The 57,671-nt window shown below is 43.9% G+C and carries 24 protein-coding genes (2 of these 24 cut by a window edge); 11 read left to right on the top strand and 13 right to left on the bottom strand.

The features are described 5' to 3' along the window. On the bottom strand, positions 1-1,017 hold the 5' portion of the coding sequence (locus tag BCU75_RS19110; protein WP_076679148.1) for a polysaccharide lyase family 7 protein. It extends 21 nt beyond the left edge of the window; the window shows 1,017 of its 1,038 coding nt (coding positions 1-1,017); it begins with the start codon at positions 1,015-1,017; its stop codon lies beyond the left edge, outside the window. Between the two features lie 536 nt (positions 1,018-1,553). Between BCU75_RS19110 and BCU75_RS19105 the strand changes: the two genes are divergently transcribed. Beyond that, the gene (locus BCU75_RS19105; protein WP_076679147.1) at positions 1,554-2,411 is read left to right on the top strand and encodes an oligogalacturonate-specific porin KdgM family protein; all 858 of its coding nucleotides are present in this window, start codon (positions 1,554-1,556) and stop codon (positions 2,409-2,411) included. 210 nt (positions 2,412-2,621) lie between these two features. Beyond that, entirely contained in the window at positions 2,622-4,619 is a 1,998-nt protein-coding gene (locus BCU75_RS19100) for a LamG domain-containing protein (RefSeq protein WP_102474760.1), read from the top strand. A gap of 668 nt (positions 4,620-5,287) precedes the next feature. On the opposite strand, the gene BCU75_RS19095 is transcribed toward BCU75_RS19100, so the two are convergent. The 6 genes from BCU75_RS19095 to BCU75_RS19070 all read right to left on the bottom strand — a co-directional run bounded on the left by BCU75_RS19095 (position 5,288) and on the right by BCU75_RS19070 (position 17,887). Next, the gene (locus tag BCU75_RS19095; protein WP_076679123.1) at positions 5,288-6,850 is read right to left on the bottom strand and encodes a polysaccharide lyase family 7 protein; all 1,563 of its coding nucleotides are present in this window, start codon (positions 6,848-6,850) and stop codon (positions 5,288-5,290) included. 425 nt (positions 6,851-7,275) lie between these two features. After that, positions 7,276-9,027: a polysaccharide lyase family 7 protein gene (locus BCU75_RS19090; RefSeq protein WP_102474759.1), complete on the bottom strand. Its 1,752-nt coding sequence runs from the start codon at positions 9,025-9,027 to the stop codon at positions 7,276-7,278. A 238-nt stretch (positions 9,028-9,265) separates the two neighbouring features. After that, entirely contained in the window at positions 9,266-11,137 is a 1,872-nt protein-coding gene (locus tag BCU75_RS19085) for a methyl-accepting chemotaxis protein (protein WP_102474758.1), read from the bottom strand. A 1,105-nt stretch (positions 11,138-12,242) separates the two neighbouring features. Then, complete coding sequence (locus BCU75_RS19080) at positions 12,243-13,124, bottom strand: NAD(P)-dependent oxidoreductase (protein WP_102474757.1); 882 nt, start codon at positions 13,122-13,124, stop codon at positions 12,243-12,245. A gap of 667 nt (positions 13,125-13,791) precedes the next feature. Next, on the bottom strand, positions 13,792-15,870 hold the full coding sequence (locus tag BCU75_RS19075) for a DUF4962 domain-containing protein (RefSeq protein ID WP_054547408.1): 2,079 nt from the start codon (positions 15,868-15,870) through the stop codon (positions 13,792-13,794). A gap of 238 nt (positions 15,871-16,108) precedes the next feature. Then, positions 16,109-17,887, bottom strand: coding sequence for a sodium:solute symporter family transporter (locus BCU75_RS19070; RefSeq protein WP_076678837.1), 1,779 nt, complete (start codon positions 17,885-17,887; stop codon positions 16,109-16,111). A 965-nt stretch (positions 17,888-18,852) separates the two neighbouring features. Between BCU75_RS19070 and BCU75_RS19065 the strand changes: the two genes are divergently transcribed. The 4 genes from BCU75_RS19065 (at position 18,853) to BCU75_RS19050 (ending at position 22,324) form a co-directional block, all read left to right on the top strand. Continuing rightward, the gene (locus BCU75_RS19065; protein ID WP_076678838.1) at positions 18,853-19,323 is read left to right on the top strand and encodes a hypothetical protein; all 471 of its coding nucleotides are present in this window, start codon (positions 18,853-18,855) and stop codon (positions 19,321-19,323) included. Between the two features lie 25 nt (positions 19,324-19,348). Then, positions 19,349-20,275, top strand: coding sequence for a tripartite tricarboxylate transporter substrate binding protein (locus BCU75_RS19060; RefSeq protein WP_102464147.1), 927 nt, complete (start codon positions 19,349-19,351; stop codon positions 20,273-20,275). An 84-nt stretch (positions 20,276-20,359) separates the two neighbouring features. Next, complete coding sequence (locus BCU75_RS19055) at positions 20,360-20,815, top strand: tripartite tricarboxylate transporter TctB family protein (protein ID WP_017076743.1); 456 nt, start codon at positions 20,360-20,362, stop codon at positions 20,813-20,815. Positions 20,816-20,824: 9 nt separating this feature from the next. Beyond that, positions 20,825-22,324 (top strand): tripartite tricarboxylate transporter permease, encoded by a 1,500-nt coding sequence (locus BCU75_RS19050; protein WP_102474756.1) that lies wholly within the window; start codon positions 20,825-20,827, stop codon positions 22,322-22,324. Between the two features lie 224 nt (positions 22,325-22,548). On the opposite strand, the gene BCU75_RS19045 is transcribed toward BCU75_RS19050, so the two are convergent. The 4 genes from BCU75_RS19045 to BCU75_RS19030 all read right to left on the bottom strand — a co-directional run bounded on the left by BCU75_RS19045 (position 22,549) and on the right by BCU75_RS19030 (position 29,443). After that, the gene (locus tag BCU75_RS19045) at positions 22,549-23,265 is read right to left on the bottom strand and encodes a FadR/GntR family transcriptional regulator (protein ID WP_102474755.1); all 717 of its coding nucleotides are present in this window, start codon (positions 23,263-23,265) and stop codon (positions 22,549-22,551) included. Between the two features lie 654 nt (positions 23,266-23,919). Then, positions 23,920-24,774 carry a fumarylacetoacetate hydrolase family protein gene (locus BCU75_RS19040; protein ID WP_102474754.1) on the bottom strand — a complete coding sequence of 285 codons (855 nt, stop codon included), beginning with the start codon at positions 24,772-24,774 and terminating at the stop codon, positions 23,920-23,922. A gap of 314 nt (positions 24,775-25,088) precedes the next feature. Continuing rightward, complete coding sequence (locus BCU75_RS19035) at positions 25,089-27,242, bottom strand: heparinase II/III domain-containing protein (RefSeq protein ID WP_102474753.1); 2,154 nt, start codon at positions 27,240-27,242, stop codon at positions 25,089-25,091. A gap of 2 nt (positions 27,243-27,244) precedes the next feature. Next, the gene (locus tag BCU75_RS19030) at positions 27,245-29,443 is read right to left on the bottom strand and encodes a heparinase II/III domain-containing protein (RefSeq protein ID WP_102474752.1); all 2,199 of its coding nucleotides are present in this window, start codon (positions 29,441-29,443) and stop codon (positions 27,245-27,247) included. Positions 29,444-29,777: 334 nt separating this feature from the next. Here BCU75_RS19030 and BCU75_RS19025 point away from each other — a divergent pair, with 334 nt between their 5' ends. From BCU75_RS19025 to BCU75_RS19015, 3 genes are all read left to right on the top strand, one after another. Further along, positions 29,778-30,113 carry a cupin domain-containing protein gene (locus BCU75_RS19025; protein ID WP_009846518.1) on the top strand — a complete coding sequence of 112 codons (336 nt, stop codon included), beginning with the start codon at positions 29,778-29,780 and terminating at the stop codon, positions 30,111-30,113. 34 nt (positions 30,114-30,147) lie between these two features. Next, a complete protein-coding gene (locus BCU75_RS19020) occupies positions 30,148-31,080 on the top strand; it encodes a sugar kinase (protein WP_076678845.1) in 933 nt (310 codons plus the stop codon). Positions 31,081-31,153: 73 nt separating this feature from the next. After that, complete coding sequence (locus tag BCU75_RS19015) at positions 31,154-31,780, top strand: bifunctional 4-hydroxy-2-oxoglutarate aldolase/2-dehydro-3-deoxy-phosphogluconate aldolase (RefSeq protein ID WP_102474751.1); 627 nt, start codon at positions 31,154-31,156, stop codon at positions 31,778-31,780. Positions 31,781-31,895: 115 nt separating this feature from the next. On the opposite strand, the gene BCU75_RS24225 is transcribed toward BCU75_RS19015, so the two are convergent. Next, entirely contained in the window at positions 31,896-32,105 is a 210-nt protein-coding gene (locus BCU75_RS24225; RefSeq protein ID WP_102517000.1) for a hypothetical protein, read from the bottom strand. A gap of 681 nt (positions 32,106-32,786) precedes the next feature. On the opposite strand from BCU75_RS24225, the gene BCU75_RS19010 reads away from it, so the two are divergent. Both BCU75_RS19010 and BCU75_RS19000 read left to right on the top strand, forming a co-directional pair. Further along, entirely contained in the window at positions 32,787-34,553 is a 1,767-nt protein-coding gene (locus tag BCU75_RS19010) for a sodium:solute symporter family transporter (protein WP_076678847.1), read from the top strand. A gap of 265 nt (positions 34,554-34,818) precedes the next feature. Beyond that, complete coding sequence (locus BCU75_RS19000; RefSeq protein ID WP_102474750.1) at positions 34,819-35,583, top strand: transporter substrate-binding domain-containing protein; 765 nt, start codon at positions 34,819-34,821, stop codon at positions 35,581-35,583. Positions 35,584-35,708: 125 nt separating this feature from the next. Here the strand turns inward: BCU75_RS19000 and BCU75_RS18995 are convergent, their stop codons facing one another. Further along, a protein-coding gene (locus tag BCU75_RS18995) for a retention module-containing protein (RefSeq protein WP_102474749.1) crosses the window boundary here: on the bottom strand, positions 35,709-57,671 show its 3' portion. It continues 5,781 nt past the right edge of the window; 21,963 of the gene's 27,744 nt are visible here — the last part of the coding sequence; its start codon lies beyond the right edge, outside the window; the stop codon is at positions 35,709-35,711.

The raw sequence follows: 57,671 nt of genomic DNA, 5'->3' as shown, positions 1-57,671 counted from the left end.
GGCCGAGAAAGTAACACTGTTGTAATCGCCATTCTTTTTATCGACAGCGAAATCGCCAGTACCGCCACAACCAGGACCCCATACAGGATGAGAGTCGCTCACACTGCATTGGCCATATGCGCCGGCCTTGTAGTAAAAATCATCTTCAGCATAGCCCGTTGGAGAATCAAGCTCATCAATGCCTTTGCTCAGGTCGATTTCATACTTAACAGTATCGTGACGCTCTGTTTCAAACGTTAGGTACATCATGGTGCCTTTCACTTCCACTTTGTAACTAAATTCTTCACCGAGAGCAATGCCCGCTTCACCCGGCTCCGCTGGGTTTTCCCATGTGTTACCCCAAACTGGATAAGCAATATCGGCACGATTAGGATCTTTCTTCTCTAGGTTGCGCTCATAGTTCCAGAATACTGAGCCCATCTCTTGGTCAGGAAACTTCTTGTAGAAGATCTTCAGCGGTTCATTACCATGTCCGTAACCGGTTCCAGCTTTGATTAGCTCGTTGTGTTTCTTAGCGTGAATCTGGCCAACCACAACAGAATGCGCGGGGTATTTTTCTGGGAACTTAGCATTAACTGAGACGTGATTAACTTTTAATGTCGCTTCTAATGTTCCGCCAACCGCACTGTACTCGCTTGCTGATGGATGGCTCGACAATGCCCATTGGTTTCCTTTATCTGCAGTATCGATAGAGAAGTCAGCGCCTCGTGGCATTTGTCGTAATTCAGAGCGTGCATTTTTCGAGTTCTTGGTCGTAATAGCTTGGTTCTGCACTTCAAATACAAGATTGCCATCTTTATCCAGATGGAAGAAGTCGCTATGTGAGTAGCTCATCATTGCCACCCCTTCTATTTCATCAACACGACCATCTTCATTAATATCTGAAGGAATGGTTATTTTCCAATTGTGCATATCGAATTTATCGGCAGGCACGGGGGAAGAAACACCGTTATTTGCGAAAGTAACCATTGGTACAGTCGCTAATAACGCCACTGCTAATATGTTTTTCTTAAACATGACTCATCCTTTATTATTAACCGATACTGAGTACACTCTCAGTACAGAAACCACTTTTGAACACGAATTAGTGCTAAATATTTTCTCTTCGACTTAAATAAACCTACTAATAAATAGAATTTACATTTAGCTATCTTTTAACTTTTATTAAACATCTAGCTAGGGTTTATATCTATATCCCTCAATATGCTCCGCTGTGTCTGAACAACAATAACTCAATCATCGATATGCACATGTGGAACATCTTATATTTGTATTATTTTAACACATGCAAAAACCCAATCCCTCAAGGTTTGTTAATATGAGAACTGGGTCATGATTGATTTGATAAACATGCCTTAAATTGAGATATTCATAACATTTAGCTATATAAATAGGCCATTAGTCGGAACTTTTGATAGATCTCACAGAAATTTGACCCAAGAATAAATACCATATTTGTCATACATTAATTTAATACCATTTAAGGTATTGGTTTGTGAGCCAGGGGTACATTGGATGTATCCGGAATAAAAAAATAATAGTGAGACAAAGGTATGAATTCTGTTACAAAAATTGCTGCAGCTGTTGCATGTACTCTTTTAGCGGGCACAGCTACTGGTGCATCTCTTGATTATCGTTACGAGTATCGTGCTGCAACGGATTATACAAAGACCAATGGTGATACGGCTCACGTAGACGCTCGCCATCAACACCGAGTTAAGCTAGGTGAAAGCTTTAAGTTATCAGACAAGTGGAAGCACTCAACTGGTCTTGAAGTTAAATTCCATACTGACGACTCTTATGTTGAGGATGATGGTGATATTAAGGCTGCTAACAGCCAGAGTTTTTACGATGGTAACTGGTACATCTATGGTATGGAGATCGATAACACTGCGACATACAAAATAGACAACAATTGGTATCTACAAATGGGTATGCCTATTGCTTGGGATTGGGATGAGCCTAATGCTAACGATGGCGACTGGAAGATGAAGAAGGTCACGTTCAAACCTCAGTTCCGCGTTGGCTATAAAGCAGACATGGGGTTAACAACCGCGATTCGTTACCGTCATGAATATGCAGACTTCCGTAACCATACGCAATTTGGTGACAAGGATTCAGAAACTGGCGAACGTTTAGAGTCAGCTCAAAAATCAAAAATTACGCTAACCGGTGCCTACAAAATAGAATCGCTACCTAAACTTGGCCTTTCTTACGAAGCGAACTATGTAAAATCTTTGGATAACGTACTTCTTTATAATAGTGATGACTGGGAATGGGATGCTGGCGTAAAAGTAAATTACAAGTTCGGTTCTTGGAAACCTTTTGCTGAGATTTGGTCATCTGATATCAGTTCATCTTCAAAAGATCGCGAAGCAAAATACCGTGTTGGTGTTGCTTACTCATTCTAATTAGAAATAGTCCATTTATAAAATACCCCTCTCCTCTTGAAAATTTTTGGGGCATATCTTAATTACTTTATTTAAAAATAGGATGATCTAATAAATATTAGCTTCATCCTAATAAATATTAGCTTCATCCTAATAAGTATTTAACGACTATTCATTATCTATTTCTTATGTGATTTACATATGGATTTAATATCATAAAGAGAATATTTTATGCAGATTTCTAAAGTCGCTACAGCTGTTGCTCTTTCGACAGGTTTATTATTTGGTTGTAACAGTGACGGTTTACCTATTCCGACGGATGGTTCTACCGATCCTGCAACACCAACTTCGGTACTATTAAATGGTTATTGGGAATTTTCTGATACCGCAGCACTCTCAGCAGCCTATTCATCACCGAGTAGTACTGATCTACCCAACGTATATCGCTTCTCAGCAGATGGTGAGACACTTTATTACTACACTGACAATTCACCTGATGCCACACTTGGTGAATACGAACGATTTGAAACTACTTGCGAAGAGACAATTGAAGATGAAACTTCAGGTCAAGTCGCGTTCACACTTTTCAATGATGACGGTACGGTAAGTACGATATCTGTAGATGGCGACTACTCCGCTACTGATGGTGGTCTTGCTATCGACGGTAACATTCCGGTCTCAGGTACTGACCACAGCGATGATACAGCAGTAACCGGCCCTGCTGATGCGGCTGATGAAGCTTCAGGAGTTGATAATGCTGCACAAATTTTAGATACGTTGACCAATGATACCGGTGAGCTACGACTTAAAATCATTGATTCGAGTTCTACCGTTGGAAAAACGATCTCTTCAGGAAAATTAACTGTCGACTTAGTTTACCAACTTGACGAAAATAGTGAAGAAGCGGATGTTGGCGAGAATAACGCCTATATTTCCCTCTACTCAACAAATGATGAGAATGATAAAGTAAGTAATAATTATCATCATGGCGATATAGCCATTGGTGGTGGCATAATTCAGGCCCGAAATTCGCTGGGTTCATTAGAGTCAGTTGGTACTTATGAAACGGATGTAAATGGTATCTTTACGGCTAAAGTAGAAGTCATTTGGACTGCTGATTCTCATACCTTTACAATTAATGGAGAGCCCTATACCGGAGCGGTATCTTCAAACGAAGGTAGCTATAAAGAAGTTCAAGTCGTTGCGCTTCGTCTAGGAACAAACGATGAAACAACACCATTTAAACTGATTGCTGACAACCTTAAAGTATATTCACTTGATGAGTCTACTGGAGAGTATGTTGAAGAGTTCAAAGACACCTTTAATGACTACTCTGTTGGGTATGACTTAAACAACAACCCATATAACAGCAGCACTTCTGAAGCTACCGTAATCAGTTTGACTGGAGAGCCTCCTGTAGATCCAGAGAACCCAGAACCGCCAGTAGGTGACTTCCCGGTTGCGTTAAATGAGTACACATTTACAGGATCAAGCGAATCCGAATTAGAAACTGATTCTGGCTCTTCAAACAACCAAATTGGGATTACTGGCGGTAAGAATTATTCAGCTGCTACTGGAGCAAAAGGCGCTGAGAATACTGCAATATCGATTAGCCAAGACCTAGCTAATGAGGGTGACGAGTATACCTACCTATATTACAATCGTAATTCAGATATACCTACAGGGGTTGAATTGATTGATAGTTCATTCTCAATCGAAGCTGTGATAAATCAACAGGCCCGCCTAGACGGTACTTTCTATGGTGATGACGTAGCTATATTCGATTTTTACGATAAAAACTCTTCAAATAATAATTTTGAAACCGGTTTTAAATTGTATATCGAAGGTGACGACAGCTCAGAAAGCAACTTAAACAAAATAAAACTTAAACTTTATGGCGGCATTTCAACCAGTACAGAAGCTAAATCAGATACCTCTATCTTAAATAATGAGTGGCACCATATTATGGCTATATATGATGCCGAAGCTGCAGATGCGGGCGAGTACGGAGAAATGCGTATCTATATCGACGGAACACAAGTTGCGTCGAAAGATGTCGATATCGAAGTATTACCTAATGCTGATACAAGTGACAAACTTGTTTTATTAGGTGGCTCAACAGGAGATGATAAAAACTTCAATGGTTTAGTCGATAATATCGCAGTTTGGAATACAGTTCTGACTGATGTACAAATTCAAGAACGTGTAACTCAATTTACTGCTGAGTAATAACTCTTTGATTGAATCAATAGCCTCTAGTTCTACTAGAGGCTTTTTTATAACACGCTATTCAATTATGTCGTTATCCATCATACCTCTTACCACACGTACCAATCCAGGCTAAGCAAAGCCTTATGGATACCACACAACTCTAACCACTTACCCGTTGTTCTTCAGTAATCCGGGCTTCGATAATCAACAACTGAATCCGTTCTATGACGGTTTACAGAAAGTGCCTGTGTATCAATACTGCGTTCAGTACCCTCTCGTTTATACATCTATCTCTAATTGCTCTTGAGCGATGAAGGACATTTAAGGGCTATAAACTGACTTTTAAGATTGGGGGGCTGAATATACCTATTGATAGAGATACCCCTGTCTATTTGATCAAGCCGTAAACAACCTAGAACAATATTTGGCGCTAACCGTAGGTTTGATTGGCCATACCTTGCACTTACAGTCTCATCAACGAATTGGAGATGATGAACTGTAGATTGCTTGATAAGTTGGAAGCATGATTTTTAAAGTGGAATTGTGTTAAGAAACCAGTACCTAAACTATACCTTCCCTTTGATGACTGATTGTTTTTAACCTAAATACCAGACACAAAAAAGCCTCCGAACCCTAAGGCTGGAGGCTATTGCGATATCTTTAATATTAAGTGTTATTCGGTTAGATTACTTTTTGTATTGATCATGCGATACGTCTAACTGGTAGAAAGTCGCTTGTGAGTAGTCGTCTAAGTCGCCGCTGATGTTTTGGTTGTAAACACCCGCTTTGAAGTACATGTACTTGCCGCCTGCGTCGTAGCCGCTGTTGCTCATATCAACTACTTGTACAACGTCGTCTTTACCTTCGCGCATTAAAGTAACAGTCATCGTGTTGCCTTTCACGTCAATGCGGTAGCTGAACACTTCACCAAGCGCGATACCATCTTCACCCACTTCAGCCGTCATATCGCCCACTAGAGGGTAGAAGTCCTCTTTTGTTGCGTCTTGGCTTTCGTGTGCAAAGTAAACTGCGCCCGTTGCTTGGTTTGGCAATTTGCGGTAGTACAAACGAATCGGCTCATCGTTTTGATCGTGAATCTGACCAATGATAAAGCGACCTACTTCATTCGCATTACCTGTCGTTGTTGCGTGGTCGATTTTCAACGTCGCTTCTAGAACGCCGTCAATACCCGCCGCTGACTCTAAGTCAGACTCAGGAGCGCTTGAGAATACCCAGTTGTTCTTATTAACACCTTTAGTGCTAATAGACTGATCGCCACGACGCATCATTTCACGAAGCTCTGTACGTGCGTACTTAGTGTTTTTAGATGTACGTACACCTTTAACGTAAGCTTTAAATACTAAGCCACCGTCATCAGCTGTGTAGAAGATTTCAGGGTGTTGGTAACCGTTTGCAAGGTTCCACTCTGACACATCATCTGGCTTGCCGTTTTTGTCATGATCGAATGGTTGAGATAGGTACCAGTGAGTCATGTCGAAGTTTTCGCTCGGTGCATTACCTGCAACCGGTGTCGCTGGTAAGCCTGTCGGTACTGGCAGTGCGCTACGAGTGTCACATTTAACCGAAGTCTCACAAGGGTAAACCGCTGCTACGCCGAAGTTACCAGAGCGTAGATCTTTGCGTGCGGCCTTATGGGCTTTCTCTGCCGCTTTCATTTCAGCGATCATTGCCGCTTCTGCAGCAACAACGTCTGAAGTGATGATATGGCTACTAGGACATGCGTTAATGCTACAGTTAACCGCAGCTAAACCCGTCACACTGTTCCAACCGTTTTTGGTGTTACCGTGACCAACGTATCTTACGTAACGTGCTTTAACCGCAGGTTCAAATTGGAAGCGCTCTAAGCCGATCGCTTCACCTGAACTTAGTTGGTTTTCAAGTACCGTTGTCCAGCTTTCGCCATCAATACTCACTTGGATATCAAATTTAGATTGGCGCTGATTACCTTTGCTGAAAGAGGCTTGAATCGCGTCAAATTCTTGCACTGAACCATAGTCTAACGTGGCCCACTCGCCGTCACCCGCTGAAGACCAACGTGTTGTTAGATCTTGGTCAATAAGACGATCAGGGCCATTACCATCATGGCTACTAGCGGCAACAGCAACTGGCGTCAGAAGCGCTTTACCCGTTTCTTTGTTATTTGGAAAATCAGCAGTAGACGTGCTCGCACAACCAACCGCAAGTAGAATAGAAGAAGCGAGCAAAGTTTTTAGAGTAATTTGTTTCATATTTAATCCATTATTATAATACAAAGACAGCATTCATAACTGAAAGAAAAAATTAGCAAACACGAGCTATAAGGCAATTCCTCTCTCAGTATTTGCGATAACATAAAAATATTACGTAATCTTATAATACAAATAAAACACTTCGTTTAATAAATGAGACTAGGAACACTTTCCGTTTTTTCCATACTTTAACTGGATCACACTTCCTATTGATAAAAGACAATCTATAATAATTTGGAATGCGAAATGAACGAGTAAGCGCAGACCAACCGCTCCGAAATAGTGAATATTTGTATGGCTCAAGCAGAACTTTTGTCGTTCAAAACACATTATTGCAAACGTCCAAAAAGCAAAAAAAAGACCACATTGTTAGACATCAATATGGTCTTCTTCATTACCGAAATGTCTATTCAAACATCAGGGACTCAGTTGTGCTCTGCTCGTAGAGAACTAAAGCTCACATCAAACACTTCACCTACATAGTCACTATCTGGCTTAAATTGGGGATAAATACCCGCCTTGAAATAGAAAGCGATATCTGTCGATGTCCAATCTGATGTTAGTGATACCCTGTCTCCATCTTTGTCTGTGTAGTCTTGTCCCCAAAGGATTGTGTGAGAAACAGTATTGGTTCCATCAGAATCATGGGTCGCCAGGTAAACACCGTCTTCGTCAGCGCGAATCGTATATCGCCACTCTTCACTGGCTGCATATGTACCTAATTCAACACTGAACGGTTCGCAACCGCTACAGTCTTGATTATTGCGCTCAAAATCGGAATTGAGTATCACTCTTACTGGCTTATTCTCACCTTCCCATAGCAACTTCACCAATGCTTGATTGATCTTCCAACCGTGGATTTGCCCAAGTACCACTTTCGGATCTTGGTTATTAATGTTCGGATAGTCTTCAATTCGCAGTGTTGCGGTTAACTCATGACTGGTTGTGTTAGTTCTTGTGTCGTTCAAATACCAGCTTGTGTCTTCATCACTGGTGCTGCAATCCGGTTGTGTATTGCTTTGATACAGCTCCCTTAATTCAGAACGAATATAGCTAGAATTTTCGGTAGAGGTGCCATATCCCATGTCCGATCTAAAGTGCATTCTCCCCTCATCCGTATTGAAATAAGAGAGGTCAATATTGCTATGATAAACATCGCTATCATTTGCGAGAAGGTCTTTGCTCGACTCACAACGTTCAGGCTCTAATTCAGCAGCGCTATCGCCGCCACTGCCATACCAAGTATCTTTGCTCGCAGGAATCGTCAACTTCCAGTCATTAATATCCCAATCGTTTGAGCCATTGATTTGGGTTGTTGTGTATCTTAACGCTTGGAAATATGCCGTGGCTTCACCATTTTCAAACTGGTTATATATACCGGCTTTGAAATAGCTCAGGAGATGTTCCCAATAGCCGATATCTCGGTTCACTTTTACTTCGTCATTCACTTTGATCGACAGTGTGTTCTCATAAATTGAAAGATCAAACTTAGTGAAACTATCAAGATCCGCCTCTCCCAAATCGTAACGATCATATGAAGTGGCGTAACAATCCGAAGAGTCTGAAGCACTGCTGCAGTCAATGGCGTTGTTTTTCATTACAGCCCAATAGTGGCCTGTGATGCCATCGCGTTCTTGTTCCCAAATCACACGCAATAATGGATGAGGGATATAACCAGTTCCGTTCTCGTCCGTACCTTTATTATGTATCTGTAACATCGTTACTTCATCGTGATCAGCGGGTGAACCTGCCATCGAATGTTCGATATCAGGTAAGCTTATTTCTGCATATAAACTGCGTCTCACGCCCACTTCATTGATATCAAAGTTTTCCCCTTCACGAACTTCTGAACGCATCTTGTAGTTGGTCATTTTGAAAACAAGATTCTCAGTCTCTTCATCAGCGTAAAAATAATCACTGATATAACCATCGAAGTTTCCGTCTTTGATTTCAGAGGTTTTATTGCCCTCCGCTCCGTTAGGATCAGAAACCTGAAGATCAGAGCTCGAAAGGATACTTTGATACTTGGCGATATTATAAGGTGCAACAACGCCATAAGACGTTCCTGGATTGCTGTTATCAGAAGGGTCATTGTTGTCACTTGAACTATTTGAACTGCTTCCACCGCAGCCATACGTAAGCGAAGCGAGCACTACGACAAAGATTGGCTTATTCACATTTATCTCACTTATCCATAAGAGTAGAGTGATAATGTATATTTGTACTATTTTATGTCAATTATCTATTTATCAGAATGTGAGATACGGCAAATGAGGTGAAATGAGAAGGAATGTCGCAAAATTAGTGACACGAAAACAACGCAGAAAGGCCACTCTAAAACCGAACGTTATTGAGTGGCCTTTATTAAAAATAAAAATTTAACACATTGATTTTTATAAATTAATTCTAGTAAAGTTAAACTTTAAAACTACTCATTAATTCATTAACACTGCCGTTAAGTGTTTTGATTTCTGCAGTTCCAGTTAACTGATCTTGGCTTAGCTTATTGAGCTCCTCAACGAAACTTTCAATCTTATGCATGTTCTTAGCGATACTTTGAATCAGCGCATTCTGCTCGACAGAGGAACCCGAAATATCATTATTAAAACGACTTACTGTTTCCATCTGCTCCGTTAGCTTCGCCAGCATGTTTACAGCCTGAGCAACTTGGGCCCGAGTCATCTCACAATTACTTTTGGTCAACTCAATAGATTTAACCAAACCGTCCGATTTGGACTGCAAACCTGATAATGCTTCTTCAATTTCAGACGTGCTAATTTGCGTTCGACTGGCTAGCGCGCGAACTTCATCAGCCACCACGGCGAAACCTCGACCGTGCTCACCCGCTCTTGCCGCTTCGATTGAAGCATTCAACGCAAGTAAGTTGGTTTGCTCAGCGATACCACCAATCACAGATACTATCGACTGTATACTCTGTGTTTCGTTGGCCATAGAGCGAATATCATCAGACGTCGTACAGACTTGCTTCTCGAGATCACTGATATAGGTTTCCGTCACTGTATTGATTTGTTTCGTCTCATCACTGAACACAGCTGCCTCTCTTGCTGCTTCTGCCGCCGACTGAGAACTCTTCTCTACTTCATTCGATGCTTCAGACAAACCATTAATCGCTGAGACCACTTGAACGGTTTCATCAGTATGGACTTTCAATACATCGCTGGTTTCTTTACAGCCTTCTCGAATGCTTAATACCTTAGTGTCGAGATCCGAGTTCTTGAATTTCACGTCCTTAACCATTTCTTGTAAGCCGATAATGAACAAGTTGATGTCTTTTGCGATGTGTCCAAGGTCGTCCTTGCCTTTCTCAGCAAGCCTTTGAGTCAGGTCTCCATTACCTTGAGAAAGGCCATGCACTATTTTGCGCAGTGACACGATTGGGCGGTAGAAACGATTCAGAAGTAAAATCATCAATATCACCGAACCGAACACACAAGCCACGATAAGGATACGCGCACTCGACATCACACCATTCAACTGATTGAGCGCGAGTTCAGGGTCGATGCTAGAGATCATATACCACTCTTTCTGGCTACCAATATCCACTTTCTTGGCCATCAATATTCTCTGGTTACCATCTATAACACCCTCAATGAATTGATCAGGTTGTTCAATGGCACTGTTGAGTTTCATCTGGATGTCTGCAGAAGAGATATTGGTTTGTGGAAGCACATTCTCTATTGTGGAAGCGACAATCATCCCTCTTTCATCAACGATGATCCCTTTAGCTTCGTAGATGCTGTCCAACTGTTTAAGCTGCGTTTCCAAATCATCAAAACGTATATCAGCCATGATCACGCGATCTTGGTACGAGTACGTCACACCAATCATAGGCACTTGAGTACTCTTAGTGAAAAACAGATCACTAAAAGATAAGCCTGATTTCAATTTCGCTTGTTGATACCAAGGACGAGTAGTTGGATTATACTTTTCTTTTATCCCAACACCGTTAGGGAAAGATTCTGAAGGGCGAGAGGTATAAGAACGGCCGTCGTCAAAACCTACCACAATCTTGTCAATACCACCGAGCTTAGCAGCGTAATGCATAAGTGCTTCGTTCGGCACTTGGTAAGGGGACTTCATGAACTCTTGTGCAACAGAATTAACGGTATCGATGGTGCGCTGAACGGTGCTTTCTATTTGATTAATTTCTATCGTTAGCGAGTGGTCAATCTCGTTATAAATCGTTTGGTTTACTTGGTCTGTTGCCAAATCAAGCGTAAACCAGTTCGTAAATGCCAAAGCACTAGAACTGACGATCGCCACCATTAAAATCAATTTTCCTTTAAATCCTAAAGACAGTTTTGAATTCATCAAACTCATCATCCATACAACCTATGTCTATTATTTTTATCCGAATGAAATGGTCGTCCTGTTTACACTATCAAAGATACATGGACACGAAAGTTGTTCATGTCGATCCATCGTCACAACCATTAATTTAATTAATATTGTATGCTTAATTGCAAGACCTTTCTGTGAGCGATCTTGATATATTAAAACTGGTTAAAATCACCCTGTGACATAGGTATCATTTATGAGTTTAGACTTTCACTGAAGTTAGAGAAAATAGATAAAACATTAAAAATGTTCGATTTTTAGATAGTTAACCCCTATTCCAGCGATAAAGCCCTTTTTTAAATTCTTCATTGCGATGTCACTTGGTCGAGTAAAAAAGTGGGCTTTAACTCACACTCCCACCAACCAATTATTCACTAAAGGCATTTAATTTCAAAATTTATTTGTAATACAATAAATCCTAATATAAGGTGTATTTGAATCATAACTTAAGTTCTTTCTGGATGCTTTTGTTCAATTAAAAGTGATGATTGAAGCAGCTTGCTTTGAGGTCATTGAACACGTTTAACGTAGAAACTGTCGGGGGATCTCGTTATTCGTTTTTCACTTACAATTGTTTATTTGTTTTTCCAGACGGCTCGTCCGAACATGCCCACACAGTCACCAGCTGTGTGGGCTTTTTTTTTGATTTTTATTGACGATTGAGGACATGATTGCTTAGCCGCGCGAATTATCACGCGTCAACGCTACTTTGAAAAATATGAGAGTGACGAGTCGACTTATGTCCAACAAAGTGTGGTTAGAACAGAGGTTTCTAAGAAGGTGAAGTGTTAGCTAAAAGCTTTGTAGCCTTGAAAGGCCGAGCTTAAATGAGAATAGAAACAGGTAGAGTTTGACTCAGGTAGAAAAGAAAGAAGCAAAAAAGTAGATCTAGAAGAGCAGGACTAAATGGTAAAGGGCTTTGCGAGGAAGAGTGAAACCGTGGGAACAAACAGGGAATGGTAGATAAAAACGAACCTCGCTGAGGTATCGCCGCCAAAACGACAAGCAATACCCTAGCGAGGTCGTACGTCGATTACTTCTCTAGTTTAGCGAAGTAGTCGAAGATTACTGGTACGTCATTGTTACCCATGCCTGCATCAACAGCAGCTTGTAGGCTTGTTGCAGTACCTTGAGCGATTAGAGACTCAGTACCTAGTTCTTCACATAGTGCAAGGAAGTAGCCAAGGTCTTTGTTAGCGTTAGCAACAGAGAAACCTAGCTTCTCTTCGCCGTCTACAGCGTAGAACTTACAGAATTGCATGAACGGAGAGTTAGATGGACCTGCAGACATGATGTCAAACAGTTGTTGGCCATCAACACCAGCGCGTTGAGCAACAGCGAAAGCTTGAGACATAGTCGCAACAGTTGTCATACCCATGAAGTTGTTCACAAGCTTAGTCACGTGACCAGAACCTAGAGCACCTAGGTGGAATACGTTTTCGCCTTGCTCTTCAAGAACAGGTTTAACTTTGTTGAAAGTTTCCATGTCGCCAGCAGCCATGATGTTCAGAAGACCATCTTTAGCGTGTGCAGGAGTACGACCTAGAGGTGCGTCGATCATGCCCGCGCCTTTTTCAGCAAGAGCTGCGCCGATTTTCTTAGTAGAAGCAGGGATAGAAGTACCGAAGTCTACTAGTACTGCGCCTTCTTTGATGCCCGCTAGAACGCCGTCTTCGCCGTAAACGATTTTTTCAACAACAGCTGAAGTTGTAAGACAAAACTCAACGATGTCACTTGCAGCTGCTAATTCTTTAGCAGAAGTGAATGCAGTCGCATTGCCGCGATCTGTAACGCGAGCAACAGCTTCAGCGCTTAGATCCATTACGTTTACGTGGTAGCCGCGCTTTTGTAGGTTTTCAACCATGTTGCCGCCCATAAGACCTAGGCCAATGAAACCGATTACAGGTTTAGTCATGTTCAAACTCCAAATATAGTATTGTATGATTATATGCTCATTATAATAACGACGTCTTTCTCGTTACGCAATAGTTTTAGGGCATTGATTTGATGGTTCGATCCAAGTTGTGACAGGGATTCACTTTACGAAAAAATATGGGGCACGCTTTGTACTTACAGGAACTATTTGCCACTTAAAAACTGTCTATTGATGAAATAACGTACGTTAAATGTCATACGATTAGTAAGCACAAGCTACGCCTTTAACTATATATAGTTCATTACCTAGGTATAGTTCACTCCTCCCTTACTGAGCCAATGATTAGGCCGTTCACGCAGAAGTAAGTCATATCAATTTTTGGGAAACAGGTGTTGGCGCCCTATTCTTCTAACAGAGCGATACATGTGGGTCTCGCATTTCATTGAGCATAGTGGCTACGTACATGCTCGGTCTTTGTGTATCAGCTTCCAGGTTCAGCTATTTAGCTATTTAGCTATTTAGCTATTTAACTATTTAACTATTTAACTACTGGCTTATCATCGAGGAGCTATTGAACTTAGAGCCATTTAGTTTTCTTTCAACCTGATGGGTTTGCCAACTTATCCAACTAACTAACTAGACAAACAAAAAAACTCCGAGCTTTCACTCGGAGTTTTTAGTATCTAGCTTCTGTTACTTCAGCGGATTACAGTTCGATTGAAACCGTTTCGCCGTCAACATTGAGCAGTAGCGTGTTGCCTTCAAGCTTGTGAGACACTTCAACTTGCTCGCCTTCGTTCTTATTAGGAACGAGAAGCGTCAGGATGTTGTGCTCTTTCGATGGCTTGAATTCCACTTCAACGTGACGGTGGATCTCAAGATCTTTAAACTCGTATGGGTCAACTTCGCCAAAGCCTTCAACGTTCTTAACTGAAGTGATGTTCTCAGCAGACTCGTTGATGAAGTTTACGTCTAGGTGCGCAACTTCGCCGCGGATAGTGAAAGACTTGTCTGCCACTTCGTTTGCGAAAGTGGTGTGCATTAGCCAAGTCATGTCTTTCTCTTCAGAAAGCGTTGCCTTGTCTTGCATTACGAAGACTTTACCTTGAACGAACCAGACTTTACGCTTGTAAGATTCGATTTCAGGAACGAAGTACTTGTAAGATTCCGTTGCATCACCTTCAACCATCTTCACATCAGATTCTGTGTCGAAGTCAGAGATAGTGCCGCCCGCTTCGATACAGAAGCGATCTTGGTGGTTTTCGTAGCCTGTGTTCTTGTTCTCGCCGTACTGACCTTTACCACCAAACAGTGGAAGGTTTTTAGAGAACGTTTGACGACGCCACTTAGTGTGCATGTCTACACCGAAACCACCGTAGTAGCCGGTTACTGACGCTAGCGTTTCACCAAATGCATGAAGTGTAAATGCGTTTTGGTCACCGTGAGAGTGGCTGATTGAGCCAAACGGAGAACATTTGAATACCATGTGGATATGGTTATCACGCTCAGTCATCTTGTTGTGGAATGCAGCCCAACCCGTGATTGGGAATACCTTCAACAGTGGATCATTCGATGGTGCTTTCTCTTCAGGTGCATCCCATAGGAAGTTAAAACGAAGATCGTCGTAGCCGAAGTCCCACCAACCAAAGTTGTAGAATTTGGTGTGTGCTTCAGTATCACGGCCTTTCAGTTGGTTGTAGTACCAAACGTACTCAGGCTTCTGATTAACACCCGCGTAGTGCTTGATGTTGTAAGCCAGTTTTAAACCTGGGAAATCACCGATTGAAGACTGGTCACAGAAGCTCGCGCGCTTAGAGTGAACCGGCATACAGTAAAGTGGGAAGTCACCTGTGTTTTCATAGAATGTTTTGTTAAACATGTCTACGCCACAGTATGCTTTCAATAGGTCGAATGCTTCGCCTAAGAATGCAGTTTGTGTGTTCCAGTAGTCTGGACCTTCAGCCCAACCGCCGTCTACACCGCCCCATGGTGGGTAGTGTACTGCGTAGTATTCTAGAGCGTAAGCGATGTACTCGCCTGCTTTCGGGTGATCGTGGTAAAGCGCGATACACGTTGGGATGATAGCAGAAGAGATAGAACGAACACCGTGGCTGTTCAGCGGGTTGTTTAATAGATCAACCGTCACTTTCAGGTGGTGCATGATTTCGTCTAGACGCTCAATCAAAGCATCTTGAACTTGCTGACGTTCTTCATCTGTGAAGTAGCCGTGTAGCCAGTCGTAACCCCAAGCCATAGCAGCGATGACACGGAAAGCCGCTTCATCGTTATAGCCACGAGAAGTCACGCCTTCTGGATCGTACGTAGACAGTTTTAGAGTCCAAGCTTTAGCTTTAGCGATTAGCGCTTCATCTTCTTTTACAACACCAGCAATCGCTAGGTTACGTGTCGCGTTCAGTGCCATTTGGCAATCAACGTACATTTGACGCCAATAAGGACGCCATAGAGAAGCTTTACCTACCGTCTCAGCTGGGTACGCTTGAGGCTCTTCAAAAGGAGCAGTCTCAAGGAACTTAACGGTAGAGTTGTTGTAGAAATCATCAAACATGCAGTGAGCTTCATCAGCTTTCACTTTCGCTTTGAATTCTTCTAGCTGATCAGCTTGAACAAGAAGACGCGGACGTGCTTCGCTCAAGGTGTCTAGGAATGATAGGTCGAAGTCACGTGTTTGAACTTCGATAGGGAGTAGGTCTACAAGATTACCTGCTGAAGTATCGTTTTCCAGCTTCATCTTCCTGATTGCATCAAGAGATTTTTGGTCGCTCATTCTAACTCACTTATTTTTCAAGTTGATTGAAAGGAATTGCGATCAATATACGTCTTATTGTAGGACAATTAAATGTATTTCGATTCAATCGTACAATTTTTTACAGTTTTCGTGATTTAGGTCTGATGTTGTAAGCCCGGCGCGTTTACTCACTTAGCAAAACTAAACTAAACAAAGTAAAACAAAAAATGCGACGCCCTTTCGAGTCGTCGCATTCTATTTAAACGTTAGCTAGTTGTTAGCTTTCAGTTACTGCTTTAGCTTGCTTGCCGCCATCATCGACCGCTTTCACAAGTAGAATACCGACACCACCAACTATCACACCACATAAGATGAAGACTAGGCGTCCCCACATTGGGTTAGTCAGAAGAGCCATCAACATAATGCCAACACCCGCTACCGCAATCAATTTACCAAGCATTTGACGTTGTTTGTTATCCAACACTTTTTGCTCTGCTGATTCAGCAACCAATGGTGTCTCTAAGTTGCCAAAGAACTTATCAACATCCGCTTGACGTTCTTTTGATAAAGGCTTGTAGAACATCGTAGATAGTACGAAGAAGCCACCGGTTAATGTGATGTGAGCAATGAGGCCAATCGCAACTTTAACATCAGACCATTCACGCCCTGTTAGAGTATCAAGACCAAACGCCGCTGCTACCATTTCTGCATTGATAACAAAACCAACTACATAAGATACGATGCCACCAACAACTAGCGTACCCCAACCAGCCCAGTCCGGAGTTTTCTTGATGAAGAAACCAAGGAATGCAGGAATCGTCATTGGGAAGCCGATTAACGCACCCACGTACATCATCGTATCAAAGAGGCTCAAACCTTTTAATGAGTTGATGAACTGTGCGATTAGGATAATAGCGAAACCAAAGACTGCTGAAGTAATCTTAGATACGGTTACTAGCTCTTTCTCTGACGCCTGACCTTTACGAACGATTGTTTCGTAGAAGTTCTTAACAAAGATACCTGAGTTACGGTTTAGACCTGAGTCCATTGAAGACATTGTCGCTGCAAACATCGCGGCAACTAATAGACCAACCATACCTGCTGGCATGTACTCTTGTACAAAGTATAGGTAAGCAAAATCACCCGCTTTTTTACCTGCATTCGGGTAAGCCGCTGATAAATCGACACCTTGACCAGCAATGAACCAAGAAGGCATGAACCAGATAAATACACCACAAAGCATAAGTACACATGCTAACAGTGCCGCTTTCTTTGCATTCTTTGAATCTTTAGCTGCTAGGTAACGGTATGAGTTAAGCATGTTGTTCGTGATTGAGAACTGCTTAACGAAGATGAAGAATGCCCAAATCGTAAAGATGCTTAGGTAGTTGATGTTGTTGCCCCAAAGGAACGAACCACCATCTTGCACTGGGAAGTTGTTAACAATCTCACCAACACCACCACCTTGAACAACCGCGACAACCGCACAAGTTACCGTTACCGCCATGATGATAACCATCTGCATGAAGTCAGATGCGATTACCGCCCATGAACCACCTGTTACCGACATCGCCAATACCACTAGGCCAGTCACCCAGATAGTCATGTTCATGTCGAAACCGAAGATACCCGAAGCGATGATTGCTAATGCGTTTAACCACACACCCGCAGATACCACTGAGTTCGGCATTGAAGACCAAGTGAATACTTGCTCGTTTGTTGCGCCAAAACGCATACGAATCGCTTCGATTACCGTAACAACGCGAAGTTGACGGAATTTCGGCGCGAAGTACGCGTAATTCATGAAGTAACCAAAAGCGTTGGCTACGAAGATGACCGCGACTGCAAAACCATCGTTATACGCTTTACCTGCCGCACCGGTGAATGTCCATGCACTAAACTGGGTCATAAAAGCGGTTGCACCAACCATCCACCACAACATATTACCGCCCCCGCGGAAGTAGTCACTGGTGGTACTTGTAAATGTTCTAAACATCCAACCTATCGCAATCAAAAATAGGAAATAAATGCCAACAATAATCGTGTTGAGTTCCATCGTGTGTCCTTTGTCCGTTTTAATTTGTTACGAGGACTATAGGAAATTCGACCTCTTATTTGTAGTACAATAATCTAAATAAGTGATGGTGATCTTATTTTGATTGATTAAGTTAATTATATATATGACATAGGATGGAATATGGCTAATCCATTAAGGAAATTGTTAGAATTTTAGGTAAAAACCCAAAAGATCAAACACTTAAAATAAATTAATCTTTAAAAACAACAACTTAAAATAAAAGTAAGACTTTGCACACTTATTAACGAATACAACCAAACACATATAAACATAAAGACCTCAAAAATAATAGAAGAGAATCCGTGACTAAACCCACATCATTCATCACACAATAAACCAGTGTTTTTTATCGAAATCGAGCGGGTAATATCATTAGAATTCAATTCAAATTTGTGTAGTGCTCTTATCTTTAGATCTAAATACAAATTCACCTCTATTTAGACCATTTCCTGATGAGTTAGAGAAGGAATTTAAGATGCTGTCTCTGAGAGTGATAAAGAGAACGCACAAAGATTAGGGGGGCTTGAGCAACCCGAATAGCTAAAGAAAGATGGAAAAATGATTGAACCAAAACAGTGCAACACGCTTCCTAAAAACAAACAGGTTAGCTCGCTAGCATGTACGTATGTATCTCATTATTTTATAGGGTGCTCTATTATCACGCCAAAATTTTCGCCGCATGAATTAACAGAACGGTGGCCATATGATGGTGAGTTTATACCTAATAAATAAGCCAAAATAAACTGGAGCTGAGTGCATTTATATCCGGTTCAAAAAAAGACCAGAATCACACTATTTTCGACACAATATGGTTAAAACAAGATCGGAGTCTAGTTAGCAAACTTCCGCTTGTGATCGCTCCCCACTTCCAAGCTTTCATTAATTGAAGAATTATTGTCATACAATATTCTATATACATCTAATGAAACGTAAGGACATGTAGCATGCGATCAATGAAAGACATCACTCAAGACGCTATCGACATCGTAAAGCCCTCTATCGAAAAGCTTTTTGAAAGAACCAACAGAAAAGAACTGCATATTGTCGTTATGAACCCCCACCTCAAACCTTGGGAAGCCTCTTTCGAAGACGCCATTCTTTATGAAGAATCTTTAGGGAACCCCGGTAATTGGACTATCAAATTTGATCACCTTGCTCGTAAGAAAGCTCAACAAGCATGGCGAGAATCGACAAGTAATCTAACACTACACTCACAACACCCATCCTCACTACGTGACGAAGACTTATTGTTCTACGGCTCATTTGTTTACGGAAATGTGGTTGTTGCCTGCAGTGGCGTTCAACAATGGTATGACATGCTAATCAGTGGCTGGATAGCGGTGGCTATTGAACAGTTAACAATGCACGAATACCAAACAGAAAAAGCAGAAAACCCTACAAAATCATATCGCTAATAATTAGAAACAAAAGGAACTTACTATGAGTAAATTATTGAAATCCATCATGCTGGCAGCTGGCATACTTGTTTCTGCAACGTCGATTGCAGCAGACTACCCGAGCAAAAACATTCGCTTAGTTGTCCCATTTGGCGCGGGTGGCGGTACAGATGCCGTTGGCCGTACTCTTGCCAATAGCGCCAAAGACATTCTGGGACAAAACATTTCAATCATGAACCGTACAGGTGGTGCTGGCGCCGTTGGTATGAGCTTTGGTGCTCAGCAGCGTGCGGATGGTTACACATTAACAGTAGTAACACGTGAAATTGCTTCACTTCCTCAAATGGGTTTAATGCGTCATACCGCTGATGACTTTAAACTCATTCGTTTAGTTAACTTAGATCCAGCGGTCGTATTGGTTGCAGCAGATAGCCCATACAACACCATTAATGATCTGATTAAAGAAGCCAAAGAAAACCCTGGTAGCGTAAAATTTGCTTCAACCGCTGCGCCAAACTTCTACCTAATGTCTCTTGAAAAAGACCAAGATATTAAACTCAACGCAATCCCTTACAACGGTGCATCTGAAGCAATTCCTGCAGTACTCGGCCACCACACAGACGTAACAATGGTTACACCGGGTGAAGCTATCGCTCAGCTTCGTTCAGGCCAACTAAAAGCATTGGGTGTCATGTCAGAAGAACGTATTCAGTACATTCCTGATGTTCCTACTTTGAAAGAACAAGGTATTGATGTTGTAACAGGTACATGGCGTGGTATTGGCGCTCCAAAAGATACACCTGATGCGGTAATTGAGAAACTAGGCGCTGCATTTGATGAAGCAATGGCAAGTGAGGAGTTCAAATCTTTCATGGCGAAAGGTGCGATGACAATTCACAATCTTGATGATAAAGCATTCACGGCATTCGTTGCAGAAGATACAAAGTCGCTTACTGAATTAATTCAATAATCTTAACTCATAGGCACAACGACAAGTTGTGCCTTTTTATCGGTTTGTATCTTTCCCTTGCTTTACTTTTTAGGGGCAAATTCTATGTCTAACGCCAACTTAAATCGAAATGTCGTTTTCCCTTCCATAATCATCATTCTTAGCGCAATTGCACTCGTGTTGATTACTCAGTTTGATCGCCCTATGTATCAAGATGCTAGTGTCGATGCAAAGTTTTTTCCAATGATGATTGTGATTGCTCAAATTGCTATCTGCATTGTTCTCATCGTTCAACACAAACTTAAAGGCGTATCAGAACAACAAGAAGCGATGGTCAGTAAAATGTCCATCTTCGGCGTTGCTTATCTTATCGGTTACGCATTACTCATCAGTGTCGTTGGTTACCTTTACGCTAGCTTGATTGCATTTATATTTTACCTTGTTTATTTCAAAGTTAAGAAGCCAATTTATTACGTTGTTGCCGTTGTTTTTGTGTTTGCGGTTTACTACTTATTTGGCGAGGTGTTCTACATCGCGCTTCCTGAAGCAATGTGGTCATAGGAGGTCATAATGTTTGAATATCTAATTGATGGTCTCGCGACAGCTGTGAGCTTTGCTGTGCTTCCTGTCCTTGTTTTTGGTGTGCTCGGTGGGGTTATTTTAGGTGCATTGCCAGGCCTAACCGCAACTATGGGTGTTGCGATACTCCTTCCGTTTACCTTTGGCATGGAACCAACTTCCGCCCTTGTGATGTTAATCGGTGTGTACATTGGTGGTATTTACGGTGGTTCGATTGCCGCAATATTGCTTAAAACACCTGGGACACCCGCTTCGGCAGCAAGTGTACTCGACGGTCACACAATGGCTGTTAGAGGACAAGCCGCCAGAGCATTAAGTATTTCTGCTGTGGCTTCATTTATTGGCGGATTATTAAGCACTATCGTTCTTATCGCAATTGCACCCAAATTGGCAACATTCGCACTGCGTTTTAATGCACCAGAATATTTTGCCCTCGCTTTGTTTGGTTTAACTATTATTGCGAGTGTTTCTTCAAACAACATTTTCAAAGGATTATTAGCTGGTACTATTGGGTTGTTGGTTTCTACCGTTGGACTCGATCCAATCAGCAGCGTACCAAGATTCACTTTCGACATTATGGATCTCTACAGCGGAATCAATGTCATCCCCGTTTTAATCGGTTTGTTCGCTCTTTCTGAAGCGTTAAACCAACTAGAAAAGCTGTTCTCTGAAAAGAAAGTCGTTGCGCCGAAATTTGACCACAAACTATTGAGCAAAAGCGATCTAAAAGAAATGCTACCAACTGCCATAAAAAGTGGTTTGATGGGTACAACAATCGGATCTGTACCAGGCGCTGGCGCTGATATTTCTGCATTTGTTTGTTACAACGAAGCAAAGCGTTCGTCTAAAAATCCAGAAGAGTTTGGCAACGGTTCTGTTCGTGGCCTAGCGGCTGCAGAATCAGGAAACAACGGTGTGACGGGCGGATCGTTAGTTCCATTGTTAACACTGGGTGTTCCTGGAGATGCCGTCGCAGCTGTTCTATTAGGCGCACTCATTGTTCAAGGTTTAACGCCGGGGCCTCTGCTGTTTGCCCAAAACCCAGAAGTGGTTTACGGCGTTTTCAGCTCAATGTTAGTCGCTAACCTTGTGATGCTGGTGATTGGTTTATTGGGAATCCGATTCTTTTGCCGCATTATTGAAGTGCCAAAGATCATCATGATCCCAATTATTGTCTTCCTATCGATTGTTGGTGCTTACGCGATTAATAACTCGATGTTTGATATAGGGATTGCGATCGGTTTTGGCTTACTTGGGTTTGTCTTAACTAAACTGGATATACCTTCTTCACCGATTTTGCTTGCGATCATCTTAGGGCCAATGGCAGAAACCAACTTAAGAAAATCACTATTGATGTACGACGGCAGTTGGTCTTTCCTTTATGAGCGCCCTATTGCTCTTGCGTTTATCGTGTTGGCTGTATTCTCTGTTTACTCAACGTTAAAGATGAAGAAAAAGCAGAAACGAAAGCAAACTGAAGAACATCCATAATGAGCCGCTCGTTTGACCTTGTCTCGTCCTAAAATACGTTGACGATTTTTGTAAGCCAGAGACACTAGTCGCTGGCTTTTTTCGTACACAAGAATCAATAATTTTCGTAATCAACAGACAACAAAAAAGGCATGCACTTGGCATACCTTTTTAAGTCGTTTATCCGAACGCGAGACTGCTAATCTCAATGTGAGATAGTTCAGATGAGCTTTAAATCGTTTCTATTATGCTGTTGCCAAACGGTGGTTGGCGTCTTGCAAGTGAACGGCAGAAGCAATTCTAGCCTTATCACAATCACCGGCCATAATAGCTTCATAGATTTTACGGTGTTCATTGATACACGTACTTCCCTCTTCAGAAGAGTGCACAATGAAGTTGATGAACATCGTCGTCAGAATGTTACCAAATGGCAGGTAAAAATCGTTGCCTGTCGCATTGAAGATTAAGCTGTGGAAACGAGTATCAATGTCTGTCCAACGCTCTTGGTCAAACACTTCAGCATCATCCACCTCTACCATCTTTTGGAAGATCTCTGAAAGCTCGATACGTTGCTCAGCGGTCGCAAATTTTGCCGCCAGTGCACATGCTTCAGGTTCAATCGCACGGCGAAGGCCTAAGAACTGTGAACAGAACTGGTCTACGTCGGTTAGGCCGTCCATCCATTCAATCAGTTGAGGATCAAGAAAGTTCCAGTATGCGCGGTCTACTACACGAGTACCGATTTTCGGGCGGGACTCTAATAGACCTTTAGAGGTCAATAGTTTAACTGCTTCACGAAGTGCCGTTCGGCTGATACCAAACTGTTCACACAACGCCATTTCACCAGGAATAATAGAACCTTGCGGCAGATCACCAGACAAAATTCCACGAGCGATTTCGCGTGCTACTTGCACGTGCAGGCTACGCTTCGAGCCCGAAATTGAATTAAAAGTGCTAGCCATAAGTTCGCTCTTATTTATTTGTTATGTTTATGTATTATTTAAGGAGCACTATAACAGTATTTCAACCTACAGCCAATTGAGTAAAATCAAAGTGGATAGCACCCTATTAATTTATTTAACTAATCAAATACTTAGAAAGTATCGAATTTCACTTAGCTAGAAACACTATGTTACACCACTCATTAAACCCTCGCCGAAGCGTGTGGGTTCTGTCATTCTCGTTTTCTAGTCTCGCTTCTAATAACATCACTCAATTGAATTAAAATAAGGGAGCCGGAAAACCAACCTCACGTGTAAATGCACTATTACCGCTGCGTTGATATATCTGATTTTCCATCAACAATAGAATGACGATACAAAGATTGCTCTGACAATTTGATTGCAGGATTCCCTCAAAATGATCGTGAGAAGTTAATCCAAACACGCTAACTTTACTTTTGCTTACATGTCAGTTGAAGGTTTCGCAGTATACGCTGAAGTGTGGAAGAGGTTTTTGAGCCACCTTGAAAAAACAACCAAAAAACGGTTAATTATTCACTACGCAAGTTAACGTAGTTCAAATTAAATCAATAGGTTCAAGTCGTCTACATACAGTCATCTACATACTTTAGATTTAGACGCAAGCTCTGTAGATCTAAAGCTAATTCAATACCATCAGAACCGCACTTCGTTGACCACCGTCCCTACCCCTTCAATCGTGACACTCACTTGATCTTTATCGGACAGAGCATAGGTTCTTCCTGGCGTCCCCATGAAAATAAGATCGCCCGGTTTGAGCGTAAAATAGTGGCTCAAATAGCTAATGACTTTTCTAGGTTTGTGAATCATAAACGACGTGTTCTCTTGTTGAACCACCTTGCCATTTACACGCGTGGTTAATTGCACGTTGTTATAATCGATACCACGAACAATCGTATTACCTATCGGGCCAAAGCCGTCTGAAGCTTTCGCTCGTAGCCATTGTAAATCCGTGCCTTGCCAACTTCTCTCTGTAATATCGTTGCCCACCGTCACGCCAAAGATCGCTTGTTCTGCTTCCTCTTCACTGGCTTGACTGAGCTCTTTCCCAATAACAACCACCAGCTCACCTTCAAAATGGACATTCCTCGCTTCAGGTGGCACTTGAATCGCTTCGTCTGTGAGAATCAAAGAAGAAGGAAGTTTAAGAAACATCGGCGGTGGTGCATCGCCAGGTGAAGCTAAGTGGCTAACGAAGTTCATCCCAACGGCGAATACCTTCTCTGGTTGTGTCGGCAGCAACACCTCAACCGACTCTAACGGTATCGAAGTTTCCACTACCGAATGTTCGCTAAAGATATCGCCGCTGATCGGCAACACTGCGCCTTTATCTAACTTTCCATAACTAATCTTGTCTTGATATTGATAACGCACGAACTCCTCAGTTTCAACGCTGCTATCAGACTCGTCATTTGCTAAAACAGCGTTAGCAAAAACAAAGGTAGAACAAGACACTGCAAGTATTGATACCAAACCTTTCATTAACTTCATGGTTCACTCCCTAACCGTTTATTCCTATCAGTTACTGTAGTCTAAACACAGGCGAACATTAGCTATTTCCCTTCGCTTGGGTTAACTCTTTGTTCCTTATCCTTTCTAGCAAGCCGTTCTATTCTGTTTCCTACACACATAAAAAACCGAGCAACTCGCAGTGAGTTACTCGGTTTGACTTATTCCCGATGTTTCAGTCGTTGTTGGTATCAACGAACGATTTTTCAATCACGACTGAATTCAATGTGATACTTCGTTCCCGCAAAGCACCACATCAATACATGCCATCGTTAAACGACATGTATGTTAATCATTTACAGTTGAGCAAATGATCCTTCCCACGAGTATGTCTCACCCGCGAACTCAACAGTGTGAGTTGCTTGCTGCGTGTCTTCAGCTTGGTTTGAAATACCGTAGTGGTAAGTGTTGCCAGATGTCGTTTGAATGCGCACAACAGTCCCGACACTGTTATGGCCTACAACAGACACTGATTTAACCAGACCACGAGCGCCTACAGAGGCTTCGATAGACTCGTTAAAGTAACCATGCGTTTCTAGTACAGAAGCAAACACGTGGTTTTGACCAGACTGACGTAAGATGAACGCAGGTTCACTCTTAAGGTTGAAGTCTGGATCGTTAGCACCAGTGCGAGCAAAAATCACTTCGCTGCCCGCATTCGCGCTGGTTACTAGGCTGTAGTAGCTGCTGTCATGTAGCCAGCTAACTAAAGAACCTTCTTCGTTCACTTTGCCTGAAGCCACGTTCCACAGATGTTGGTAACCGTTATCTTCACCTAATGGCTTAAGCGTTTTTTCCATGTTGTAATCAAAGTCAGTACGGATGATTTGGCCAGAGTGGTGAACGGGCAGGTCGTACTGGTGCTCAGCGTCAGCTTCAATGCGGTATACATCGATCACTAGTGGCTTCTCGAACTCAGGAAGTTCAGCAAGAATCACGCTGCGTTGCATGTCTATGCCTGTGTAGTACTCAGAAATGGTTCCGCTCATGCCCTGTAGAGACTGGTCGTCTGCTACGAAGAAGTGCTTCTGACCAAACTTAGACTCAGCCAATGCTGTGTTGAAGTTGTTCTGCGTTTTCTGATCAACCGTTACTGTGTTGTGAGCAACCGTCTGCTTACAGTAAGACTTGTTCTCTGGGATGTAACGACCGCCAAACTTAGGCTCAACGTTTACCCAGCGACCAAAGCCGTAATCGTGCAACACTTCGTGGCCACGGTTGAATACGCTTAGGTGCAGTCCATCGTAGTGACCGTGGTCTAGTGCAGAGTGGTACTGGTGATCGCTGCCGTGTTGACCAAACCAGATCAACGCCATCGTGTCGTCGTCTTGTTCGTCACGGTGACGAAGGATGCTTACGCCGCCTTTTTCGCCTTCAGGGCCGTCGGTTACAAACAGGCTACCCCAGTTAAATGCTTTGATGTCGTCTGCTGCATCAACAGCGTCAGACAATGTTTTACCTGAAGCGTGAACCCAAACGTTTTGTTGGTGGTTAGCCATACCAAGCAGAGTTTCAGTCTGCTCGTAACGGTGGTAACACACAGACGTTGCCATGATAACGCCTTCATCGTTGATAGAGATTGTCTTCGATGAATCGTTCAGAGCTGGCAATGTGCCGTCTGGGAATGCCGTTTTGAATACAGAGTAAGACGTTGTCTTGATCACTGAATCGTTGAATTCATAGATACCCACTTCAGGCTGACGACGTTCAATCGCTTCTGCGAACAGGTAGATTGGACGTAGAGAGAAACGGTGGTAGTAAGGACCTTCCATGTAGTAGCCGTCTGGCGAAAACAGTTGGTCAAGTTGCGCTAAGAAACCGCCGCTTACTTTGTCTAGTTTCAGGCCGTAAAGCGCTTTGTCTACAGACTCTTGGTCGTTGATCGCGTAACCACAGATACCTACCGCTGCCACTGCCCATAAGCCGTGGTTGTGTACGATATCGAAGTCGTGTGCGTAAGTCACAACGAACATCTCGATCATTTGCTTAAGAAGATCGTCTTCGATCAGACGCTTTTGCTCTTCAGAGATAGTGTGGTAGATGCAGCTGTACGCACAAGAAGCGTAAAGCATCCACATGTTCTCGTTCAACGTTTGGTGGAACAGCTTACCCGGAGGGTTAGAGTCACGGCTTACGTTGCTTTCAAGTGTTGGGTACACCGTCGCGTACGCTGTTAGCATATCAACGATGTAATCACGGTACTTTGTTTCCTCAGTGATAAGGAACAAACGGCCCGCTAGATCCATGTGAATGTAGTTTTGCTTATGACGGTTATGTTCGTAACCGCCGCCTTCACCGTGACCTGGTACTTCAATGCCAACTTCAGCCATGTAAGCGTCAGTTTGTTTAATATCGCGAGTCAGTGCGTTACCTAAAAGGCTATCCTTGCCAAGTTCTTTACGAAGCTCTGCTGCTTCTTCAAAGTTAAGTAAAAGTGGTTGATAGCTCATTATTATTTCCCCTGCTCTGCTGTGCTTGCTAATTCTGGGTTTAAAATTGTTTCTACTGAGTAGAAGCCCGTCCAGCTGTATACTTTGCCGTTCAGTTCTACTTTGTGTTCAGTGTTGTCAGTCGCGCCAAGTTGGTTGCTGATCATCACTGTCACGTTTGATTTCTCTGTCGTAATCTCTACTACTGAACCGACATTCGTGTGAGCCACTACATTAATGTTTTCCACAACACCACGAGCGTTTACTGATTGCTCGAATTCTTCGTTAAAGTAACCGTGTGTTTCTAGAACAGAAGCAAACAATGTTGTTTCGCCTTTGCTGCGTAGAATGAATGCAGGCTCAGAACGTAGGTTGAAGCTTGGATCGTTAGCACCAGTGCGAGTGAAGATGATTTCTCCGTTCTCGTTTGAACTTGTACCCAACCAAGTGTAGTACGTGTTGTTTTGTAACCAGCTAACTAACGCAGTGCCATTCACTTCACCACTTGCTACATTCCATAGGTGTTGGTAACCGAAGTCACTACCTAGTGTATTTAGCTCTTTGTTTGCTTGGTATTCGAAGTTAGTGCGAACAATTTGACCTTGATATTGATGAGAGTAGTCGAATTGGTGATCGCCTTCGCCGCCTTTTGTAGAACCTAAACGGTACAAGTCTAGCAATAGCGGAGACTCAAACTCTTCAAGATCTAGCATGAACACGCTGCGTTGCATGTCAAAACCTTCGTAGTGATCGTTAGCAAATGCGCTCATGCCAGTGATTTTCTCGTCTTCAACTTTGAAGAAGTGAGGTAAACCGTGTACCGCGTCTGCACGTTCAACGTCAAAGTTGTTCTGACATTTTTCATCAATCGTGACGGCATTGTGAGCAATCGTTTGACGAGCGTAAGATTTGTTTTCGTCTAGGTAACGGCCGCCGAATTTTGGCTCAACGTTAACCCAACGACAGAAGCCGTATTCACGTAGCACTTCTTGACCACGGTTGAAAAAAGAAATACCCAATGTATCAAAGTTGCCGTGACCCATGCCGTGTTGACCGTAGTTCATCACTAGCTGAGAAACGTCGCCTTTCTTATCCTGCATACGGATAAAGCCTTGTGCGCCGTTGTGACCTTGAGGGCCTTCGCTCAATTCAACACTTGGCCAGAAAGGCATGCCGATTTCTTTCTCTGCAGAAGCGGCTTCGTAGGCTTTAGATAGCTCAAGACCACATGGATGCATCCATACTGCGTCTTGAATCTTAGCCATACCAAGAATGTTTTGATCTACGCCGTTTTCAGAAGAGTAATGCTTGCTGTAAACACTGACGGCAACCTGAACACCCATGTCTGTGATACCCATAGTACGAGAAGCATCATTCAGAGCCGGGAACTCACCGTTCGGATAAGCCGTCGCCAGCATTGCTTGTACTGTGTTACCAATCACGCCGCCTTTGTAGTTGTAGATATCTACTTCAGGCATGTGACGGTGAATCACTTCAGCGAAGACACACGTTGGGCGAATCGCATAACGGTGGTAGTAAGGGCCTTCCATATAGTAGCCAGAAGGTGCAAACAGTTGAGAAACTTGCGCTAAGAAACCGCCAGTGTCATTACGGTCGATGCCGTACACTGACATTTCAAGGTACTCACGCTTGCCTAAAGCAAGACCACAGATACCCACAGCGGCTACTGCCCAAATACCGTGGTTGTGAATACGGTCGAAGTCATGTGCGTATTTAACGGTGAACATTTCTAACATTGGTTCGAAAATGCGAGACTCAATGTTGTCACGTTGTTCTTGTGTCAGTGTTGAAGCAACACAAGAGTAAGCTAAGCTTGAGAACATTAACCAGCAGTGTTCGTTCAGGATTTGGTGGAACAAACGACCTGTAGGGTTGGTGTTTTTCTGTACGTGGTAATCAAACGTTAGATATTTGTCTGCATACTCTTCTAGTAATTCTGTAACAAAGTCAGCGTACTTTTGCTCTTTCGTGATCAAGAACATGCGACCAGCTAAGTTCATGTACGTGTAATTTTGCTTGTGGCGGTTATGTTCGTAACCCCCAGCTTCACCGTGACCTGGGACATCAATAGGTAAACGCATGAATGCTTCTAGGTCTTTCGCGTTCGCTGCAATGGTTTTGCCCATTAAGCTTGAACGGCCCACTTCAAGATGAAGCTGCTCTATTTCAGCTTCAGTCAACAATACTGGTTTAGTCGTCATATTCTTTGTCACCCTCAATAAAGAGTTTATCTGCTTAAACTTTGATTAAATTTTCAAACTCCACATAAAGTAATACAATAAGAGCTTTAATTATACCTCTACGTCGCCAAATGATGAGTAGAGTCACATAATTTACCGTAAGCCATTGATGTAATTAACTAATGCTAGATACCGAGCATTCCTTAAGTTGTTGATTTGTTTACGCTATATAAAGTATCGCTTGATCAATATCACACAAATTTAGATATATTGTATTACAATTGGGCTCATTCATTTATGATGAATGTAAGTTAAGTAACACTTAAAAAGATTTAAACAGATTAGGAGATACACAATGAACTCTTTCTTTATCCTAGATGAAAACCCATGGGAAGAACTTGGTGGCGGCATTAAACGTAAAATCGTTGCTTACACTGACGATCTAATGGCAGTACACCTATGTTTTGATAAGGGCGCGATTGGCCACCCTCATACTCACGAAATTCACGACCAAATCGGTTACGTAGTTCGTGGCAGCTTCGAAGCTGAGATTGAAGGCGAAAAGAAAGTCCTTAAAGAAGGCGATGCTTACTTCGCTCGTAAACACATGATGCACGGTGCGGTTGCACTAGAGCAAGACAGCATCCTTCTTGATATCTTCAACCCTGCGCGTGAAGACTTCCTAAAATAATGAATAGCGCAACCTCAGTTGCTAAGGTAAGCATATGAAATCATTAAACATCGCGGTCATTGGCGAGTGCATGGTTGAGCTACAAAAAAAACAAGACGGGCTTAAGCAAAGTTTTGGTGGCGACACACTGAATACAGCACTTTACTTGTCACGCTTAACAAAAGAACATGGCATCCAAACAAGCTATGTAACAGCACTGGGCACTGACCCATTCAGTGCTGACATGTTAGAAAAGTGGCAAGCTGAAGGTATCGATACAAGCTTAGTTGCTCAGCTCGATTACAAACAACCAGGGCTTTATTACATCGAGACCGATGAAACTGGTGAGCGTAGCTTCCACTACTGGCGTAGTGATGCTGCAGCGAAGTTCATGTTTGATCAGGAAGACACGCCAGCTCTACTTGATAAGCTGTTCTCTTTTGATGCGGTTTACCTAAGTGGCATTACGCTTGCTATCTTGACAGAAAATGGTCGCACACAGCTGTTTAACTTCTTAGACAAATTTAAAGCTCAAGGCGGTCAAGTATTCTTCGACAATAACTACCGTCCTAAACTTTGGGAAAGCCAACAAGAAGCAATTTCGTGGTACTTGAAAATGCTTAAGTACACCGACACGGCTCTACTAACGTTTGATGATGAACAAGAGTTATACGGCGACGAAAGCATTGAACAATGTATTGCGCGTACGTCTGAGTCTGGTGTGAAAGAGATCGTGATCAAACGTGGCGCGAAAGACTGCTTAGTCGTCGAAAGCCAAAGTGCTCAATACGTAGCTCCAAACCCAGTTGACAACATCGTAGATACTACGGCTGCTGGCGACTCGTTCAGTGCAGGCTTCTTAGCCAAGCGTTTGAGCGGCGGTAGTGCTCGTGATGCTGCATTTGCAGGTCATATTGTGGCAGGAACCGTGATTCAGCATCCAGGTGCTATCATTCCTGTAGAAGCGACGCCTGATCTGTCTCTATAATTACGCACTTTAACTATTAATCAAGGGTTTGCTTAGTTGAAAGCAGGCCCACATTTAACGTGAGAAAGAATTCATGACGACATTAAATGAACAACTAGCAAACCTAAAAGTAATTCCTGTAATCGCTATCAACCGTGCTGAAGACGCTATCCCTCTAGGTAAAGCGTTGGTTGAAAACGGCATGCCATGTGCAGAAATCACACTACGTACAGAATGTGCAATCGAAGCGATTCGCATCATGCGTAAAGAATTCCCAGACATGCTAATCGGTTCAGGTACTGTACTGACCAACGATCAAGTTGACGCATCTATCGAAGCGGGTGTTGATTTCATCGTAAGCCCAGGTTTTAACCCACGTACTGTTCAGTACTGTATCGACAAAGGTGTTGCGATCGTACCGGGTGTTAACAACCCAAGCTTAGTTGAGCAAGCAATGGAAATGGGCCTTCGCACGTTGAAGTTCTTCCCAGCAGAGCCTTCTGGCGGTACTGGTATGCTTAAAGCACTAACAGCAGTTTACCCTGTTAAATTCATGCCTACTGGCGGCGTAAGCTTGAAGAATGTTGATGAATACCTATCGATCCCTTCTGTTCTTGCGTGTGGCGGTACTTGGATGGTTCCAACTAACCTTATCGATGAAGGTAAGTGGGACGAGCTAGGCAAGCTTGTTCGTGACGCAGTTGACCACGTTAACGCTTAATCTGTTTTAGATTTGTGATAAAGCCTCACTTCGGTGGGGCTTTTTGTTATCTGAGGTTTCCACTGTTTGAAGGTTTTTGATGTTTAAAATTATTTGATATCTAAAACCTGGTTTCCTAGGGTTGTTGCTTGAGAAACGCGCCCCTCAAGCGAGTTAACACTTCGACAATACATTCCCATGCATTAGGCAACCCACCAGCTTCGTGCGCGATGGTTTTGTGCGCTATAGTTTCGTGCAAACGTGAACGAACTGAACTAGAACGATTTACACGACCTTGCAAACACTCTAAACGTCCACTTAGGTTATCTGACTCTATTCGATTCATATCAGGTATCGAGCCCTGTATCGATGCCTGCCCCTTATTAGTTCGTACGCATAGCATAAGCGCGCTGATCTCTTTCATATATTTAAAAGCCACTATTAAGCAGTACAGCGTCTGCGGTTCTTGGATATGGGTACAGTTATCGCTATGGTTACCACTAACACCTACTCCAGTTATGGTCGGTAGACAAACCAAGAATCTAAGCACTAGAGCAACACACCCATTTAGCGGCTAAATCGTGTAGATAAATAATGCTGATCGATAATAAGCAATCAAGGACGTAAAATAGGAAATAGCGACACGAAAACAATAAGCTACACTTAAATTTCAAAAACGATACATTGTAAATGAGTGTTGGGGTTTAACGTGAATTACATCGCACAACCACACTCAGTTGTAGCACACTTGTTACGGTCATCACTAAAATCTTATAGATTCTTACTTTTATAAGCGCACCGCTTATATTGTAATACATATGAACGTTTGAAAGGTTATTTAGCCTTGACCTGAAATAAATTCAACACCCCATTGAGCCCAATAAAAACAATGACTTAAATTAAAAAATTACAATACACCAAAAATCAATGCGACCTAGATCATACTAAAGACATATTGTAGTACAAATAAACCTTTGAACGCGTTAATCTAAGCACAGTTAATTATGATATTTAAAAGGCTGAAAAGATGACTATCGATACTTTTGTTGTTCTCGCCTACTTCTTCTTTTTGATCGCAATTGGTTGGATGTTCCGTAAATTCACTACCTCTACCAGCGATTATTTCAGAGGGGGCGGCAAAATGTTGTGGTGGATGGTTGGTGCAACTGCCTTCATGACACAGTTTTCAGCATGGACGTTTACAGGTGCCGCAGGACGCGCGTTCAATGACGGTTTCGTTATTGTAATCCTATTCTTGGCCAATGCTTTTGGCTACTTCATGAACTATATGTACTTCGCACCAAAGTTCCGCCAACTTCGCGTGGTAACGGCGATCGAAGCTATTCGTCAGCGCTTTGGTAAAACGTCTGAACAGTTCTTCACATGGGCAGGTATGCCTGACAGCCTTATCTCAGCAGGTATCTGGCTGAACGGTCTCGCTATCTTTGTAGCAGCGGTATTCAATATTCCAATGGAAGCAACCATTGTGGTAACGGGTATGGTTCTAGTCTTGATGGCAGTAACGGGCGGCTCTTGGGCGGTTGTTGCTTCTGACTTCATGCAAATGCTTGTTATCATGGCGGTAACCATTACTTGTGCGGTTGCAGCTTACTTCCACGGTGGCGGCTTAACTAACATCGTTGCTAACTTCGACGGCGACTTCATGTTAGGTAACAACCTAAACTACATGAGCATCTTCGTTCTTTGGGTTGTGTTCATCTTCGTGAAGCAGTTCGGTGTAATGAACAACAGCATCAATGCTTACCGTTACCTATGTGCAAAAGACAGTGAAAACGCACGCAAAGCGGCAGGCTTAGCATGTATCCTTATGGTTGTTGGCCCACTAATCTGGTTCCTACCACCTTGGTACGTAAGTGCATTCATGCCTGACTTCGCAGCTCAATATGCGTCAATGGGCGACAAAGCAGGTGATGCGGCTTACCTAGCATTCGTACAGAACGTAATGCCAGCAGGTATGGTTGGTCTTCTTATGTCAGCAATGTTCGCTGCAACAATGTCTTCTATGGATTCAGGTTTGAACCGTAACGCTGGCATCTTTGTAATGAACTTCTACAGCCCGATTCTTCGTCAAAACGCGACTCAGAAAGAGCTGGTTATTGTAAGTAAGTTAACCACTATTATGATGGGTATCATCATCATCGCGATTGGCCTATTTATTAACTCTCTACGTCATTTGAGCTTGTTCGATATCGTAATGAACGTGGGCGCATTAATTGGCTTCCCAATGCTTATCCCTGTACTACTCGGTATGTGGATTCGTAAGACGCCTGACTGGTCTGGTTGGTCTACGCTAATCGTTGGTGGCTTCGTTTCTTACATCTTCGGTATCTCGCTTCAAGCAGAAGACATCGAGCACCTATTCGGTATGGAAACAGCGCTTACTGGCCGTGAATGGAGCGACTTGAAAGTAGGTCTTAGCCTAGCCGCTCACGTCGTGTTCACTGGTGGTTACTTCATCATGACTTCTCGCTTCTACAAAGGCCTATCGCCTGAACGTGAGAAAGAAGTTGACCAACTATTCACTAACTGGAACACGCCGCTAGTCGCGGAAGGTGAAGAGCAACAAAACCTAGATACTAAACAGCGTTCAATGCTTGGTAAGCTTATCAGCACAGCAGGTTTCGGTATCCTAGCAATGGCTCTGATTCCAAATGAACCAACAGGACGCTTGTTGTTCCTACTATGTGGTTCAATGGTACTAACCGTTGGTATCCTACTGGTTAACGCATCTAAAGCTCCGGCTAAGATGAACAACGAGTCAGTTGCTAAATAGCTAAACAGCTAAACAGCTAAATAGGCAGCTAACAAGTTAAACCAATAATGAAGCCCATGTTATTCGATAACATGGGCTTTTTGTTTGCTTTCTGTTCATCAAATTAGAATATGAAGTGCATCTCAATCAATGCTCACAAACCCATCGAAGTCCCTGTCTCCTGCCCTCGTTTTATCTTCTTTTACAACCTTTCCAATGGTTTGATCTCTTTCTCTGATTGTTTCTGTTACTTTGAATGACAACACAAACACAACAGATAATTACAATGAAAAAAACATCACTATTACTTGCTTCCATTACTCTGGCTCTTTCTGGTGTAGCACAAGCTGACCAATTAGAAGACATCCAAAAATCAGGCACACTTCGTGTCGGTACTACAGGCGACTACAAACCTTTTTCTTACTTCGACGGCAAAACCTACTCTGGTTATGACATTGACGTAGCCAAGCATGTTGCTGAACAGCTGGGCGTTGAATTACAGATTGTTCGTACCACATGGAAAGACCTACTGACCGATCTAGACAGCGATAAATACGACATCGCGATGGGCGGTATCACGCGTAAAATGCAGCGTCAGTTAAACGCAGAACAAACTCAAGGCTACATGACCTTTGGTAAGTGTTTCTTAGTTGCGAAAGGCAAAGTAGAACAATACAACAGCATTGAGAAAGTGAACCTTTCTTCTGTTCGTGTTGGCGTGAATATTGGAGGGACTAATGAGATTTTTGCGGATGCTAACTTGCAAGACGCGAGCTTTACACGCTACGAGAACAACCTAGACGTTCCGCAAGCCGTTGCGGAAGGTAAAGTTGATGTAATGGTGACAGAAACTCCTGAAGGCCTGTTCTATCAAGTGACAGACGAGCGCCTTGAAGCAGCTCGTTGTGAAACACCGTTTACCAACAGCCAATTCGGTTACCTGATTCCAAAAGGTGAACAACGCTTGTTGAACACAGTGAACTTCATTATGGATGAGATGAAATTGAAAGGCGTTGAAGAAGAGTTTCTGATTCACAACTCTCTTAAGTAACCTCTTTTCGATTTATACCGTAAAAAAATAGGCCAGCATTGCTGGCCTATTTCGTTATCGTTTAATGGTTCGCTTGCCCTCAGCCCTCACTATCGAACACGTAGCTGGCGCTCACCTATTTAGTATTAGCCGTGAGTGATGACATTCTGCTGAACTAATGCATCGAGAATATCCGAAGGCATGGTGCCGCTTAACGTTAACTGAGGAGCAAGGTCTTCAACCACAATCACCTGCTCTGTAGTGCCGATTCCATCAGGATTGATGGTTAGCTCTACATCATTCCCATCGACTTTCGCATCGATATGTTGCAACAGCGTCGTCATGTTCACAGTGGCATCTTTCAGTTCAGGTAACACTTCACGTAGATCAATTTGATCACCTTCAGATAGATTGAAATCAGTAATCGTGTCTTCAACACCGTCTTCAATATTGAACCACACAAACGAATCCATTCCATTGCCGCCCGTCAGGATATCGGAACCGCCGCCACCAATGAGCGTGTCGTTACCATCACCACCAACAAGTGTATCATCACCCGCTCCACCTTCCAGTCGGTCATTTCCAGAACCTGCTGTTAGGTCAGTCGCATTCGCACCAGCCAACAGCTGAACATCATTAGTTTCCGAAGCTAGGTTAATATCGACCGCGTCAGACACAATGTTCAAGTTAAGATCGATTGAAGCCGATGTCGCCGTATCGTTGTTGTCAGTCTCTTCAGAAACCGCCTCCACTTTAAGTGTGTAGCTACCCGGAGTTTGAGAAAGCCCTACAGCCTGTAAGCTATCGATCGCATCCGACGTTGCCATCCAAACACCGCCACCGAGATCAGTCACAGAACCGGCATCACTGGTGATCTGAGCGCCAGTAGGTACATCACTGATATGCAACGTTAGCTCCTCTGTAATGTCCGTTAAGGCCGCGATAATGCCAACCAAAGGAATGCCACTCGCACTGACTGACTGACTCGCAGTAATGTTTCTCACGTAGTTAGACGCAGTGTCAATCGACAAGGTTGGCGTATTCGCCACTGGTGTCACCGCGATGTTGTAAACCACAGGCGTCGTCTCTATCGCGATACCAGAAGGGTTTCCACTGTCTTTAGCGACAACTTCTAACCCAATGCTATTGGTTGGAGACAGGCTCGCATCAAGGTAAACACCATTTGGACTGGTTGGCGTATCAATCAGTGCATTTAATTCACTCAGAGTACCGACTAAGATGACCGAACCGGTGTTGTTCCCGTTGATCACTACCGTCGCCCCTGCAGGAAGTGATACATTCAGCGTACCGTAATCCACTGTCAGCGTGACGGTCATTAAGTCACCTGAAAATGCATCAACATAATCAGGGTCACTGAAATTGATACCACTCAATAGCTGACCAACATCCTCGTTAACATCCGTGGTGACACTGTCACCATTAACAACAGGTGTATCGTTCACTCCATCGACAATCGCAGTGATCTCTGCAGTATCCGTTAGGAAGTCATTAGCGCCGTTGGTTGTACCATCATCTTCGACGGTATAAGTGAACTTAACGTTACCGTTGTATTCGTCAGCCGCGGTAAATATCCAGTACGGGCCAGTAATCGTAGCGTCATCAGCTCCACCTAGATTTTCAAAGCGCTGTAATTGACCTTGGCCCTCGTCGAGCACCAGATTAGTCACGGTAATCGTGTCGTTTTCCGGGTCGCTCGTCGCAGCGATTAAGTCTTCTTCTTTGATGATCAACTGACCTTCTTCAAGGATATTTCCTAAGTCGATATCCGTTGCCACGGGCTGATCATTCACTTCCGTAACAACAACACTGATTTCCCCAGTATCCGTCAAGAAGTCATTTACGCCGTTAGTTGTACCATCGTCCTCAACGGTATAAGTAAACTTAACATCACCGTTGTATTCGTTGGCGGCGGTAAATACCCAGTACGGGCCAGTAATCGTAGCGTCATCGGCTCCACCTACATTCTCGAAGCGCTCCAACTGACCCAGACCTTGATCAAGCACCAAACCGTTCACAGTAATCGTGTCGTTTTCCGGATCACTGGTTGCTGAAATCAGGTCTTCCTCTTTAATGATCAGCTGACCTTCTTCAAGCATGGTGCCCAAATCAATATCCGATGCCACTGGCTGGTCATTGACTTCAGTAACTACAAGGCTAATTTCAGCATTATCAGTTAAGAAATCATCCACACCGTTGGTGGTACCGTCATCAATGATGTCGTAATTGAACTTCACATCGCCATTGAAATCATTGGCTGCAATGAATATCCAGAATGGTCCCGTAATCGCCGCGTTATCAGCACCACCAGCATTTTCATAGCGTGTAAGTTGACCTTGCCCTTGAGTAATAGTCACACCGGTTACTGTGAGATTATGGTTTTCTAGATCAGAACTCGCTGCAATCAAGTCACCTTCAACAATCACGATTTGACCATCTTCCGCTATCGAGCCTAAATCCACATCAGTCGCCACTGGAGCGTCATTCACTTCCGTCACCTTAATGGTGAAAGTAGTTTGATTACTTTGAGCGGTATTCGGATCACCCGCGTCAATCAAGCCGTTGTTGCCACCGTCGTCGAGCGTTGCATTGATTGTGACTAAACCACTTTGGTTGAGGTAGTTCTGGTCTGGGTCTGGTTTGAAAGTCACCGCTCCATTAGTCAATGCGGTATTGATGTCGGCCTCTTTACCTGTAATCACAAGCGAACCATCAGGCTGCAATACAAACGTCACGTCAGGTGAGCTCGTAAACTCAAATACACCTTGCGCTCCTGGCAGTGTTTGATCCACTTGTAACGTAAGAACATACGGCGCATCTGGGTTATCAAAGTTAGCGTCAACATCGTAGATACTGAAGTTGTCGATAGCGATGCTAATATCTTCCGGCGTTTCAATGTTGGTCACATTCACAAACGTCGGTTGATCGTTGATAGGATCAATCACCAAATCAACATCGAAGCTGGTTGGCGTACCCAAGTATTCGGTGCTGTCAGCGTCTGTATCTACCGAACGCACCGTAATCTGCAGTGGACCATTGATACCTAGTGCATTGCCTGTATCACTATTATGTTCTCCAGAGTTGAATACGATCTTGTCTAGCGACTGTGCGGGAACATCTAAGGTCCAGATCTGCGTTGCTGGATCATAGCTACCCAAGGTCGTTCCATCTGGATAGTAGATAGAAGCATCTTGAGGAACGTTCGCCACTTCAACTCGAAGCGTTTCTGGTGCGTTTTCGGTAGACGTTACGCTTCCTGTCGTCGAAAATTCCTTGTCCAAAATAGTCGCATTGATTTCAATATCAATGTTTTGGCCTTCGTTACCCGCTATAGAATCCGTCGGGTCGGTATCAACATCATCGCCAACAGGCACCACATGCAGTTTGAAACTTGGCAAGTTTGCAGCGGCGGTAGGCACACCCAACAAAGATTCTTGAGTGAAGACTTCAACGCCAAATTCAGCAGTACCACTGAAGTTTTTCGGTGGTAAAACTGAAATCTCACTCAGGTCGAACGAAAGTCCCGATGCTTGAGGCAGTTGAACACTCCACTCACCGCCACCGTTGTTTTTCACCGTGTAAGCTGAACCAGCATCTACACGCATCTGGAAGCCATCAGGTACATCTGTGAACTTAATCGATACAAACTGTTCTGAGCCATCAAGATCAGTCAGTGCAATCGATACAGGCCCTGTACCTGACAGGGAAATAAGCTGGTCCTCGTTGCCAGTAATCTCGATAATATCAGGATCGCTACCCGGCCCAGTGACAGACACGTCATCTACCACAGGAACGACTTCAAAGCTGACACTTGTCGAGAAATTATCGGAGTCTGTTGCTGTTCCAACAGGAGAAGCAGGATCATTATAGGTTGCGGTATCTGTGACTGTACCACTGACATTAACTTGTACTTGGTTAATATCATTTCCAGTTGGGTAATTTAGTGCAGGTCGGAACAACACGTTATCTAGAGCACCTGCGTTTATCTCCGATTCATCGAAGGTCACCGTTGTACCAAGAGATACACCCGCGCTGGTATAAAACGCGCCGACACTCGTGTCATCCAAAGTCAGCGTAATAGAAGTGAATTTTTCCTCACCACCTTCAACTCCGCTAACTTGATCTGTAATGGTTGAACTGAAATCAAGCTGAATATAGGTATCTTCATAGCCAACTGGATCTTGCCCAGCTTGACCGTCTGTATCGACAGGATTAAATGCATCATCAAGAGAGCCAACAACGTTCACCTCAATCGTTGGATCCGTCTCCGCGTCAGGCGCGACTTTGATGATAACTTCGGTCACTAAGGTCTTTTCATCGCCAGATTGTAAATCTTTGGTCACTATGGTCATCGGCAACCTAAAGTCACCAGAGTAGTTTGGTGGCAGATTCAATAACAAACCCGAGGAATCGACAGTTACGCCTTGTTCGACTGTCGTCTCGTAAACATATTTCCCGTTAACAAAGTCAACATCACTGCTTCCCGAGAGGCTAATTGGGAATGAAGTTGTCGCATCAATAACTAGAATACCATCAATGATCACCGTCACTTGGTCAGTAGAATCATCGCGGCCAGTAAAGCTTAGAATACCGTTTAGAGCCGCACCAAGATCAAGCTGAGTATCTTCTACTGCATCGATAACGCTGTCTGGCACAATAGAGATCGCGGCTGCAACTTTATCCGGAGCAACGAGTACTTCAGGATAAGAAAGCGTTACCTCTCCAGTACGTTGCACTTGGACGGACGTTTCATTGTTAGCATCCCCAGAATCTGATACCAAGGTGAAAATTGTCATCTTGATATCATTGAAATCAGTAGCAACATCATCTGCATCATTTGTAGGGGTGAAATCTAATCCATTTGGCGCACTGACGCTAAAGGCATCTTCATTGGTCACAACCCAACGGCCACCGCCTTCATAAGAGGCACCAGTTACCAAAAGTTGCCCTAAAATATCATCAGATAACGCGCTTCCATCGGTGTTAGTCAGCTGAACAATCACTTCATCAACTTGCTCTTCTACTGTACTTAAATCTGTTTCTTGGTATCGGACGACGTATTCACCGTCCCAGATTTCGTCTCCGTTAGTATCAGTCGTTTGGTTATCACTGTTGGTTGTAAATTTAATAACGCCATTAGCATCAGCCGTAATCGTAGTGAGATCTCCAGAGCCATCTTCGTTCGAAACGACAATCTTGTTGTCGGTATCTCCGGGTTCAACGACGGGTCTTACACGCACATCAATCGTACCTGTAATCGTCGCCGTCACTATGCCTTGCCCTGGGTTTGAGGCATCAACGTATTCATGATCTCGCTCTTCGAGCATCACAACGGTATCAAGCGCGAAATCGGTACTTGAATCTTGAGCTGGTGTGATTTGGATAAAATTATTGTTCAGTGCAATTTGAGTAAACTCTTCTGCCGTCTGTCCCCCCTTCGGAGTGATGGTTAAAGTACCTGCGGCCGCGTCGTAAGCCCAAGTCACATCGCCATTAATTACAACACTTTCGACATCAATTGGAATGTCACTGATGACAATCGAAGTGAAATGCTCATCAGAATCAATATAGTCTGCGCCTTCAGGATGCCAATCGATATTGATAGCAGTATCTTCATTTCCGTTTGTGACGTTGTTGTAGGTTGCTGAGGTGTCGATGATAGGTTCAACCAACACTCGAATTTCTTGATCAAACGTAAGCGTGTGACCATCATTCTCGGTCACAATCACTTTACCTTGAATGTGGATATTCTCTGTCGATGAGTCGACAGGTCGAATGCGAATGCCTGAGGTTTTACCTGCCTCAGTAATGTTCGCTTCGTAGATAGGTTTCGATAGATCAGGACTACCGCCCGGTCCAGTTTCGTAACCGACAAAGTTAAGATCGATCACCGTACCGTCACCGTCTTCGAGAATAACGCCATCAGGAATACCCGAGAGGATAACGGTTATGGATTCTGAACCGTCGTCAGGCAGTGGGGTTTGATCTACAGCTGCCGGATCAGGTCTTCTTTCTCCAGATAACACAGTGAAGTCAAGCAGAGCAAAGTTATCACCGTTTTGACTTTCTTGAATCGTGGTTTGAACGCCGGTTATGCCACCTTCGTTAAACGTCGTCCAATCTGTACCATTCGTCCCACCATAAGGCGTGTCGGCAACACCTTTGACCTCGACGTTGACCGTCTTAGTACCCAGTATTTCTTCATCGACTTGCGCACCTGAAGAAAGGTTCGCGGTGTCTTTAACCACACCGGTGACATCGAAAGTAAAATCCACATTGCTGTGTTTGGTTGGAACAACTTCCACGTTAGCCAAATCGGAATACGCGATTTCTTGATAATCCACACCATTGATCGTGATGGTCGGAACGACTGTCGTGGTGCCTAAGAAGTAAAGCACTGCTCCTTCCGTAACATTACTGATGCGCACAAACAGTTCTTCAGAACCATCGGTATCCACTGACCCAGTCATAGTGATGACTTCATCTAGCGTGAATGCATCTTTGTTGTCCAAAGGACCGATGTAATCAGGGTCATCGATGTTGTCTTCGTTGATCCTAATACGGCTCACACTGAATTTGCCCGGGTCGGCGTCAGCAGTGACATCAATGATAATATTTTGCTCTACAGAACGAGCTGTCGTCTTATCGTTTGCTCCACCGTTGGCTGCATCATCGAATGGGTTACGTGTCTCTTCGGTAATAGCTGTCGCTTTAAATTCAATTTGCCCAGAGAAGTTATCAATAGGGTTAACCACGGTGCTATTGATATCACCAGCAGCGATAATATAAACACCCCCAGTCGGTGTAAGCACATTGCCATTTTGATCGAGGAGCTCGAACTTACCGATCCCCTGCACAGCTTCTAATTCATAAGTAATGGTTTCAGTGCGGCTGTTATCTTGTGATTCTGCATTCAACTGTAACGTGACATTGTCTTCATCTTCGTTCACTTGATACTGATACATGCTGTTGGAATCATCCCAAGTCGCAATATCAGCCACAGCTTCAATCTCAATTCTGAAGTTTGAATTAACGGTGTGATCAGGGGTGCCATTATTATCAATTTCAAGTTCATAATTGATTCGCACACCGTTGTTATTTGACCCAAAGTTTTGGTCAGGGACAAAGAACAGGTTGTCGATCGTCGCAATGGTTTGTCTTGCTTCATTTGGGTTTGGAGCAAAACTTTGGTCCATCACAGATGCATCAAAGATGATATCGCCGTTAAGTTCTGGATCTAACTTGTGATACTCCATGCCATCAAAGTAATAGAACGTACCTCTGTGGTTGCTGTTTTGAATCGTCAGTTGACCGATAGACTCGTTGTTATCTTGGTCATACAGACTAACTTGTAGCGCAACTTGAGCTGGTGCATTAGGCAAACCACTCTGGTTGTCTTGAACGTTCTCAAGAGTCGGTGCATCGCCTGCCGCGTAAGGTATCGTTGAATCTCTACCCGCGTCCTCGAAGGTCGTCACTTTCAGCGCAATTCTTGTAGAGTCCCTATCAGTAATCGTAATATCTAACGGAGTTTCAGAGGTGTCTAAGTCTCCATCCGTCGCGATCACATTAATCGAGAAATCGATGGTATCTAGGCCGTCATGATCGAGATAGCCATTAGCTCTAAATTCCACTTCACCATTTGAGTTGATACGCAGTCGGCCAAGCTCACGAGTATCAGCACCGCCATTTGTTTGCTCGTAGACTCGAACTTGTTGGCTACCACTGTTTAAATCGAAACCGCTACTGTATGGCCCATTGTTCCCGCTACGGAAAACAATATCTGCACCATTATTTGAGATGCCCTCAATTCGACTCAGTACCGCGCCATCAGCCCCTACATCTGTTGCGTTGGCAAACATGTCGACTTTGGAGTTGCCATAGCCCTGACCTTCAAGACGAGTAATCGATTGAGTTGTCACCAATGGAACATCATCCGTCACTGTGATTGTCAGATCAATCGCGTTTGATTGGTCTTGGTCAAAGTCTTCAGCCACAACTGAGAAACCAAGTTCGATGTTGTTTTCATCAGCGCCATCAGGGTGCTTAAGTGGTTTAAACAGTTCAAATTGATAGCTGTTATCCGAGGTATCGAAAATAATCTCGAACACCGCTTCATTACTCGTTGCAGTTTGAGCAACGTAAGTAAATGTTGTGCCAATCTGTGAAACAGCTAGCCACTCTAAGTTTTCTCCATCGGAGGTTAAGCCCGTCAGAACCAAATCTTCGTCAACCAGTTCATACTTAACAACGCCATCGGCACCTTCATCGACGGTAAACAGCCCATTAATAATGGTGTCTTCAGATTGTTCTGAACCAATCCCGGTAAGATCGTCTTCATCAACAACTGTTTCACCGGTTGGCGCCGACATTACCGGAGCATCATCTAGCACCTCGATTGGCAATACATATTGGTTAGAATCATCACCATCACCATCAACCGCAACAACATCAAATGGTATTGTTAATGTATCGAGGTTACTCGGTGTCGTAGCGTGATTGAGAGGGCCAAGCAAGGTAAAGGTGTAAGCTCCATCATCAGTCAACACTAATGTGAAAATTGGCGTTCCACTTGGGTCGGTTGCCCCTTGGTAGGTAGTCGTATTAGCAGCACCAGTGATTTCGGTGATCTTAAGACCTTCACTGCCCGACGATAGTGTTGCTTCCAGCGTTAAGATATTACGTAGTTCGTAAACCTCAACTTGGTCTGCACCTTCAGTGGTTACAAACGAACCCGTCGCTTGTGCCAGAGTGCCCAAATCATCTTCATCAACCACAAACGTACTCGCGACAGTGGTGTCAGTAATGGTTGGTACATCATCGGTAATCGTCACCGTAAGAGGTTTCATCACTGAGTCAGTGTTGTCTTTGTCGACTGCTATAACTGGCAAGGTGAAGATTTGATCATTGTTACCTTGTACTGGCAGGTGATCTAACTCTTCCAACAAGGTGAATGTGTACTCTCCTAGAACCACGCTGCTAAACGTGATGGTGAAGATATCCGTTTGGACACCGCCGCTCTCAACGTAACCAATATAATTATCGCTGTTCAGAGGATCTTCTTTTAGTTGAACCACCAAACCATCCGCTTGCAGATCACCTGATGTGTTGAATTGAGCCGGATCAATGCGGAAGTAGCTAACATCATCACTTCCTGCTGTGAAAGTAATGGTTTCAGTTTGGCTCACAGGTAAGCCCGGTGAAGAGCCATCAACCAGATTTGCTTCAGCCAACTCGACAGTCGGTACGGTGTCGATAGTTGGTGGCGCGCCATCGGCAATAGTTAACGTCACTGTAGACGTCACGATATCGCCATCTTTATCTTCAGATGTCACCGTAATGGTCTTGACGATATCGCCACCAGAGTGGTCTAGATTGCGGTTAGGTTCAAAACGTACATCCCCTTCAAGATTGATAAACAAAGAGCCCTCGGTGAATACAAACTCTTGCTCGCCAGTATTCGTTTGTACCAAAGCCATCTCAGGTTGATTGTCATACACAAACTTAGTAATTGTCGCGCCATCTGCACTTTGCGCAGGCATAACATCGAAGACTGCTGTAGTAGGCGTTCCCGTGGTTGGCTCAGTGATGTTGAGCGCACCCGATTGCATCAGTTGAACATCATCGGTGATGGTGACAGTCAGCGGTTTAGACGCTGAAACATCACCGTCGGTATCTTCTGCGTAAACAGAAAGATCAAAGCTCAGATCTTTATTTCCTAAACCATCAACATGATCTAAACGTTCAAGAAGAGTAAACGTATATTGGCTCGGATTCGTGTCATCAAAATCCAGAGTGAATATGACTTTCTCGGTACCTGAACCATTAGTAGTAAACGCAATGTAGTCGCCAGAATTTACAGGGTCTTCACGTAAACTCAGTGACAAACCATCCGACTTCAACGCGCCATTGGTATTGAACAGCCCTACTTCCACCACTATTTCAGCAATATCATCACTGCTTGCAAGTGAAGTAATGGTTTGAGTCATACTTACTGGGTTTAAGCTAGGCGTAGAACCATCAGCAAGTAAACTTTCTGACAATGCCACACCCGGCACAACATCGATTGTTGGTCCATCACCATCAATAATGGTGAGCGTAACCGTCGACGAAAATATATCGTTATCGAAATCTGAAGAGGTGAACACAATTGACTTAACAATGTTACCTGCAGAATGGTCTAAGTTGCGGTTTGGTTCGAATCTTACATCACCCGTTAACGTCACAAACAATGAACCTTCGGTGAAAGTAAACTCCTGTTCGCCATTGTTGTTTTGATTCAGGGTAATCGGAGAGCCACCGTCGTACGTGAATTGCGTAATGTTCGCACCGTCTGCACTTGGTAACGGCATCACATCTACCGTAGCAGTTGTGGGTGACCCTGAGTTTGGTTCGGTAATGGTTAAGAAGCCATCTTGCATTTGCTGGATGTCATCTTCTATCGTAACCACCACATCGCGTTTCGTTGATTCAGAATCATCTGTATCAACAGCGTAAACCGATAGACGGAAAGTTAGATCGTTATGCAGTACACCATTAAGGTGATCAAGCGCCTCAATCAAGGTAAAAGTAAACTCACCTTTGTTGACACTATCAAAGCGAATTGTGAATACGTTAGTGACATTGCTTGCCCCATCATCAGTAAAACCGATGTAATCACCTGCTGAAGCCGGATCTTCTTTGAGTTGAACGACAAGACCACTTGATTTCAGCAGATCGCCAGGATTGAATTCGTTGGTAGCAATTCTAAAATGACTAAAGTAATCACTTCCTTCGGTATAAGTGATTGTGTGAGTCGAACTTACCGCAGAACCGCTTGGCATCGAGCCATCTGCTAGGTTGACTTCCGATAAGTTAACATCTGGAACCACGTTGATAACTGGATCGATACCGTCTTTGATCGTCAAAGTGACATCCGCAGTATCGGTATCGTTATCAAAATCACTGGTGGTGACAACAATCGTTCTTACGATATCGCCAGATGAATGGTCGAGATCTCGGCTCGGTTCAAAACGAACCTCCCCTTCAATGGTGATATACAATAAGCCATCGGTTACAGTAAATACTTGTTCTGTGGAAATGCTTGGGTCTAATGTAACGGCAGTACCACCATCGTAGGTAAACTGTGTCACTTTCGCGCCATCAGCACTCTGCGTTGGCATAACATCAATGATTGGCGTCGTTGGTGGTATACCCGATGCCAAATCAGCTAGTGAAGGCTCAGTGATACTTAAAGTACCATCTTGAACACCTTGTACGTCATCGGTGATCGTAACCGTCATAGGCGACATTGCAGAATCATCACCATCCACATCAACCGCTAAAACAGGTATATCGAAGCTTAGTGTATTGTTTTGTAATCCATCTACATGATCTAACGCTTCAAGCAGTGTGAAGGTGTATTGTCCTAAATTACTCGTCGAGAAGCTGATCGTGAAGACGTTGGTTTCTACGTTAGAACCGTCTTTAACGAAGCCAATATAATTACCAGAATTAGCTGGCTGCTCTTTTATTTCGACATCTAGGCCGTTCGATTTCAAAGCCCCAGAAATATTGAACTGAGTAGGATCAATTCTGAAATGGCTTAAATCATCGCTGCCCACTGTGTAGGTAATGGTTTGTGTCATTGTCACTGGGTTGCCCGTTGGCACAGAGCCATCAGCCAGATCCACTTCAGATAACGTAATTCCGGGAACAAGGTTGATAGTAGGAAGGTCACCATCAACAATCTTCAGTGTCACGGTCGAAGTAACAATATCGCCATCAAGGTCAACAGACGTCACCTCAATAGACTTGGTAATATCACCACCTGAATGGTTTTGATTACGCACAGGTTCGAAACGTATCTCACCTTCCGTCGTAATGAATACCGAGCCTTCCGTGAAAACGAACTTTTGTTCACCATTTACATTTAAATCAAGGCTTTCTGCAGTATTACCATCGAAAACAAATGAAGTGACTTTCGCTCCGTCGGCGCTTTGACTTGGCATCACATCAAAGGTATTTGATGTTTCAACACTTGTTGCAGGCTCACGACTGGTGATTGTGCCGTCTTGCATCAACTGCACATCATCACCAATAGTCACGTCAAGCTGAGAAACTAACGAATCATCACCATCACTATCAACCGCATACACTGGTAGATTAAAGCTTAAATCGTTGTTACCACGCGCATCTTGATGATCCAGGGCTTCGATTAACGTAAATGTGTATTCGCCTAAGGTTCCAGCGTTGAAGTCCAGCGTAAATACTGTCGTCTCCACATTAGACGAACTGGTAGTAAAACCAACATACTGACCAGAACCTTGAGGATCTTCACGCAGTTCGACCGCTAAGCCATTCGATTTAAGTGCATCGTTAGTGTTGAACTCGGTTGGTTCCAAACGGAAGCGAACCACATCATCACTTTGGTTGGTGAAAGTAATCGTCTGTGTTGAGCTGACCGCGCCAGCATTTGGTGCAGAACCATCAGCTAGGTTTGTTTCTGAGATCGTAACGCTTGGCACAGCATCGATGGTTGGAATATCACCATCGGTAATAGTCAGCGTAACGGTTGAAGTCACCGGATCGTTATCAAAATCACTTGAAGTAACGACAATCGACTTCACGATGTCTTCACTTGCCGTGTGGTCTAAATTACGATTTGACTCAAATCGCACTTCACCTTCCAGGGTGATAAACAGTTCGCCTTCCGTGAAGCTGAATTGCTGCTCGCCAGTGTCATTTTGGTCAAGCGTTCGTAGCTGACCATCATAAGTAAACTGAGTGATTGTCGCGCCATCGGCACTCTGATTTGGCATCACATCAATGGTGTTGGTTGTGATTGTTCCGTCTGCAAGATTTGGCTCAGTTATATCTAACGTACCGTCTTGCATTATTTGGACATCATCACCAATGGTCACATTGAGTTGAGACACCAGTGAATCATCGCCATCACTGTCGACAGCATAAACAGGCAGATCAAAACTCAAATCGTTCTTATCTAGGCCATCTACATGGTCTAACGCTTCAAGTAAGGTAAAGGTGTACTCACCTAGCGTGGTTGCCGAGAAACTAATGGTAAACACTGGGACTTCAGCGTTCGAACCATCGGTAATAAAGCCGATGTAAGTGCCTGGATTAGCAGAGTCTTCTTTTATCTCGACCGCAAATCCATTCGATTTCAGAGCACCGCCCACATTGAACTCGGTTGGCTCAATACGGAAACTGGTCACATCATCACTTTGATTGGTGAAAGTAATCGTCTCAGTTTGGCTTACTGCGCCGCTACTCGGATCAGACCCATCCGCAAGGTTGGTTTCAGACAAAGTAACGCTTGGCACTGCGTCAATGGTTGGAATATCACCATCGGTAATGGTCAGCGTAACGGTTGAAGTCAGCACGTCATTGTCTGAATCGCTTGAGGTCACCACAATCGACTTCACAATATCTTCGCTAGCTGTGTGGTCTAAATCGCGATTTGGCTCGAAGCGTACTTCACCTTGCAAGGTGATGAACAGTGAACCTTCAGCAAAGACAAACTTTTGTTCACCCGTATCGTTTTGATCGAGCGTTATTACCGCTCCGTTATCGTAGATAAACTGAGTGATTGTCGCACCATCGGCACTTTGACTAGGCATCACATCAACAGTGGCTGTCGTCGGAGTACCCGCAGCCAAATCAGCAACCGTTGGCTCAATAATATTAAGCGCTTGGTTTTGCATGACCTGTACGTCATCACTGATGGTCACATTCAGTTGAGACACCAGTGAATCATCACCATCGCTATCAACGGCATAAACAGGAAGATCAAAAGTCAGACCATTCTTCGCTAAGCCATCTACATGATCTAATGCTTCAAGTAAGGTGAAGGTGTATTGGCCTAAATTGGTATCCGAGAAGCTAATCGTAAACACGTTAGTTTCAACATTCGGAGCCGTTGTCACAAAGCCGATGTAGCCACCCGGCGTGGTTGGGTCGGCTTTTAACTCGACTGCCAGGCCGTTTGATATGAGAGCACCACCAACATTAAATTCAGTCGGTTCAATACGGAAGCTCGTCACATCATCACTTTGATTGGTATAGGTAATGGTTTGAGTTGAACTTACCGCACTTGTATTCGGAGCAGATCCGTCACTCAGATTCGTTTCTGACAGCGTAACGCTTGGCACAGTGTCAATCGTTGGGATATCGCCATCGGTAATGGTTAGCGTTACCGTTGAAGACACAAGATCGCTATCAGAATCACTTGAGGTTACGACTATCGACTTAACGATATCGCCACCAGTATGGTCTAGGTTACGATTTGGTTCGAAACGAATATCGCCTTGTAGGGTGATATACAATGACCCATCAGCAACCACGAACTTCTGCTCACCCGTATCGTTTTGGTCAAGCGTTAATACCGCCCCACCATCGTAAGTGAACTGAGTAATGGTCGTCCCATCAGCACCTTCTTCATCAAGAACATTAACGGTGGTAGTTGTCGGAGTACCTGCTGCCAAATCTGCAACCGTTGGCTCTTCAATTGTGAGAGAGTCATTAACCATCACTTGAATATCATCAGTGATAGTTACTGCCAGCGGAGACATCAGAGAATCATCACCGTCGCTATCGACAGCGTAAACTGGCACGTTGAATGTTAGGTCGTTATTACCTTGAATAGGCGTGTGGTCAATGGCTTCCAGAAGCGTAAAGGTATATTCACCCAAAGTAGTGCTGCTGAAATTGAGAGTAAACACCGTGGTTTCGACATTCGAAATATCCGTCGTGAAACCAATGTAATTGCCTGAGCCTGTTGGTTCTTCTCGAATCTCAATGATCAAGCCATCGGACTTGAGCGCATTGTTAGTATTAAATTCACTTGGTTCTAAACGGAATTTCTCGACATCATCACTTTGATTAGTGAAAGTGATCGTTTCAGTTTGACTTACTGCGCTACCACTTGGCGATGAGCCGTCAGTTAAGTCAGCTTCTTCAAGTACAACGCTCGGCACCGTATTAATAATCGGATTGTCACCATCAGTAATGGTTAGCGTAATGGTTGAAGTCACCGGATCGTTATCGAAGTCACTTGAGGTCACGACTATCGACTTCACAATATCTTCGCTCACCGTGTGGTCTAAATTACGATTTGGCTCAAATCGCACTTCACCTTCAAGGGTGATAAACAGTTCGCCTTCCGTGAAGCTGAATTGCTGCTCGCCAGAGTCATTTTGGTCAAGCGTTCGTAGTTGACCATCATAAGTAAACTGAGTGATCGTCGCGCCATCGGCACTCTGATTTGGCATCACATCAATGGTATTGGTTGTGACTGTTCCGTCAGCCAGATTGGGCTCGGTGATATCTAACGTACCATCTTGCATGACCTGAACATCATCACCGATGGTCACATTAAGCTGAGACACCAGTGAATCATCGCCGTCCGTATCAACCGCATAAACAGGCAGATCGAAGCTCAAATCGTTCTTATCTAAACCATCCACATGGTCTAACGCTTCAAGTAAGGTGAAGGTGTACTCACCTAGCGTGGTTACCGAAAAACTAATGGTAAACACTGGAACTTCAGCGTTCGAACCATCGGTAATAAAACCGATATAAGTCCCCGGGTTAGCAGAGTCTTCTTTTATATCGACCACAAATCCATTCGATTTCAGTGCTCCACCCACATTGAATTCGGTTGGCTCAATACGGAAACTGGTCACATCATCACTTTGATTCGTGAAAGTAATCGTTTCAGTTTGACTTACTGCACTGCCGATTGGCGCAGAGCCATCAACAAGGTTGGTTTCTGACAAGGTAACGCTTGGCACCGCATCAATAGTTGGAATATCACCATCGGTAATGGTGAGAGTAACAATTGAAGTCAGTATGTCATTGTCTGAATCGCTTGAGGTCACCACAATCGACTTCACGATGTCTTCGCTAGCCGTGTGGTCTAAATTACGACTGGGTTCGAAGCGTACTTCACCTTCAAGAGTAATGAACAACTCACCTTCCGTGAAGCTAAATTGCTGCTCACCATTGTCCGTTTGATCAAGCGTTCGAACTTGACCGTCATAAGTGAACTGAGTAATTGTCGCGCCATCAGCACTCTGATTTGGCATCACATCGATGGTATTGGTTGTGATTGTGCCGTCTGCAAAATTTGGCTCAGTGATATCTAAGGCACCACCTTGCATGATTTGGACATCATCACCGATGGTTACGTTAAGCTGAGACACCAGTGAATCATCACCATCGCTGTCGACAGCATAAACCGGCAGGTCAAAGCTCAGATCGTTATTTGCAAGGCCATCCGCATGGTCTAATGCTTCAAGTAAGGTGAAGGTGTATTGGCCTAAGTTCGTATCTGAGAAACTAATCGTGAAAATGTTAGTTTCAACGTTCGAGCCATCAGTAACATAACCAATGTAACCGCCCGGAGTGGTTGGGTCAGCTTTTAGCTCAACCGCTAATCCGTTTGATGTGAGAGCGCCACCAACATTAAACTCAGTCGGTTCGATACGGAAACTCACCACATCATCACTTTGATTGGTAAAGGTAATGGTTTGAGTTGAACTTACGGCACTTGCATTCGGAGCAGAGCCATCACTCAGATTAGTTTCTGACAAGTTGACTGTTGGCACATTATCAATGGTTGGGATATCACCATCGGTAATGGTCAGTGTGACGGTTGAGGTCAGCACATCATTATCAGAATCGCTAGACGTCACCACGATCGACTTCACGATGTCTTCGCTACGCGTGTGGTCTAGATTACGATTAGGCTCAAAGCGCACTTCACCTTGAAGAGTGAAGAACAGTTCGCCTTCTGTGAAGCTAAACTGCTGCTCGCCGTTGTCATTTTGGTCCAGCGTTCGAAGCTGACCATCATAAGTGAATTGCGTCACCGTTGCGCCATCGGCACTTTGATTCGGCATCACATCGAAAATAGCAGTCGTCGGTTTGCCTGCTGCTAAATCAGTGACCGTCGGCTCAGTGATATTGAGCGCACCGTCTTGCATGATTTGAACATCATCACCGATAGTCACATTGAGTGGCGACATCAGTGAATCATCACCATCACTGTCTACCGCGTAAATAGGTAGATCAAAGCTGAGGTCGTTGTTGCCACGGGCATCTTGGTGGTCCAAGGCTTCAAGCAAAGTGAAGGTATATTCACCTAGGGTGGTGCTAGAGAAACTCAGTGTAAATACCGTAGTTTCCATATTCGTCGCACTGGTAGTAAAACCAATGTAGTCACCCGACCCTGCCGGGTCTTCACGTAATTCAACGGCTAAACCGTTCGATTTAAGATCATCGTTAGTATTGAATTCCGTTGGCTCAACACGGAAACGAACCACATCATCACTTTGATTGGTAAACGTGATGGTTTGAGTTGAGCTTACCGCGCTGCCACTCGGAGCAGAGCCATCGCTCAGGTTAGTTTCAGAAAGGGTAACACTTGGTACCGCATCGATGGTTGGAATATCACCATCGGTAATCGTCAGTGTTACAGTTGAAGTCAGGGAGTCGTTATCGAAGTCACTTGAAGTCACTACGATCGACTTCACGATGTCTTCACTTGCCGTGTGGTCTAAATTACGATTTGGCTCAAATCGCACTTCACCTTCTAGGGTGATAAACAGTTCGCCTTCCGTGAAGCTGAATTGCTGCTCGCCTGACATGCTTTGATCGAGTGTGTTTACGACTCCGTCATAAGTAAACTGAGTGATCGTCGCGCCATCAGCACTCTGATTTGGCATCACATCAATGGTATTGGTCGTGATTATTCCATCAGCCAGATTTGGCTCGATGATATCTAACGTACCGTCTTGCATGATTTGGACATCATCACCAATGGTCACATTGAGTTGAGACACCAGTGAATCATCGCCATCACTGTCGACAGCGTAAACAGGCAGATCAAAACTCAAATCGTTCTTATCTAGGCCATCTACATGGTCTAACGCTTCAAGTAAGGTAAAGGTGTATTCGCCCAACGTACTTGTAGAGAAGGCAATCGTGAAAACTGGAACTTCTGTGTTCGAACCGTTGGTAATAAAACCGATGTAAGTACCTGGGTTAGCAGAATCTTCTTTTATCTCGACCGCAAATCCGTTCGATTTTAGTGCTCCACCCACATTGAACTCGGTTGGCTCAATACGGAAGTTTGCTACATCATCACTTTGATTGGTGAAAGTAATCGTCTCAGTTTGACTTACTGCACTGCCGCTTGGAGCTGACCCATCCGTAAGATTAGTTTCCGAAAGCGTAACGCTTGGCACTGCATCAATGGTTGGGTTATCACCATCCGTAATGGTCAGCGTCACTGTGGAAGTCAGTACGTCATTGTCTGAATCGCTTGAGGTCACCACAATCGACTTAACGATGTCTTCGCTAGCCGTATGGTCTAGATTACGATTTGGCTCGAAGCGCACTTCACCTTCAAGGGTGATGAACAACTCACCTTCCGTGAAGCTAAATTGCTGCTCACCATTGTCAGTTTGGTCCAGATTGCGAACTTGCCCGTCATAATTAAACTGAGTGATTGTCGCACCATCGGCACTCTGATTTGGCATCACATCGATGGTATTGGTTGTAATTGTGCCGTCTGCAAGATTTGGCTCAGTGATATCTAAGGCACCACCTTGCATGATTTGAACATCGTCACCGATGGTTACATTTAACTGAGACACCAGTGAATCATCGCCATCGCTGTCAACCGCGTAAACAGGAAGATCAAAGCTCAGATCATTATTTGCCAAGCCATCAACATGGTCTAACGCTTCGAGTAAGGTGAAGGTGTATTGACCTAAATTGGTATCCGAGAAGCTAATCGTGAACACGTTAGTTTCAACGTTTGAACCATCCGTAACAAAACCGATGTAACCACCCGGAGTAGTTGGGTCGGCTTTCAGTTCGACTACCAGGCCGTTTGATGTCAAAGCACCACCGACGTTGAACTCAGTCGGTTCAATACGGAAATTTGTTACATCATCACTTTGGTTGGTAAAGGTAATGGTTTGAGTTGAGCTAACCGCGCTGCCGCTTGGTGCAGAGCCATCACTAAGATTAGTTTCAGACAAGTTCACAGTTGGAACATTATCAATGGTTGGGATATCACCATCGGTAATAGTCAACGTGACGGTTGAGGTCAGCACATCGTTATCGGAGTCACTAGACGTCACCACGATCGATTTCACGATGTCTTCGTTCAGCGTGTGGTCTAGATTACGATTAGGCTCAAAGCGCACTTCACCTTCAAGAGTGATGAACAGCTCTCCTTCGGTGAAGCTAAACTGCTGCTCGCCGTTATCATTTTGATCAAGTGTTCGAAGCTGACCATCATAAGTGAACTGAGTGATCGTCGCGCCATCGGCACTTTGATTTGGCATCACATCAATGGTGTTAGTTGTCACTGTGCCAGCGGCCAAATCTGCGACGGTTGGCTCGACGATATCTAACGTACTATCTTGCATGATTTGAACATCATCACCGATGGTGACATTTAACGGAGACATCAATGAATCATCGCCATCACTGTCTACCGCATAAACAGGTAGATCAAAGCTGAGGTCGTTGTTGCCTCGAGCATCTTGGTGATCCAACGCTTCAAGTAAAGTGAAGGTATATTCACCCAATGTGGTGCTAGAAAAACTCAGCGTAAATACCGTGGTTTCGACATTCGTCGCACTAGTAGTAAAACCAATGTAGTCACCCGACCCTGCCGGGTCTTCACGTAACTCAACGGCTAAACCGTTCGATTTAAGCGCGTCGTTAGTATTGAATTCCGTTGGCTCAATACGGAAACGAACCACATCATCACTTTGATTGGTAAAAGTAATGGTTTGAGTCGAGCTTACCGCGCTGCCACTCGGAGCAGAGCCATCGCTCAGGTTAGTTTCAGAAAGCGTAACACTTGGAATAACATCAATCGTCGGGTTATCACCATCCGTAATCGTCAGCGTTACGGTTGAGGTCAGAGAATCATTATCAAAATCACTTGAAGTCACCACAATCGACTTCACGATGTCTTCGCTAACGGAATGGTCTAGATCGCGATTAGGTTCAAAGCGCACTTCCCCATCAAGGGTGATAAACAACTCACCTTCCGTGAAGCTGAATTGCTGTTCGCCAGTGTCATTTTGATCAAGTGTTCGTAGCTGACCATCATAAATAAACTGAGTGATCGTCGCACCATCAGCACTCTGATTTGGCATCACACCAATGGTATTGGTTGTGATCGTGCCGTCGGCAAGATTTGGCTCGATGATATCTAAGGTGCCATCTTGCATGATTTGAACGTCATCACCGATGGTCACATTAAGCTGAGACACCAGTGAATCGTCGCCGTCCGTATCAACCGCATAAACAGGCAGATCGAAGCTCAGATCGTTGTTATCTAAACCATCCACATGATCTAACGCTTCAAGCAGAGTAATGGTGTACTCACCTAATGTGGTCGTAGAGAAGCCAATGGTGAATATCGGAACTTCAGTATTCGAGCCATCAGTAATAAAACCGATATAAGTGCCTGGGTTAGCAGAGTCTTCTTTTATATCGACCACAAATCCATTCGATTTAAGTGCACCACCCACATTGAACTCGGTTGGTTCAATGCGGAAGTTTGCTACATCATCACTTTGATTGGTGAAAGTAATCGTCTCAGTTTGACTCACTGCACTGCCGCTTGGCGCAGAGCCGTCAGCTAGATTGATTTCAGACAAAGTAACGCTTGGCACTGCATCAATGGTCGGAATGTCACCATCGGTAATAGTCAGCGTAACGGTTGAAGTCAGCACGTCATTGTCTGAATCACTTGAGGTCACCACAATCGACTTCACGATGTCTTCGCTAGCCGTATGGTCTAGATTGCGATTTGACTCGAAGCGCACTTCACCTTCAAGGGTGATGAACAACTCACCTTCCGTGAAGCTAAATTGCTGTTCGCCGGTGTCATTCTGATCTAGTGTTCGTAGCTGACCATCATAGGTAAACTGAGTGATCGTCGCACCATCGGCACTTTGCTCTGGCATCACGTCAATGGTATTGGTTGTAATTGTGCCGTCTGCAAGATTTGGCTCAGTGATATCTAACGTACCACCTTGCATGATTTGAACATCATCACCGATGGTTACATTTAACTGAGACACCAGTGAATCATCGCCATCGCTATCGACCGCATAAACAGGAAGATCAAAGCTCAGATCATTATTTGCCAAGCCATCTACATGGTCTAGTGCTTCAAGTAAGGTGAAGGTGTATTGACCTAAATTGGTATCTGAGAAGCTAATCGTGAACACATTGGTTTCAACGTTCGAACCATCAGTCACAAAACCGATATAACCACCCGGAGTGGTTGGGTCAGCTTTCAGTTCGACTGCCAATCCATTTGATGTCAAAGCACCGCCAACATTAAACTCAGTCGGTTCAATGCGGAAGCTGGTCACATCATCACTTTGATTGGTAAAGGTAATGGTTTGAGTTGAACTAACCGCGCTGCCGGTTGGTGCAGAGCCATCACTCAGATTCGTTTCAGACAAGTTCACAGTTGGCACATTATCAATGGTTGGGATATCACCATCGGTAATGGTCAGCGTAACGGTTGACGTCAGCACATCGTTATCAGAATCGTTTGAGGTCACCACGATCGATTTCACGATGTCTTCGTTCTGCGTGTGGTCTAAATTACGATTGGGCTCGAATCGCACGTCACCTTGAAGAGTGATGAACAGTTCGCCTTCTGTGAAGCTAAACTGCTGCTCGCCATTGTCATTTTGATCCAGCGTTCGAAGCTGACCATCATAAGTGAATTGCGTCACCGTTGCGCCATCGGCACTTTGATTTGGCATCACATCAATGGTGTTAGTTGTCACTGTGCCAGCGGCCAAATCTGCGACGGTTGGCTCGTCGATATCTAACGCACCGTCTTGCATGATTTGAACATCATCACCGATAGTCACATTGAGCGGCGACATCAGTGAATCATCACCATCACTGTCTACCGCGTAAATAGGTAGATCAAAGCTGAGGTCGTTGTTGCCACGGGCATCTTGGTGGTCCAAGGCTTCAAGCAAAGTGAAGGTATATTCACCTAATGTGGTGCTAGAAAAACTCAGCGTAAATAC

It is taken from the genome of Vibrio splendidus, from assembly GCF_002873455.1.
GTDB classification, from domain to species: domain Bacteria; phylum Pseudomonadota; class Gammaproteobacteria; order Enterobacterales; family Vibrionaceae; genus Vibrio; species Vibrio splendidus_J.
This window is presented reverse-complemented; position numbering and strand designations above follow the sequence as displayed.

Coding starts and splice junctions, on each gene's coding strand:
- BCU75_RS19070 (WP_076678837.1), bottom strand. CDS start 17,887: ATGGAACTCAACACGATTATTGTTGGCATTTATTTCCTATTTTTGATT.
- BCU75_RS19095 (WP_076679123.1), bottom strand. CDS start 6,850: ATGAAACAAATTACTCTAAAAACTTTGCTCGCTTCTTCTATTCTACTT.
- BCU75_RS19020 (WP_076678845.1), top strand. CDS start 30,148: ATGAAATCATTAAACATCGCGGTCATTGGCGAGTGCATGGTTGAGCTA.
- BCU75_RS19050 (WP_102474756.1), top strand. CDS start 20,825: ATGTTTGAATATCTAATTGATGGTCTCGCGACAGCTGTGAGCTTTGCT.
- BCU75_RS19100 (WP_102474760.1), top strand. CDS start 2,622: ATGCAGATTTCTAAAGTCGCTACAGCTGTTGCTCTTTCGACAGGTTTA.
- BCU75_RS19000 (WP_102474750.1), top strand. CDS start 34,819: ATGAAAAAAACATCACTATTACTTGCTTCCATTACTCTGGCTCTTTCT.
- BCU75_RS19065 (WP_076678838.1), top strand. CDS start 18,853: ATGCGATCAATGAAAGACATCACTCAAGACGCTATCGACATCGTAAAG.
- BCU75_RS19025 (WP_009846518.1), top strand. CDS start 29,778: ATGAACTCTTTCTTTATCCTAGATGAAAACCCATGGGAAGAACTTGGT.
- BCU75_RS19040 (WP_102474754.1), bottom strand. CDS start 24,774: ATGAAGTTAATGAAAGGTTTGGTATCAATACTTGCAGTGTCTTGTTCT.
- BCU75_RS19030 (WP_102474752.1), bottom strand. CDS start 29,443: ATGACGACTAAACCAGTATTGTTGACTGAAGCTGAAATAGAGCAGCTT.
- BCU75_RS19060 (WP_102464147.1), top strand. CDS start 19,349: ATGAGTAAATTATTGAAATCCATCATGCTGGCAGCTGGCATACTTGTT.
- BCU75_RS19045 (WP_102474755.1), bottom strand. CDS start 23,265: ATGGCTAGCACTTTTAATTCAATTTCGGGCTCGAAGCGTAGCCTGCAC.
- BCU75_RS19055 (WP_017076743.1), top strand. CDS start 20,360: ATGTCTAACGCCAACTTAAATCGAAATGTCGTTTTCCCTTCCATAATC.
- BCU75_RS19105 (WP_076679147.1), top strand. CDS start 1,554: ATGAATTCTGTTACAAAAATTGCTGCAGCTGTTGCATGTACTCTTTTA.
- BCU75_RS19015 (WP_102474751.1), top strand. CDS start 31,154: ATGACGACATTAAATGAACAACTAGCAAACCTAAAAGTAATTCCTGTA.
- BCU75_RS19010 (WP_076678847.1), top strand. CDS start 32,787: ATGACTATCGATACTTTTGTTGTTCTCGCCTACTTCTTCTTTTTGATC.
- BCU75_RS19035 (WP_102474753.1), bottom strand. CDS start 27,242: ATGAGCTATCAACCACTTTTACTTAACTTTGAAGAAGCAGCAGAGCTT.
- BCU75_RS24225 (WP_102517000.1), bottom strand. CDS start 32,105: ATGAATCGAATAGAGTCAGATAACCTAAGTGGACGTTTAGAGTGTTTG.
- BCU75_RS19080 (WP_102474757.1), bottom strand. CDS start 13,124: ATGACTAAACCTGTAATCGGTTTCATTGGCCTAGGTCTTATGGGCGGC.
- BCU75_RS19085 (WP_102474758.1), bottom strand. CDS start 11,137: ATGGTGGCGATCGTCAGTTCTAGTGCTTTGGCATTTACGAACTGGTTT.
- BCU75_RS19075 (WP_054547408.1), bottom strand. CDS start 15,870: ATGAGCGACCAAAAATCTCTTGATGCAATCAGGAAGATGAAGCTGGAA.